Origin of the sequence: Nocardia mexicana NBRC 108244, from assembly GCF_001613165.1 — a bacterium.
GTDB classification, from domain to species: Bacteria; Actinomycetota; Actinomycetes; order Mycobacteriales; family Mycobacteriaceae; genus Nocardia; species Nocardia mexicana.
This window is the reverse complement of sequence record NZ_BDBV01000055.1, coordinates 1-57,671: the sequence shown is the minus strand read 5'-3', so window position 1 is coordinate 57,671 and position 57,671 is coordinate 1. Positions and strand designations below refer to the sequence as shown.

The window sequence follows — 57,671 nt, the reverse complement described above, 5'->3', positions numbered from 1 at the left end:
GCCACGGTCGTCGTCCGGCCGTTCTCGGTGAGGGTCGCGATCGCCCCCACCGCCCCGATGCGCAGCAGCTCGTCGAGGTCGCCGCGCACCGCCGCCGTCCGGGCGGCTGGGGCGGGCCCGGGATCGCCGGTATCCCCGGAACAGCCGGCCACGGCCAGCACGACACATCCGAGGAGCAGCAGGAGCGAGCGCATGGGCCGACCCTAGGGTGGCGACCGCCGCCGCCACATCCGGCAGAACCCCGAAAAAGACCCCGATTCGATAGCCGTAATTCCGTTCGGGACACCCCCGATGGATCCGACTCGGCCGTTCTGTCGCAAATCCACGGTTAATTGCGGGTGCGGGCCATATCATTGTGCTATGCCCACTCTCCGAGTAGCGGGGCGCACCGACGTTTTCGCCGGTGACGCGTGGCTGGCGGCGCTGACGATCGGCTGCGCGTCGGTGATCCTGGGGGTGACCATTCTCCTGTGGCCGGATAAATCGGTGCAGGTGGCGGGCCTGCTGTTCGGCCTGTGCCTGCTGCTGACGGCGCTGTGGCAGTTGACGATCGCCTTCCGCGCCCGCATCGCGATGGGGCTGCGGGTGCTGGAATTCGTCACCGCGATGCTGGCGGTGCTGTTGGCGGTCTGGTGTCTGCAGAGCGGGGACTGGGCGGCGATGCTGGCGCTGTGGGTGGGCATGGGCTGGGCGATCCACGGCATCGTGCAGGCGATCGTGGCGGTGTGGTCCGACGATCTGCCCCACGGTGGCCGCCAGGAGTTCTACGGCGTGCTGACGCTGCTGGTGGCCGCGGTCGTGGTGATCTGGCCGATCGAAACGGTGAGCGCGCTGTCGGGTCTGGTGGGGGTCGGTCTGATCGGGTTGGGCGCCATAGAGATTCAGTCCTCGGTGCGTGTGGATCGGTCGGCGGCACAGGGGGAGACGGTCGGGGTACGCGGACTGCTGCGTTCCGAACCGAGAATCGGCTAACTTGCGGCATTCGCCACGAATTCATCCGACAAATGCCGTGCGGCGGGGGTGATCGCAGGTAACGTGCTGGGAGTTCGTGCGATTGGCGAGTCGATCGCGCGCCACCGCGGCGACGCCGGTCGACAGTTGTCGAGGGAGGCGTGCGCATGGTGCAACTGGATGGCGAACTGACCGATGCGCTGATCCGAACGCGGCGATTCTTCACCCGCACGGATGTGTCGCCCGATCTGCGGACGCTGTACCAGATCGGCGGACGCCAGGCCGACGAGTTCTATCGGGATCGCTGGTCGCACGACAAGGTGGTGCGTTCGACGCACGGGGTGAACTGCACCGGATCGTGTTCGTGGAAGGTGTATGTCAAGGACGGCATCATCACCTGGGAGACCCAGCAGACCGACTATCCCTCGGTGGGCCCGGACCGTCCGGAGTACGAGCCGCGCGGCTGCCCGCGCGGGGCGGCGTTCTCCTGGTACACCTATTCGCCCACGCGGGTGCGCTATCCGTATATCCGCGGGACGTTGCTGGAACTGTATCGAGAAGCGAAGGCGCGCACCGGGGATCCGGTGTCGGCGTGGGCGTCGATCGTCGAGGATCCCGAGACCGCGCGGCGCTACAAGAGCCTGCGCGGCCGCGGCGGCCTGGTCCGGGCGACCTGGGACGAGGCGGTGGAGCTGATCGCCGCCGCGCATGTGCACACGGTCAAGACCTACGGCCCGGACCGGGTGGCGGGCTTCTCACCGATTCCGGCGATGTCGATGGTGTCGTTCGCGGCCGGATCGCGGTTCGTGTCGCTGCTGGGCGGGGTGATGCTGTCGTTCTACGACTGGTACGCCGATCTGCCGGTGGCCTCGCCGCAGGTGTTCGGCGACCAGACCGATGTGCCGGAGTCCGGGGACTGGTGGGACGCGGGCTATTTGATCATGTGGGGGTCGAACGTGCCGGTGACCCGCACGCCGGACGCGCATTGGATGGCGGAGGCGCGCTACCGCGGCCAGAAGGTGATCGCCGTCGCGCCCGACTACGCCGACAACGTGAAATTCGCCGACGAATGGCTGGCCCCGCATCCGGGCACCGACGGCGCGCTGGCGATGGCGATGGGGCATGTGATCCTGCGGGAGTTCTTCGTCGACAAGGCCGAACCGTACTTCCGGGACTACGTGAAGCGCTTCACCGATCTGCCCTTCCTGGTGCGGCTCGACGCCGAGGGTGAGGGCTATCGGCCCGGAAAGTTCCTCACCGCGGCCGATCTCGCCGACCACGCGGGCGAACCGAACGCCGAGTTCAAGACCGTGGTCCTCGACGACGACGGAAAACCGGTGGTACCCAACGGTTCGCTCGGATTCCGCTACGGCGAGGAGGGCGCCGGGAAGTGGAATCTCGAACTCGGACAGGCCAATCCGCTGCTGACCGTCTACGGCGGCGACGCGGTGGCCGTCCAGCTGTCGCGGTTCGACGCCCCCGACGGCGCGGCGCACCCGCTGTGGCGCGGCGTGCCCGTGCGCACCGTCGGCGGGCACCTGGTCACCACCGTCTACGACCTGATGCTGGCCCAGTACGGCGTGCACCGGCCGGGTCTGCCGGGCCAGTGGCCGACCGGCTACGACGACGCGGTCCAGCCCGGAACACCCGCGTGGCAGGAGACGATCACGGGGGTGCCGGCCGCGGCGGCGGCGCGGATCGGCCGCGAATTCGCCGCCAACGCGGCCGAAACCGAGGGCCGGTCGATGATCATCCTGGGCGCGGGCACCAATCACTGGTTCCACTCCGATGCCATCTACCGCACCTTTCTGGCGCTGACCACGCTGACCGGCTGCCAGGGCGTGAACGGCGGCGGCTGGGCGCATTACGTCGGGCAGGAGAAGTGCCGCCCGGTCACCGGTTGGGCGCAGGTCGCCAATGCGCTGGACTGGTCGCGGCCGCCGCGGCAGATGATCCAGACCGCCTACTGGTATCTGCATTCCGATCAGTTCCGCTACGACCCGTTCACCGCCGACACCCTCGCCGGCGTGGGGGCGGGCGGGAAGCTGTCGGGCCGCACCACAGCGGATCTGATCGCGCTGTCGGCGCGGCTGGGCTGGATGCCGTCGTATCCGAGTTTCGACCGCAATCCCCTCGACCTGGCCGACGAGGCGGAGCAGGCGGGCCTGCCGGTCGCCGACTATGTGGTGTCGGAGCTGAAGCTGGGGCGGCTGCGGTTCGCGTGCGAGGATCCCGATGCGCCGCAGAACTTTCCGCGGGTGCTCAGCGTGTGGCGGTCGAATCTGCTGGGCTCCTCGGCGAAGGGCGACGAGTATTTCCTGAAACATGTGCTGGGCGCGAATTCGGCGCTGCGCGCGGAGCAGGCGCCGCCGAATGCCCGGCCCAAGGACGTGGAGTGGCGCGAGGAGGCACCGGCCGGGAAGCTGGATCTGCTGCTGACCCTGGACTTCCGGATGACCAGCACCACCCTGTACTCGGATGTGGTGCTGCCCGCGGCGACCTGGTACGAGAAGTACGACCTGTCGACCACCGATATGCATCCGTTCGTGCACTCGTTCTCGCCCGCCATCGCCCCGCCCTGGCAGGCCCGCACCGACTGGGACGCGTTCCAGAGCATCGGGAAGGCGTTCAGCCGCCTGGCATTCGACCATCTCGGCAAGCGCACCGACGTGGTCGCGGCGCCGCTGCTGCACGACACCCCCGACGAACTGGCCACCCCGCACGGCGTGGTGCGGGACTGGAAAGCCGGTGAGTGCGAACCGATCCCGGGCAAGACCATGCCGAAGCTGATCGCCGTGGAACGCGACTATCCGGCGGTGGCGGCGAAGATGGCGGCGCTGGGACCGCTGCTGGACACCCTCGGCGCCACCACCAAGGGCGTCACCTTCGACGTGCGGCGCGAAATCGAGTATCTGGCAGAGAAGAACGGTACCGTGCGCGGCGGGCCCGCGGACGGGCGGCCGTCGCTGGTGCGCGATGTCGATGCCTGCGAGGCGATCCTGGCGCTGTCGGGCACCACCAACGGCCGCCTCGCCACGCAGGGGTTCCGGACGCTGGAGCAGCGCACCGGAACCCGGCTGGCCGATCTGGCCGCCGAACACGAGGGCAAGCGGGTCACCTTCCAGGACACGCAGGCCGCGCCGGTTCCGGTGATCACCTCGCCGGAATGGTCGGGTTCGGAGTCCGGCGGGCGGCGGTATTCCCCGTTCACCCTGAACGTGGAGCGGCACAAGCCGTGGCACACCCTCACCGGCCGCCAGCATTTCTATCTCGACCACGACTGGATGGCGGAGGTGGGCGAGCAGCTTCCGGTGTTCCGGCCGCCGCTGAACATGGCCGCGCTGTTCGCCGAGCCGGTGCTCGGTGCGACCGGCGAGCACGGCCTCACGCTGCGCTATCTGACACCGCACTCGAAGTGGTCGATCCACTCCGAGTATCAGGACAACCTGTTCATGCTGAGCCTGTCGCGGGGCGGTCCCACGATCTGGATGTCGAATCTCGATGCCGCGAAAATCGGTGTCGCGGACAATGATTGGATCGAGGCGGTGAACCGCAACGGTGTCGTGGTGGCGCGGGCGATCGTCTCGCACCGGATGCCGGAGGGCACCGTCTACATGCATCACGCGCAGGATCGCGTGATCGACGTGCCGATCGCCGAAACGTCCGGGCAGCGCGGCGGTATCCACAATTCGCTGACCCGGCTGCTGATCAAGCCCACCCATCTGATCGGCGGGTACGCGCAGCTGTCGTTCGCGTTCAACTATCTCGGCCCGACCGGCAATCAGCGCGACGAGATCACCGTGATCCGCCGCCGCGGCCAGGAGGTGCGGTACCGATGAAACCCATGGCGCAGATGGCGATGGTGATGAACCTCGACAAGTGCATCGGCTGCCACACCTGCTCGGTGACCTGCAAGCAGACCTGGACCAATCGCGCCGGCGTCGAATACGTGTGGTTCAACAATGTGGAAACCCGTCCGGGACAGGGTTATCCGCGCACCTACGAGGATCAGAAGCGGTGGCGCGGCGGCTGGACCCTGGATCGGCGCGGCCGGTTGACGCTGCGCGGCGGCGGGCGCTGGCGCAAGCTGTTCACGATCTTCGACAACCCGATCCTGCCGGAGCTGTCGGACTACTACGAGCCGTGGACCTACGACTACGACACCCTCACCAGCGCGCCCGTGCAGCAGCACACGCCGGTGGCGCGGCCCAAGTCGCTGATCACCGGTAAGGACACCAAGGTCACCTGGTCGGCCAACTGGGACGACGATCTCGGCGGCGCACCGGATCTCGCGCGCAAGGACCCGCTGCTCGCCGACATCGCCGACAAGGTGAAGTTCGAGTTCGAGCACACCTTCATGTTCTATCTGCCGCGCATCTGCGAGCACTGTCTCAACCCGTCGTGCATGGCGTCGTGCCCGTCCGGCGCGATCTACAAGCGCAGCGAGGACGGCATCGTGCTGGTCGATCAGGACAAGTGCCGCGGCTGGCGGATGTGCGTATCCGGCTGCCCGTACAAGAAGATCTTCTTCAACCACCGCACCGGCAAGGCCGAGAAATGCACGTTCTGCTTCCCGCGCGTGGAGGTGGGACTGCCGACCGTGTGCGCGGAGACCTGCGTCGGGCGGCTGCGCTACATCGGGCTGATGCTCTACGACGCCGACAAGGTCCTCGACATCGCCGCGACGCCGGACGAGCAGGATCTCTATGCGGCGCAACGAGACGCCTTCCTCGATCCGCACGACCCGGAGGTCGTCGCCGAGTGCGAACGGGCCGGTATTCCGCGCGACTGGATCGAGGCCGCGCAGCGGTCCCCGGTGTACGCGCTGATCAACACCTATCGGGTGGCGTTGCCGCTGCATCCGGAGTACCGGACGGTGCCGATGGTCTGGTACATCCCGCCGCTGTCGCCGGTGGTGGACGTGCTGCGCGATACCGGGCACGACGCCGAGGACCACGGCAACCTGTTCGCCGCCATCGAGGCGCTGCGGATCCCCGTCGAATATCTGGCGGAGCTGTTCACCGCGGGCGATGTGGCGCCGGTGCAGGCGGTGCTGCGCACGCTGGCCGGGATGCGCAGCTACATGCGCGATATCAATCTCGGCCGCGCTACCCGCCCCGAGATCGCCGAGCGGGTCGGCATGACCGAGGAGCAGCTCTACGACATGTACCGGCTGCTGGCGCTGGCGAAGTACGAGGAGCGCTACGTCATTCCCGCCGCGCACGCCGAACAGGCCCGGGGGCTGGAGGAATCGGCCACCGGATGCAGCCTCGACTACGACGGCGGGCCGGGTATGGAGGGGTGGGGCCCGTTCGGCGAGAGCTCCGGTCACGTGACACCTGTTGCGGTGGAGAACTTCCAGATGCTGCGCGACCGGCAGACCAGCGATACCGCCGCCGCGCCCGCGGGTAAATCGTCGCGCATCAACCTGCTCAACTGGGACGGGCGCGGCCACCCGGAAGGGCTGCTGCCGCCCAAGACCGAAGGGAAGCACCGCAAATGAGCCCGAGTGCGGGGGACCGCGCGGCGGCGTGGCAGGTGCAGTCGCTGCTGCTGGGATATCCGGACGAGGTCCTGCTCGGCCGGCGCGCGTTGCTGCGGCGAGCGGCCGGTGCCCTGCCGAAGGCAGTCGGTGCACCCTTGCGGTCGGTGCTGGATTACCTCGACCGCACCGAACCGCTCGCGCTGGCCACCGAATACGTCGACACCTTCGACCATCGCAAGCGGTTCAGCCCCTACCTGACCTACTTCCTCTACGGCGACACCCGCAAGCGCGGGATGGCGCTGCTGCGGTTCAAACAGGTCTACAAGGCGGCGGGACTGGCCCTCGGCGACGAGGAACTGCCCGACCACCTCGCCGTAGTGCTGGAGTTCGCCGCCGCGAACACCGATGCGGGACACGGGCTGCTGGTCGAGTACCGGGTGGGCGTGGAGCTCATGCGGCTCGGGCTGCGCGAGGCGGGCTCGCCGTGGGCGGGCGTCCTGGATTCGGTGAGTGCGACATTGCCGCCGCTGCACGGCAGCGACCGCGACGCGCTGGCCCGCCTGATCGCCGAGGGGCCGCCCGGTGAGGAGGTCGGGCTGGAACCGTTCGCACCGCCGTCCTATATGGGGGAACCGATCGGAGGCCGTCGATGACGCTGAGCGCCAAGGATATTCTGCTGTGGAGCGTCGTACCGTATGCGGCGCTGGGGATCTGCCTGGTCGGGCACGTCTGGCGCTACCGCTACGACAAGTTCGGCTGGACCACCCGCTCCTCGCAGCTCTACGAGAACCGGCTGCTGCGGCTGGGCAGTCCGCTGTTCCACTACGGGATCGTGTTCGTGTTCCTCGGGCATGTGCTGGGGCTGGTGATCCCGGAGTCGTGGACCGAGGCGATCGGGGTGAGCGAGGGCACCTATCACGCGGTGTCGTTCGCGCTGGGCACCGTCGCCGGGATCGCGGCCGTCGCGGGCCTGGCGATCCTGATCTACCGGCGGCGCACGGTCGGACCGGTGTTCTCGGCGACGACCCGCAACGACAAGGTCATGTACGTGCTGCTCGGTCTCACCCTCGCCCTCGGGCTCGGCACGACACTGTTCTACACGCTGTCCGGCCGCGAGCACGATTACCGGCAGGACGTGTCGCCGTGGTTCCGGTCGATCTTCTACTTCAACCCCGAGCCCGAGCTGATGGTGCACGCGCCGCTGGGTTTCCAACTGCATGCCCTGGCCGCCTGCGCGCTGTTCGCCTTCTGGCCGTTCAGCCGGTTGGTGCACGTGTGGTCCGCGCCCGTCGGCTACCTGACCCGCCCCTACATCGTGTACCGCAGCCGCGACGAATCGCTGGGCACCCACAAGCCCCCGCGCGGCTGGGAGCGCGTGGGGCAGTAGGACGGTCGTCGACCTCCCACCCCGATTTCCGGCACGTTTTCGGCCGTAATCATCAGCCCTCGGCATCCAGCGCAACTCTGCAGCGAATGCTGCGATACGCCGGGTGCGGTCCGGTTTCGACTGCGCCACACGGGGAACCGCCAGTGGGTGCACCACTTCGAGGATCGAGAGTCCTGACGGCGTGCGCTTCACGTGATTCCGCTACTCGAGGGCTACCGTCGATGTGGTGTACGTGGCCCGAAAGCCGACGAGTGAGGGGTGTAGCAGGTGCCGTTGTCGCGTCGAGGATTGCTGGCTTCCGCGGTCGCCGGTGGTGCGGCGGCGGTGCTCGGGCGACCGGTGGTGGCGGCGGCCGAAGCGGGGGTGGTGACGCCGGGGGAGGCCGACTATGCGCGGCTGACCCTGCGCGGATACAACCGCCGATTCGTGGCGCAGCCCCGGCGGATTCACGTGCCCGGCACGACGAGCGAGGTGCGCGATGCGGTGGCGCGGGCGGTGCAGGAGCGGCTGCCGATCGGGGTGCGTTCCGGCGGGCACTGTTTCGACGATTTCGTCGACAATGCGAGGTCGCGGGCCCTGATCGATCTGGAACGGATGACCGAAATCCGGTGGGACGAGCGGTATCGCGCGTTCTCGGTGGCCGCCGGGGCCGAGCTGAGCACAGTGTACGAACAGCTGGGCCGGTGGGGCGTGACCGTTCCGGGCGGCATCTGCAAGGGGGTGGGCGCGGGCGGACATGTCAGCGGCGGCGGTTACGGGCCGCTGTCGCGCCGGCACGGGCTGGTCGCCGACCACCTGTACGGGGTGGAGGTCGTCACCGGCGATGCGTCGGTGGTCGTCGCGACCAGGGAGGGCCCGCACCGGGACCTGTGGTGGGCACACACCGGCGGGGGTGGCGGCAATTTCGGTGTGGTGACCCGGTTTCTGCTGCGCTCACCCGAATCCGACGGCGGTGATCCGCGCACGGCGCTGCCGAGGCCACCCTCCCAGATGCTGTCGGCGCGGCTGGTGCTGCCCTTCACCACCGAGGAGTCGTTCCTGCGGTTCCTCGGCAACTACCTGGATTTCTTTGCGCGCCACCGCGAACCCGGCAACCGGTTCGCGGGCCTGTACGCGCCGTTGAGCGTGCATCCGATCGCCGACGGGTCCACCGAGGTGCTCGTCCTGATGGATGCCACGCAGCCCGACGCCCAGGCGCGGGTGGACGAATTCGTCGCCCGGCTCGGGGCGGGTGTCGTTCCCGGACCGTTGCTGATGCCGCCCGCCCGGGATTCGTATGCGGGCACCGTGGATCGGGTCTACTACGCCAAGGCGCCGATGCCGCCGCGGGTGAAGATCAAGGCGGCCTATCTGCGGCGGCCCTATTCGCCCGAGCAGCTGCGAATCTGCTACCGCCGCATGGCCGAACTGCGCCCCGACGACGAATCGGTGCTCGAGTTCCTGCCGTTCGGCGGCGCGATCAACGCCGTCGCGCCCGACGCCACGGCCATGCCCGCGCGCGACTGCTTCATGAAGATGCTCATCCACGCGGCCTGGCGGCTGCCCGAGGACGACGCCCGCCACATCGGGTGGGCGCGGGAAATGTACCGCGATCTCTACGCCGGTACCGGCGGGGTGCCGGTGCCCGACGACCGCAACGGCGGCAGCTACATCAACTATCCGGATCCCGATCTCGCCGACCCGCAGTGGAACGGCTCCGGACTGCCCTGGCACGCCTTCTACTACGGCGCGAGTTATCCCCGGCTGCAGCGGGTGAAGGCGCGGTGGGATCCGGAAGACCGCTTCCACCACCAGCTTTCGGTCGAGCTGCCGTAGCCCGGGAGCGCGTCCGCGGTGGTCAGCGGAACAGGTCGGCGTGGACGGTCGCCCATTCGGTGAAGGTGCGGGGCGGGTTACCGGTGACGCGCTCGACGGTGTCGCGCACGACCGATTCGTCGATGGCGCCGTCGACGTAGAAGTCGAAGAAGGCGTCGACGTACTCCGGTGGCGTGGTCTCCAGCAGTTCCGCGCGGGTCTCGTCGTCGCTCAGCTCGACGCAGCGCAGATCGCGCGACAGGGCGCGGCCCAGCATCGCGATCTGTTCGGCGGGCCGCAGCGCCTGTGGCCCGGTGGGCCAGAGGATGTCGCCGTGGTGGGCGTCGGACACCAGGGCGGCCATCGCGACCGCCGCCAGATCGGCGGGGTCGACGACGGCGAGCGGCACCGTCGGGAACTGCGCGCGCACCACGTCACCGGCCCGCAGCTGCGGCAGCCAGCGCAGCGCGTTGGACATGAACGCCGAGGGACGCAGGATGGTCCACGACAGTCCGGACTCGATCACTTCCCGTTCGGAGGCCGCCATGTAGCGGGTGATCGCGTTGCCGGTGTTGCCCGTGGCCGCCGAGGTCCCCGACAGTTGCACGATGTGCCGGACGCCGGATTTCGCCGCCGCCGCAACGACTCCCGGATAGCCCGGCAGGATGAACGCGGCATCCACACCGTCGAAGGCGTCGGCGAGCGTGTCCGGTGCGGCGAGATCCCCGGCAACCGCGTGCGCGCCCGCCGGGAGGCGGGCGCGCTGCGGATCGCGGACCAGGGCGCGCACCGGCGCACCCGCCGCGGTGAGGGCGGCGGTGAGTGCGGCGCCGATATTGCCGGTGGCGCCCGTGACGAGAAACATGGCTCGGCCTTCCCGGTTCGGTGTTACTGCTGCGGCCACTGGGGTGGCGGCTGCTGACCCGGATAGCCCGCGGGCGGTTGGCCCTGGCCCATCGGGGGTTGCGGCCAGGGGTTCGGGGGAGCGACCGGTTGCTGCGGGCGACCGGCGGACGGCTGCCCGGTGTCCGAGGACGCCATCATGATCAGCGCGACGATCGCCAGCAGGACGACCAGCAGGGCGGGGATCGACAGCCAGCCGCCGTCGTCCCAGGGGCTGAGGCTGCTGCTGCGGGAACTCTGATCGATGGCGTTGAGGACGTAGCCCAGGTTGCCGAGCAGCAGCATTCCGGCGCTCAGCGCGGCGATCAGGCGGCCGATGGGCTTGCCGCCGGTGAGCAGCAGGATGGCACCGACGACGGCGAGCAGCACCGTGAGGACGATATCCAGGTCACCCCAGAACAGCTTGCTGTATTCGGCGTAGAACCAGATCCGCCGGGCGAGGTACAGGATCGCGGACAGACCCAGCATGGCGGCCGCCAGGGGACCGGCCGCGCCGCCGCCGGTCCGCGGCGGGACCGGATAGCCCGGAACCGGTTGTCCGACAGGCGCGCCCGGCCCCCAGCCCTGGCCCGGCGGCGGCTGGTTCGGCGGTCCGGGCTGGAACGGTTGGCCCATCGCGTGCAACTCCCTTTGTTCGAAAAACGACTCGACGCAGCCTAAGTGATGGCGGCGTTCCGGGCCGACCGGACGATGTTCCCAGCAGAGATCGTTGCTACAGCGAGGGTTTGCGGGCCTCGACGAGGGTGCGCGTGGAGTGGGCGAGGAAGGGGCCCTCGGCCTCGATCCGCTGGTGCAGATCGCGGAGGCGGTCACGGTAGCGGTCGACGGTGAAGCCGGGGACCATCCAGGTGACCTTGCGCAGGAAATAGACGACGGCGCCGATGTCGTCGAACCGCATGGGCAGTCGTTCGGTGCGCAGGTCGGCGATGCGGAGCCCGGCGGCCTCGGCGTCGGCGCGTTCGGCCTCGGGGGCGCGGCGCCGCCGGGCCTCGGGCTGCGGGCCGAGGAAGTATTCGACGAGTTCGAACACGCTTGCCGGACCGACGTGCTGGGCGAGGTAGGTGCCGCCGGGGGCGAGTACGCGGTGGATCTCGCTCCACCAGATCGTCGCCGGGTGGCGGCTGGTGACGAGGTCGAAGGCGTTGTCGGCGAAGGGCAGTGGCGGTTCGTCGGGATCGGCGACGACGACCGCGCCGCGCGGATGCAGCAGGGCGGTCGCCTTGGCGAGGTTGGGCGGCCAGGATTCGGTGGCGGCCATGGTGGGCGGGAATGTCTCGGCGCCGGCGAGGACCTCGCCGCCGCCGGTCTGGATGTCCAAGGCGGCGGTGACGGTGGCGAGGCGGTCGCTGATCAGGCGCTGATATCCCCAGGAGGGCCGCTGCTCGGTGGCGCGGCCGTCGAGCCACGAGAAGTCCCAGCCGTCGACGGAGGCGGTCGCGGCCTCGGTGACGAGGTCGTCGAAGGTGCGTGACATGCCTCGATCGTGCCCGGTCGGATGACCGCGGGGCGTAGCGGGTGGCCGGGACCCGGTCGGTCGCCCGGGGCGGGGGCGGCTCCCATACGATGACCGAATGACCAAAGTGCTGCTGAACACTTCAGCCGGGGACATCACGCTCGAGCTGGACGAAACCAAGGCGCCGAAGACGGTCGCGAACTTCGTCGACTACGTCAAGGCCGGTCACTACGACGGGACCATCTTCCACCGGGTGATCTCGAGCTTCATGGTGCAGGGCGGCGGGATGACCGCGGACATGCAGCAGAAGCCGGCGCCGAACCGGGTGGAGAACGAGGCGAACAACGGGCTGCGCAACGACAAGTACACGGTGGCCATGGCGCGCACCTCGGACCCGCATTCGGCGAGCGCCCAGTTCTTCATCAACACCTCGAACAACGATTTCCTGAACTACCCGGGCCAGGACGGCTTCGGGTACGCGGTGTTCGGGAAGGTCGTCGACGGCACCGCCGTGGTGGACGCGATGGACGGCGTGCGCACCGGTTCGCGTGCGGGCCACCAGGATGTGCCGGTGGAGCCGATCACCATCCTGTCGGCTCAGCTGGCCTGAGCGCATCTCGCGGAGGCGGCGGATCCCCACGCCGGGGACCGCCGCCTCCGCTGTCCGCGCCGCCTACGCGTCGAGTACGTGTGGCTCGCGCGAGACCACGGGCGGCAGCACCGACCAGGGGAAGTTGATCCAGCGGTCGGTGGCTTTCCACACGTATTCGCAGTCGACCTCCGAGCGCGGCTTCTGGTAGATGACCGCGCACCGCACCTCGGCGACCTTGTTCGCGCAGAAGTCGCGGACCAGCTTCAGCGTCGCGCCGGTGTCGGCGACATCGTCGGCGACGAGCACCCGCGCCCCGGCGAGGTCGACGGCCTGGGGGACGGGCGGCAGCATGACCGGCAGGTCGAGGCGCTGATCGACGCCGGTGTAGAACTCCACGTTCATCACGTGCAGGTTCTTCACGTCCAGCGCGTAACCGAGCGCACCGGCGACGAACAGTCCGCCGCGCGCGATGGACAGGATCAGGTCCGGCTCGAACCCGTCCGCCGCGACCTGTTCGGCCAGTTCCCGGCTCGCCGAGCCGAACAACTCCCAGCTGAGCTCTTCCCGATCCGCCATGCGCGACCCCTTCCGTCTTCGATGGAAAGAACCTAGACCACCGTCCGGGCGGTCAGGGCTTGTGGGTGACGATGTACCACAGCACGGCGAGGGTGCCGAGCACGAAAAGTGGTGACAGCACCCAGGTTTCGAATCTGTTGCCGGTGCGGTCGATGATCGGCACGCTGGTGCGCAGCTTCAGCGGCCACAGCAGGCGGCAGCCGCGGTCGGTGAGGCAGTCGCCGATCAGATGGGCCAGGGCGCCGAGGCCGACGGAGAACGGCAGCCAGGAGGGTTTGTCGGAGATCCAGTGATCCATGGCGAAGGTGCCCGCGACCGCGAGCACGGTCACGCTGAAGTAGGAGCGGAACCCTTCGCCGGGCGGGCACAGGTTCAGCGCCCGCAGCGCGAGCGCCAGCAGGAAGAACACGAGCCCGAGGGTGAACCAGCGGCCGATCCAGTGCTCCCCGGCCCAGGTGCCGACCGCGGCCGCGACGACGAACGCCAGCGAGTGGGTGGCGTGGCGGTGCCCGCCCGATACCGCGGCGATGATCCGGCAGGCGGTATGCGTAATCGGCCCCAGCACATGCGAAATGGTCCCGTTGGGGTGATCGGCGTCGGGCAGCAGGGCCGCGCCCGCGGTGAGGAAGGTGCCCATCAGCAGGTCGACGGTGTCGAGGTCACCGTATTGGAGCACGGGATAGGTCAGAACCGAAAGTGGTAGCACGGCAGCGGCTCCCGCCCAAGCCAGCGCACCACTGGTCGCATGTGAATGTCCTAGCACCGGGGGAAGACTAGCTGATCTTGGTCATTCGACAGGAACCCCTCACGCGTGGGAGTGCGGGTCCACGACGCGGTCCAGCGCGTTCAGATCCGATTCCAGCGCGTAGAAGGTGCGCAGCGCGATGACGAACGCGAAAAGCCCACCGACACACAGGCCTACGATGGTGCCGATCACCATCTGCTGCTGTTGCGGCGACAGGAATACGAGCCCGGCGGGAACCCCGATCAGCGGAACCGACGCCGCCACACCGAGATACACGCGGCTGCGCCGGATGAGGCGGTGCAGCCGGGTGACATCGGCGTCGGTGGTGTGCCCCGCGGCGACCAGCCCCGGGTAGTACCAGCGCAACATGAAAAAGGTGACGGGGAAGTAGGTGTAGACGACGGCGACCGCCGCGGCGACGAGGTTGGAGGCGACCAGATGGGCCGTCAGCCCCGGGGGGAGTGTGCCGAGAGAATACAGCTTGGCCAGGAAGATCGCGCCCGCCGCCATCCACCCCACGAAGGTGACCACCGCGATGCGGTCACCGCAGGCGAGGGTGTCGTTACGGGCCTTGGCCAGGGTCTGCTCGTCGAAGTGGCGGCCGCGCCGCAGGCCGTTGGGCACCAGCAGCACCAGACGACACCAGTACAGCAGCACGGCGATGGCCACCGGATAGGCGACGACGATCACGACGAAGCCGAGCTGGATGAGCTGCGCGGCGGCCTCGGCGCCGAGCTCGCCGCGGATCAAGCGGATATTGTGCACGGCCAGGTACAGCCCGGCGAGCAACTGCCCGAACAGGCTCGACAACGTCACCACCGGCATCGGGCGCATCTTCATCCGGGCGCGCAGGCTGTGCTCGGGCGGGTCGACCAGGTCGCGGGCGGCGCGGTCCTGGCTGAGCTCGAGCTGGTGAGCCAGCTCGCGGCCCGTGGCATACCGGTCGGCGGGGTCCGGCGCCAGGGTGGTGAGCAGCGCGTGCCGCAGCACGGCCGGGCAGTCCGGCGGCAGCGCCGCCTCGGCGCTCGCGTCGACGGGGCGGCGGCGCCGCTCGATCATGGCGTGCAGGGACTGTTCGGACTCTCCCGCGCCGTGGCCGTCGTCGAACGGGATGCGTCCGGTGAGTAGTTCCCACAGCATCACCGCCAGCGCGTACAGGTCGCTGCGGGTGTCGAGATCGCCTGCGGTGGTGGCCAATTGCGGATGGCAGGCCTCGAGCTGCTCGGGCGCCATATAGGGCAGCGAACCGCCGAAATAGGCGACCGGGTTCGCGCCGGGCAGGTGGCGGCTGAAGCTGATGTTGAAGTCGGCCAGCTTGGGCTGTCCGTCGGCGGTGAGCAGGACGTTGGCGGGTTTGATGTCGCGGTGCAGCACGCCGCGGTGATTGGCGTAGTCCAGGGCGGTGGCGAGGCGGGCACCGAGCCAGGCGACGGTCTCCGGCCAGGACAGCCGCTCCAGTTCGGCGCGAGTGGCCGACGGCTGCGGTTCGAGCACCCCACCCGTGGTGGCCGCGGCGTCGATCGCCTCCAGCAGCAGGCGGCCACTGCGGCGTTCCAGCGGAGTGCGGCGCAGCATCCGCAACACCCCCAGCAGGGTGCCGCCGGGAATGTACTGCATGTACATCAGCTTGAGATGCTGGTCGGTGATCTGGCGCTGGTCGAACACGCGGACGATATGGTCGTGATCGAGCTGGGCGAGGGTTTGCGGTTCGGTGCCGCGGTCGTGCGAGATCTTCACCGCGACCAGGCGGCTCATGGATCGCTGGCGGGCGAGGAACACCCGCGCGAACGCGCCCTGCCCGAGCGGCAGCAGCAGGTCGAAATCGTCGATGGTGGCGCCCGGATTGATGGTGTCGAGGGCGTCGAGGGCGGTCGGATCGGCCAGCATGGTGGTGCGCAGGCCGTCGACGTCGAAGCCCTCGGTGATGCGGGCCATCTGGGTGGGGAAGTCGTTCTCGTATTCGCCGAGGTCGATATCGCTGCGGCGGCTGCGGGCGCTGATCTCCTCGTAGATCAGATCCGGCGGCAGCGGCGCGGCATCCAGCTCCGGGAACTGGGCGCTGTAATCGGCCAGGCGCAGCGCGTCGTCGCTGCGCTGCCAGCGTTCGTGCAGGTCGACCTTGATCAGTTCGATGAGGGCGGTGCGGCGCAGCGCGGGCTCGGCGGGCAGGTGCGCCGACAGATCGGGCGGCTGACCGTGGGACTGCCACTGCTCGGCGAAATGCGCGACAAGGCTCGTCAACGCGGTTTGCGTCGCGGTTGCGCGGTCGGCACCGGGGTCGGGTGCGGTCGCGCCGAGGTTGTCATCCACCGTCGCTCGCTTCGAACTGGTTGTTCCCGGGCCCGGCCCCGAGAATATTCGATCCCTCTGCGAGTAATCGACACTTCGCCGATACCGTTACTCGAGGTCGTAATATCCCACGCCATCATCCGGCGAACCGCGGCCGCCGTGCAAGTGGTTTGCGGCTCTGGCCTCAGTAGACGATAGCGAGATATGCTCCGGCGAGTTCCATTCTCGGAGAAAGGGGTTGGCCGGTGTCGGTCGCCGCCGCGGTCAAAACGCAGATTCAGCAGGTCGGCGCGGGATTCATGTTCTCCCGCGAGACGAAGAAATTCGGGGCAGCGACCGAGACGGAAGGGTTCATCGGCCCCTACACCCGAGGCCGCGGCGGCGTCCTGGGCGACGTGGACGCCGACGTCGTCACCGCCGCCTTCGGATTCTTCCGCCCCGACACCGTGCGCGCCGCCTGGGATTCGGTCTCCATGCCCGCCGCCGCGGCCGCCGCCGGATACCTCGAGGCCTGCCAGGACTTCGGACGCCGCAAGCTGGGCGCCTTCGACGACGCCGGACGCCTCGCCGAACTGCTGCAGGCGGTCGCCGACGCCGCGGACGTGGCCGGGGCGCCGCTGTTCGCCGGGTGGCGCGCCCAGCCCCTCGCCGACGACGCACCGGCCCGCGCCCTGCAACTGGTGCACGTACTGCGGGAACTGCGCGGGGGACTGCACCTACTGGCCGTGCGGGCGAACGACCTGACCCCGCAGCAGGCCGTACTCATCAGCGGCTCACCGCGCAACAGCGGCCCCGACCAGGCACGACTGTTCGGCTGGCCGGAACCGTTCGAGGAGATCACCCCCGCACACCGGCAGCGATGGGAGGCCGCCGAGGCGCTGACCGACACGCTCATCGCACCCGCCTTCACGGTGCTCGACGACAAGTCCGCGGACGAACTCGTCCGGCTGATGGACCAGGCGCAGGACATCGTCCTCGGCGGCCGCTGAGCCCGGTCCAGGGCCGCGGGCCGCCGATGGGATGATCGGGACGCAGAGCAGGTTTCGGCGAAGACGCCCCGAGGTGTCACCGCGGGAAGACTGCCGACCCGGCCGAACGCCGGGCGGAGACTTGCCCGGATGACGAAGGGCGGGAACGGAGTTCGGGTGAGCATCGGAATAACGGGCGTCCGCATCGGGCACTGGACCGACACCGACGGGCAGACCGGCTGCACGGTACTGGTCCTGCCGGAGGGCACCACGGCCTCCTGTGAGGTGCGCGGCGGCGCCCCGGCCTCGCGCGAACTCGACGCGCTGGCCCCCGACAAGGCCGTCGTCACCGTCGACGCCATCCTGCTCACCGGCGGCTCGGCCTTCGGCCTCGGCGCCGCCGACGGCGTCCTGCGCTACCTCGAGGAACACGACCGCGGCGTACCGACACCGGCGGGCAAGGTGCCGATCGTCCCGACCCTCGCCCTGTTCGACCTCAGCGCCGGCGACCCCGCCGCCCGGCCCACCGCCGCCGCGGGATACGCGGCGGCCCAGGCAGTGTCGGGCGAACAGGTCGTGCACGGCCGAATCGGCGCCGGAACCGGTGCGCACACCTCGCAATGGCGCGGCCCCGACGCCCGCCGTCCCGGCGGACTGGCGTACGCGCAACGCCGCCTGGGAGATCTCGTCGTCGGCGCCGTCTGCGTCGTCAACGCGTTCGGCGATATCGACGACGGCACCGGCGACGTCGCCCTCGACGCGGTCGCCATGCTGAACCAGCCCTTCGACTTCGCCGGATCACGCACCCACACCACCATCGGCGCCGTCGTCACCAACGCCCGCCTCGACAAGGCCGCCTGCCGGATCGTCGCCCAGGGCGCCCACGACGGCCTCTCGCGCGCCCTCACCCCACCGCACACCCGATTCGACGGCGACGGATTCATCGCCGCCGCCACCGGCGAGATCGACACACACGTCGACGTCGTCCGGCTGATGGCACTGGCCGCCGTCACCGAGGCGATCCGCTCCCTCGCGTGAGCGCGGGCCGGGATCAGCCCGGCGGGATATTCACGTTGTGGCGGAAGACATTCCGCGGATCCCACACCGCCTTGACCGCGGCGAGCCGTTCGTACTTGCCGCCATAGGAATGCCGGATACGGTCGCGATCGTCCTCGACGAGGAAGTTCACATACGTGGCGTCGTCGCGGGCATGCACCCGCAGCACATCCCACAGATCCCGGACCCACGCACGCTCGGCGTCGAACAATCCCGGATCGGGACAGGCGGCGGAAATATTGATCGCCCAGCAGGCCGTGCGCGACCCGGCGAACGCCGTCGCGTGATCGGGCACCTCGCTGTAGGCGCCGTCGAGCGGGAAGAACGGCACGATCGTCAAGGGAGAACCCTTGCGCGGCAACGCCTCCACGATCGCCTCGAGCACGCCGTCGCCGAGTTCGTCGACATACAGCGACTTCTCATACGACCGCAACCCCCACGGCGCGGCAGAATCGAACATCTGCTGCAACGCCAGATAGGGAATCGGCGTCACCAGCTCCCACGCCGGTTCGGGAGCCAGCTCCCGCAGCGGCGCGACCGCGTCCGCCAACTCCTGCGCCTCGCCCCACCCGACGATCCCCACCGCACAGCCCGGCTGCCCCCGATACCGCTCCGGCACGAACGGCTCCGGCGGCGCCGACAACCCGAACAGCGCGACACCGAAGGAACGGGGGAGCCGCGGCATCATCTCCCGCACCGCCGCCAACCCCGCCACCGCCCGGTCCGGAGTCCAGAACAGCAGGGTCAGGTGCACGATCGGCGGCACCTCGTGCAACCCGAACTCGAACTCCGTCACGATCCCGAAATTGCCGCCGCCACCGCACAACGCCCAGTGCAGGTCGGGATTGACATCCGCCGACGCCCGCACGACCTCCCCGGCGGCGGTCACCACCTCGGCGGAAACCAGGTTGTCACAGGACAATCCGGCTCGCCGCGTCAGCCAGCCCAACCCGCCGCCGAGCGTCAGCCCGCCCACGCCGGTATCGCTGATGAAACCCCCCGTCACCGCGAGCGCATGCACCTGCGTCGCGGAATCCAGCTGCGCCCACGTCGCGCCGCCACCGCAGCGCGCCCGTTGCGAATCGGGGTCGACGACAACGAAATTCAGCATCGACAGGTCGATCATCACCGCCCCGTCGGCGACCGCGTGCCCCGCATAGTTGTGCCCGCCACCACGTACGGTGAAATCGGTGCTCGAAGCGACGAGACGCCGCACACACGCCGCCACATCCCGCGCCGACGATGGCCGCACGATCGCCGACGGCATGCGCCGGATATCGCCGTTCCACACCTGCCGCGCCTGCTCGAAGCCCGCATCGCCCGGAGCGAGTACGGTGCCGTCGATCTCCGCGCGAATCGACTCGAGCTCGAACCCCAGAGCCGTCATGGGTCCCTCCTGCGACTGATCGGCCGAGCACTCCGATCAACGATAGAAACCACCGCGGCCGGCCGTCAGGGCCGAAAGTCCCGCCCCGGCACCGCAGTGGTTGTCATCGCGACATTCGGGGCACCACCGAGCCACCGACACCGGCCCGCCCGAACTCAGCTCGCCCGCGCGCGGCGAGCCAATTCTACTGTGGCAGAACGCAAATCAGCGGCAGAATCAATAGGAGAGAAGTAACCCACCCGGGTGACGGCGACACCGCGAGGCGTCGTCACCCGCAAATCCAGGCCGTAGCGGTCGGCCCGCTCGCACACCGCGCCCGTGGCATCGGGATAACCGCCGAACGCCCGGGTCATATCGAGCAACGCATCGCCGTGATCGTCGTTGAGATGCGAAACCGCCCGCTGCGCGACCGGAACGACAGGATCGGCAGCGGCCGCGGCATAGTCCTCGCCCGACGCCGAATCCATCCGGCCATAGCCGCCGACCCACCGCACCCGGAGCACCCACAGCGTGAAATCGCTGAAATCGATGTAGTACTTCGACGACGGCACCGCCGACAGATGAGCTTCCCGCGCGGCAGCCGCCTCGTCTCCGGTGGGCACCTCGACCGCACCCGACAACGTCACCCGCGCACCCGCCAGCGGATCGGCCGGAGCATGCGGCGCCACGACGGCGAGACTGGCACGACGATCATGAGCCAGATTACGGCCGTGCTCGGCAAGATTCGACACACACAACACCGGCTGCCCGTCCAGCAGACCGTAGGTGACGAACGACGCCCACGGATCACCCTCGACGGTCAGCGACGCCAGCGTCGCGGTATTCACCGCCGCGGCAACGGTTCTCGCCTCCTCGGCAGGCGAAGGGCGAGCGGAATTCGTCACCGGCTGCAGCGGCGGCGGCGCCGAGGGCGCATCGCCGGGATCACCGTGGTCGACAGGCATAGCGTCAGGCTACGCGGAGAGACCGAGCGCCCGGCGACCGCACAGCAGCCGCCGGGCGCCACCCGCGCTGTCCACGACCGGCCCGCGAGCCGGTCGCACCGCGATCAGGCCACGTCGAACCGATCCAGGTTCATCACCTTGTCCCACGCGGCGACGAAGTCACGAACGAACTTCTCCTTCGCATCGTCGGTCGCATACACCTCCGCCAGCGCCCGCAGCTGCGAATTCGACCCGAAGACCAGATCCGCGCGGCTGCCGGTCCACTTGGTGGCACCGGTCGCCCTGTCGGTCCCGACATAGGTGCCGTCATCGGCGGGCGACGGCTCCCACTTCGTACCCATATCGAGCAGATTCACGAAGAAATCGTTCGTCAGCGACCCGGGGGAGGAGGTGAACACGCCCACCGGCGACTGCTTGTAGTTCGCACCCAGCACCCGCAGGCCACCGACCAGCACCGTCATCTCCGGCGCGCTGAGCGTCAGCAGATTCGCCCGATCGACCAGCAGATACTCCGCCGGAAGACGATGCCCCTTGCCGAGATAATTACGGAACCCGTCGGCCGTCGGCTCCAGATAGGAGAACGACTCCACATCCGTCAGATCCTGCGCCGCATCGGTCCGCCCCGGCGTGAACGGCACCTCGATATCGTGCCCGGCGCTCTTCGCGGCCTGCTCGACCGCCGCCACACCACCCAGCACCACGAGATCGGCGAACGACACCCGCGTATCACCGGTCTGCGCGCCGTTGAACGACTCCTGAATACCCTCCAGCACCCGCACCACCTGCGCGAGCTCATCGGGCTCGTTGACCTCCCAACCCAACTGCGGCTGCAGGCGGATACGGCCACCGTTGGCGCCACCGCGCTTATCGCTGCCACGGAACGACGACGCCGCCGCCCACGCGGTCGAAACAAGCTGCGGCACAGTCAGTTCCGACGCCAGAATCTGCCGCTTCAGCTCCGCGATCTCGGCGGCGCCGATCACCGCGTGAGTCGACGGCGGAATCGGATCCTGCCACAGCAGCGTCTGCTCCGGAACCAGCGGACCGAGATAGAGCACCTTCGGACCCATATCGCGGTGGATCAGCTTGTACCACGCCTTGGCGAACTCGTCGGCGAGCTCCTCCGGATGCTCCAACCAGCGCCGGGTGATTTGCTCGTAGATCGGATCCACCCGCATCGACAGATCCGTCGTCAGCATCACCGGGGGATGGCTCTTGTCCGGATCGTGCGCATCGGCCACCGTGCCCGCACCGGCGCCATCCTTCGGAATGTACTGCCACGCCCCGGCCGGGCTCTTGGTCTTCTCCCACTCGTAGCCGTAGAGCGTCTCCAGGAAACTGTTGTCCCACGTGGTCGGGGTGGGCGTCCAGGTACCCTCCAGGCCACTGGTGATCGCGTCGCCGCCGACACCGGTACCGTTCGCGCTGCGCCAGCCCAGCCCCTGCTCCTCGAGCGGAGCGGCCTCCGGCTCCGGGCCGACCAGCTCGGCGTCGCCGTTGCCGTGCGTCTTGCCGAAGGTGTGGCCGCCGACGATCAGCGCCGCGGTCTCGACATCGTTCATGGCCATACGGCCGAACGTCTCACGGATATCGACCGCCGCGGCCAGGGGATCCGGATTGCCGTTGGGGCCCTCCGGATTCACGTAGATCAGACCCATCTGGACCGCCGCGAGCGGGTTCTCCAGATCGCGCTGACCGGTGTAGCGCTCGTCGTCGAGCCACACGTGCTCCGGGCCCCAGTAGACGTCCTCCTCGGGCTCCCACTGGTCGACACGGCCGAACGCGAACCCGTAGGTCTTGAATCCCATGTCCTCCAGCGCCACATTGCCCGCGAAGACGAGCAGGTCGGCCCAGGACAGCTGCTTGCCGTACTTCTTCTTCACCGGCCACAGCAGGCGGCGGGCCTTGTCCAGGCTGGCGTTGTCGGGCCAGCTGTTGAGCGGCGCGAACCGCTGCATCCCCGCACCGGCTCCGCCTCGGCCGTCGTTGACGCGGTAGGTGCCCGCGGCATGCCAGGACATGCGAATGAACAGCGGGCCGTAGTGACCGTAGTCGGCGGGCCACCAGTCCTGCGAGGTCCGCATGACCTCCACGAGATCGCGGCGCACCGCGTCCACGTCGAGGTTGCGCACCTCGGCGGCGTAGTCGAAGTCCTCGTCCATGGGGTTGGCCACGTCCGGGTTCTTCTGCAGGATCTTCAGGTTGAGCTGGTTCGGCCACCAGTCACGGTTGCTGCCGCCCTCGGTGGGGTACTTGAGGCGACCATTCATGACGGGGCAACCGTTTTCGGCCGGTTCCGTATTGGCCTCGCCGATGGGCGGATGTTCCTGTGGCACGTCATTTCCTTTCCGGAGAGGGGAGTGAATCGGGCTGTGATCACTGGTGTGTGGTCTGCACCGCGGAGCAGTCGGGGCACAGGCCCCAGTAGATGACCTCGGCCTCGTCGAGGACGAAACCGTTGTCGTCGGATGCGGCCAGGCAGGGTGCCTCGCCGACGGCACAGTCGACGTCGGCGATGACACCGCACGAGCGGCACACGACGTGGTGGTGGTTGTCGCCGACGCGGGTTTCGTAGCGGGCGACCGACCCCATCGGCTGGATGCGCCGGAGCAGCCCCGCGGCGGTCAGCGCCCGCAGCACGTCGTACACGGCCTGATGGGAGACCGTGCCGAGGGTTCGGCGGACGCGGTCGATGATCGAATCGGTATCGGAGTGGGGGTTCTCGTGCACCACGGTCAGCACCGCCATGCGCGGCGCCGTCACGCGCAGCGCGGCGTCACGCAGCATGCGTTCGAAGTCCGACGTGGTGGACACGTTCCGAAGTATGACTCATTCCAGTCTCGGTGCGGGGCGGTTCGGAGAAACCTCTCTGCGCGTTCACCGCTCTCGATGGCGGCGAGCGAAATGCCCGGGAGACTGCCCCTTCCACGTCCGGAACGCCGCAGTGAACGCGGAGACACTGCAGTATCCGAGGCGTTCGGCCACGCTGTCCACGGTCAGTCCCGCCGCGAGCAACTCCTCGGCAAGCAGTCCGGTGGTCTCGCAGCGCAGCTTGCGAAAGCTGGTGCCCTCCTCGGCCAGTCGCCGTCGCAGCGTCCGCACGCTGATCGCGAGATCGGCCGCGATATCGGCCTGATCGACCGCCCCGGCGTGCCGGATCAGCAGTTCCCGCACCTGTCCACTGAGCCCGTGACGGGCCCGGCGCTGCTGGATCAAGTCGGCGCACTGCTGCTCGAAATGCCGTGTGGTCGACGCATTCGCCTGGGGGAGCGGCAGTTCCAACGCGGTCTTCTGCATCGTCAGGATCGACTGCGGGCTGCCGAAGGCGATATCGGTAACTCCCAGCACGGCGGCGAACGCCTCGTAGGCCGGGTGTTCGGGCAGCTCCAATTCCAGGCGCAGGGCGGGCAGCCGCATGGGCAGCAGATCCTGCTGGATCGTTCCGATGGCGGCGAAATCCCGCTCGACGGTGAACTGCCTGATGGTGGGCGGCAAGCCGCGGCTGTCGTGGACGAGCCGGGTCTGTGTCGACTCCGTCTCCAGATAGCAGTGGGCGAGGGTGAACGACAGATCCACGTATCGCACGCCGATCTCGAGCGCGTGCCCCAGGGTGGGGCAGGTGCTCAGCGCGAAGCCCCAGACCCCGAGGCTCGATGGATGACACAGCATCCCCGAGAGCAGCCCCAAACCCGGCTCGCCGCCGATGAACGAGACGAGATTGCAGGTCACGGCGATTTCCTGAGCTACGGTGATCTCATTGGCCGGGTCGGCGAGATCGGCTACGTCGATACCGGTGCCGCGTAGCAGCGAATCCGGGGTGAGGCCGCGTCCGGCGGCGAATTCGGCGAGCAATTCAACGCTGGTGATCGAACGCACACGCTCCGAATCGTCGGCCATGCCGGTATCTTCGCAAACTTTTCGCACACCGTTCGACGGATCGGTCGCACGGAGATTCGCCCGTGATGTGGTGATTCGCCTGACGCGATGGGCCAGCGTTACTTGACATAATGTAGATTATCGGCGCAACAACGGGATGGGCCGGGAGCGGCAAGTGTGCTGCGTTGCAACGTGTTTGAGGATTCCCGCCATGCTGACCGCAGCCCCTCGGCTTCGGTTCGCCGCGCACCTGTGCGGCGGATTCTCCGGCTCGTATTGGTCGGCACACCGTCCGAGAAGATTTTCCGGCCATCCGGCCTTTTGGGCGAAAACATTCCGACCGGACTTTTTGTCACCTATCGCCGGTCCCCTTGCCGTCCAAGCGGACCCGCCTTAATTCGTCACAGTGACGAAATAGGGACATGTGACGAACTGTGGAAAGTCAACAGTTAGTGGGCCGCGACCTCGGAAATATGGTTTCCGCGGCGAATATCGTGGTGGAGCGGCCTCGTTTGCATTCCCGGGCGAACAGTAGCGGATTACTATTGATATCTCCGGTTTGTCCTGATGCTCGAGACGGTCCTGTCACCCGCCATCGCGGCGGGCGAGGCTAGAGAGGTCGGTGGCTCGATGAGCGGCAAGCGTTACCTGGGTTGGACGGTCCGGTCGGCCGTCTGTATGGGTGTGGCGTCGGCGGGGTTGTTCATTGCGGGACCGGCGGCGGCGGAACCGCTGTGGCCGGGTGGGCCGGATTTCGGGACACCCGCCATCCCGGGCATGCCCGCGATCGTTCCGCCCGCGCCGGTGCTGGCCCCGTGCACCAAAGAAGGCGCGAGGGTGTGCATGCGGCTGTCGACCAACGAGGCCTGGCTGCTCGACGGTGACGGCAAGGTGGTGTACGGCCCGACCCCGATTTCGCACGGCAGGCCGGGGTACGAGACTCCCCCGGGCGTCTTCCGCGCGGCATTCAAGAAGGAATATCACTGGAGCACGATGCACCACGCCGAAATGCGCTGGGCCGTCTTCTTCAATGGTGATATCGCCACCCATATCGGCCCCATCGAGGAACAGTCCCACGGCTGTATCCGAATGACCCCCGACGGCGCCAAGGCACTCTACGACCACGTCAGCAACGGAGATATCTTCGAACTCGTGGTGTGAGGCTCATTGGCGGCGCACGGTGCCGCTGATATCGCCGAAACGGCCGTTCATGCTGTAGGTGGCCGTGCCGTCGTCGTGGCGTTTCAGGGTCGAGGTCTTGCCGTCGTCGTCGCAGCCGATACCCGGTGTGGTGTCGCCTCTGGTGAGTCGTGCGCGCAGTGTGATGCCGGACGAGTCGACGGCGGTCAGTGTCTCCGCGCGCTTACAGGTCATGTGGCTGGTGTTTCCGGTGTTGGTGGCCGATCCGACTTCCTCCCCGACCTTTCCGGCCTTGAGGGTGACGACGATGTCGAACGTCGCGATCCCGTCGGTGGCGGTGCCCTTCCAGGTGCCCACGTAGTCGCGCGGCATCGTGGCCGATGATGCGGCGCCCGAGGTTGCGCCCGCGCCGGAGGACTCGGAACGCGAGGGTTTGGCCCCGGAGGTCTTCGTGCGCGAGGTCTCGGCACCCGAGGACGGGTCCGCGGCGGCGGAGTCGCCGCCTCTGCCGGAGGCGGTGTTGTAGGCGACGATCCCGCCGATCGTGGCGGCGACGAGCATTGTCGCGATGGCTGCGACGATGAGCGTGGCGCGTTTGGTCCGGTGTGGGGGCATCGGCTGGACGGGGGCGTCGCGCAGGATGGTGGTGCCGGGGTGGGGCGGCGGATGTGCTTGGCCCGCAGGGTTGTACGACGGTGACGATGTCACGGTCGTCGGTGGCCGTGTGGCGGCGGCGTGGCCGGTTTCCGGTTGTGGCGGCGGGGTGGCGTCGGTGGGAAGGGCGGTGGCCTCGAGGTCGAGGAGGGCTATGGCGCGGCGGCTGATGTCCTCGAGGATGGGGCCGGGGAGCCAGCCGCGGGTGTCGGGGTGGCCGAAGGGGGCGAGTTGCTGGACGAGTTGGGCTGGGGTGGGGCGGGATTCGGGGGTTTTGGCGAGGCAGGCCGCGATGAGGGGGCGGAGGCTGTCGGGGACGCCGTCGAGGCGGGGTTCCTGCTGGACCACGCGCCACAGCATGGGGATGGAGTCGCCGTTGCCGAAGGGTGCGTTGCCGGTGGCCGCGAAGACGAGGATGCCGCCGAGGGCGAAGACGTCGCCGGGTGGGCCGACCGGTGCGTCGCCGGTGATCTGTTCGGGGCACATGTAGCCCGGGGATCCGATGAGCTGGCCGGTGGTGGTGAGCGCGGTGTCCTCGACGGCGCGGGCGATGCCGAAGTCGATGACGCGTGGGCCGTCCACGGCGAGCAGGACATTGGAGGGTTTGAGGTCGCGGTGGATCAGCCCGGTCGCGTGGATGTCGGTGAGGGCGTGGGCGAGTCCGGTGGCGAGGGTGAGCAGCGAGGCTTCGGGCAGGGGGCCGTAGCCGTCGACGGCGTCGGTGAGCGAGAGGCCGGAGACGAATCCGGTGGCGAGCCAGGGGCGGTAGCTGTCGACGTCGGCGTCGAGGACCGGCACGGTGTAGGGGCCGGCGACGCGGCGGGCGGCGGTGACCTCGCGGCGGAAGCGGGTGCGGAATTCGGGGTTCCCGGCGAGGTCCGGGCGCACGACTTTGACGGCGACGGTGCGGCCGCCGGCGGTGCGTCCGAGGTAGACGCGTCCCATGCCGCCGCTGCCGAGGATGCCGAGTATCCGGTACGGGCCGATGGTGGTCGGATCGTCGGATCCCAGTGGGCGCATGTGGTGTCGGTTCCTTCCCCGGTACTGCAGCGCCGACGCGGGGGTCGGCCTTCTGATCCCACACGAGCGCACCGTTGTTGCGCAACTTTGGAGGTGTGCGGCGGGTGGCCGCTCTCCCCTCCCCTGGCCCCCTTCCCCGGCCGTTCAATTCGTCACAGTGACGTTTTATGGATGGGTTCCCGTATGCGCCGATAACGTGAACTATCTTGCCTCCGTGGGCATCTCGGCCGGATTCACCCGTGACGGCGCCGGTAGACGGTCGCCGCGCCGGGATGCAGGGCCAGCCCGTCCGTGCCGATCAGTGAGCGCGCGTCGAGGAACTGCGTGCCGGCGGCCTCGCTGGGCACCAGGCGGTCGGCGCGGGTGATCAGCAGTTCGGTGAGTGCGGCCGCGGCGTCGGCGGGCAGCGTGCGGGTGGTGACGAGCAGGTTGGCGACGCCGATGGTGCGCACCGCGGGCGTCCCGGGATAGGCGTCGGCGGGGATGACAACCCGGTCGTAGAGGTAGCCGAAGCGGTCGCGCATGGGCTGGGCGAGGTCACCCAGATCGATCAGCCGCAGGGTGTGCGGGATGTCGAAGATGGGAGTCGGGACGCCTCCGGCCCACAGCAGCGCATCGATGACGCCGTCGGTGAGGGTGGTGACGGCGCCCTGCAGCGGCAGGTGGGTGACGCTGACGTCGGAGGCGGGGTCGAGCCCGGCTGCGCGCAGCAGTCTTTCGCCGGTGAAGGTGGCCCCGGATCCGGGCGCGCCGAGGCTGACACGGGTGCCGCGGAGGTCGGCCGCGGTGCGCACGGTGCTGGATTCGCGGACGACGAGCTGGATGTAGTTCTCGTAGACGCGGCCGAGCGCGTACAGCCGGTCGATGCCCGGGTCGGCTTCGATCGAATCGGCAAGGGCGAGTGCGGCGTCGGCGGCGCCGCGGTCGAGCATGGCCAGGTTGGCGAACGACCCGCTGGTGCTGACCGGTTCGATATGGACGGTTCCCGCCTCGGCGGCGGTGGCGGCCAGCTGTGTGGCGAAGGCGTGATAGAAGCCGCCGACCTCACCGGCGGCCAGGCGCACGGTGGGCGGACCGCCGTCGCCGCACCCGGCGGCCAGCGCCCCGGCGGCGACTGCGCCTGCCGCACACAGGAATCCGCGCCGGTTCATCGCAGGGCCGCCGTCGGCAGGGTGATGGTGACCGACAGCCCGTGCGGGTGCACCGATTCGATGGTGAGGCTGCCGCCGCGGGCGTTGACCAGTGCGGCGGCGATCGGCAGGCCGAGTCCGGAGCCGCCGGCCGCGGCGGTGGAGCCGCGGAAGAACCGGGTGGTGAGGCGGTGCAGTTCGGCGGCGGGCACGCCGACGCCGTCGTCGGTGACGGTGAGCGTGACGGCGCGGTCGGTGGCGGCGGCGAGCAGCCGGGTGTGGGCGCCGGTTCCGGCGTAGCGACACGAATTGCTCAGCGCCACATCGAGTATCTGAGCGAGGACGTCGGCGTCGATAGCGGCGTCGAGGCGTTCGGTGCCGGTGTCGGTGGTGAGCGTGAGTCCGGCGTGTTCGAAGGCGCTGTGCCAGGCGTCGGCGCGGTCCTGCGCGACCTGGACGGCATCGCAGGTGGCGGGTGCGGGGGTGCCTGCCGGGTCGAAGTCGGTGCCCTCGGCGACGGCGAGGGTGAGCAGGCCGTCGAGCAGTCCGGTGAGCCGCTCCAGTTCCGCGGTGGCGCCGCGGAAGGTGGCGGCGGCGCGTTCGGGGATGGCCGGTTCCAGCGAGTCGAGGCGAATCGTCAAGGCGGCCAGTGGGTTGCGCATGGCGTGGGCGGTGTCGGCGACGAGTTGGCGCTGGGCCTCGGTGGAGTCGGCGACGGCCAGGGCCATGGCGTCGAAGGATTCGGCGACGGCGCGGATCTCGGGTGGGCCGCCGTGGCGGCGGGTCATGGTGGGGCCGTGGGTGTCGTCGCCGGTGTCGGTGCGGGGTTTGGGGAGCGTGGCGGTGAGGTTGGCGACGGCGTCGGACAGGTCGGCCAGCGGTCGCAGCACCCAGCGCGACAGCACCAGTGCGAGCGCGGTGAATACGGCCATCGCGGCGAGGGCGCCGGCGGCGGCGATGCCCCAGGTGCGCAGGATGTCGGCGCGGGCGCGGTCGGTGGCCGCCTGGATGAGGACGGCGCCGTTGACCTGGACGCCGGTGCCGACGGGGCGGGCGATGAGGACGGTGGCCGGGCTCCACGGCATGAGCTGTCCGACCGGGGCGGGCCGTTGGTTGCGGCGGGCGGCGGCGAGGGCCGCGACGACGGCGGGACTGGTGGCGTCGACGCCGGCATTGGCGAGGGTGGCGCCGCGGGCGTCGACGACCAGGACGCTTTCGCCGTACAGCTCGCGGTAGCGGCCGACCTCGAGGGCGAGGGCGCGGTTGTCGCCGGTGGTGGTGGCGGCGTCGGCGAGGGTGGCGAACCAGTCGGCGTCGCCGGTGCGGCCGAGGACCAGTTGCTGGGTGCGGCTGGTGGCGGCGGTGAGGCACAGCGGGACGGCGAAGGCGAGCACCGCGATGGTGGCGAAGACGGTCAGGGCCGCGAGTACGCGTCGCCGCATCGGTTCACTCGCCCCAGCGGTAGCCGTAGCCGCGGATGGTGGTGATGAGGCCGGGCCGGTCGAGTTTCTGGCGCAGTCCGGTCATGTGCACGTCGAGGCTGCGGGAGACCGCGACGAAGGCGTCACCCCAGATGCGGTCCATCAGTTGCTGGCGGCTGACGGCGGCGCCGGGGCGTTCGACCAGCGCCTGGACGAGTTCGAATTCCTTGGCGGTCAACGAGATCGGTTGGCCGCCGACCTCGACGCGGTGGGCGGCCAGGTCGACGCGGACGTCGCCGGTGGTGATCACCGGAGACGGGGGGTCGGTGGCCGCGGCGGCGCGGCGGGTGATGTTGTCGATGCGGGCCAGCAGTTCGGCGATGCGGGGTGGTTTGACGACGTAGTCGTCGGCGCCGCCGCGCAGCCCGCGCACGATGGACCGTTCGTCGCTGCGGGCGGTGAGGATGACGACGGGGACGGAGCTGACCTCGCGGAGCTGGCGCAGCACCTGCAGGCCGTCGGCGTCGGGCAGGCCGAGGTCGAGGATGACGGCGTCATAGCCGCGGTGGGCGGTGAGCAGGTCGGCGCCGCGGCGCATGCGCCGGGCGTCGTGGCCGCGCACCGCGAGCGCCTCCACCAGGGCGTCGCCGACCCCGTCGTCGTCCTCGACCACTGCCAATCGCACCATGTGATTCTCCAGCACTGAGCGATTCCGGCCAAAAGCACGCCGGAAAATTGTCGATAGCGCCCCGGACGCCGGAAAGTTGTCGATAACGCCCCGGACGTCGGACGGTTGTCGATAGCGCCTCGGGCGCCGAGGGCTCTTGTCCATAGCGCGCCGGAACCCCTCATCGACTCCGGCGCGCCGTCGCGCTCAGCGTCGTGTCGGTACCTGCTCCACCTCCGCGGCGCTCTCGTCCGCGTCGATGGGTGAGCCGTCGGAGGTTTCGCGCATGAACCAGTAGGTGGACAGGGAGATGAGGATGGTGGCCGACACGTACCAGAAGAACACCGATTCGTGGCCGGCCTTCTTCAGCCACAGCGCGAGGGATTCGGCGGTGCCGCCGAAGATGGCGGCGGTCAGCGCGTAGGGCAGGCCGACGCCGAGGGCGCGGACCTTGGTCGGGAACAGTTCGGCCTTCACGATGGCGTTGATCGAGGTGTAGCCGGTGATAATGATCAGTGCGGCCATCATGAGGGCCCAGGCGGCGACCGGGTTGGTGGTGTGGCCGAGGACGGTCATGATCGGCACGGTGCCCAGGGTGCCGGCGACGCCGAAGAAGATCAGCAGTTTGCGGCGGCCGATGCGGTCGGACAGGGCCCCGGCCAGCGGCTGCAGCACCACGAACACGAGCAGGGCGAGGAAGTTGATCCAGGCCACCGTGGACTTGTCGATGCCCGAGGTGTTGATCATGTATTTCTGCATGTAGGTGGTGTAGGTGTAGAACGCGATCGTGCCGCCGAGGGTGAGGCCGACGACGAGCAGGCATTCGCGGGGGTACTGCAGCAGCACGCGCAGGGATCCGCGATTGCCGGAGACCGGTTCGGCGGGGGCGCCGACGGTGTTGACCTGCGGGGTCTGTCCGGCCTCGGCGCGGAAGGCGGCCGATTCGTCCATGCCGCGGCGCAGGATCATGACGATGATGGCGCCGGCGGCGCCGATGACGAACGGGATCCGCCAGCCCCAGCTGTCGAGCTGGGCGTTGGTGAGGAATTGCTGTAGCACGATCTGGACGGCGAGGGCGACGAGCTGTCCGCCGACGAGGGTGACGTACTGGAAGCTGGAGTAGAACCCGCGTTTGCCCTGGGAGGCGACCTCGGACAGGTAGGTGGCGCTGGTGGCGTATTCGCCGCCGACCGACAGTCCCTGCAAGAGGCGGGCGATCAGCAGCAGGGCGGGGGCGGCCAGGCCGATGGTCTGGTAGCCCGGCGTGAGCGCGATGAGCAGCGACCCGGCGGCCATGACGGTGACCGACAGGGTGAGGGCGGCGCGGCGGCCGAAGCGGTCGGCGTAGCGGCCCAGCAGCCAGCCGCCGATCGGGCGCATCAGGAAGCCGACGGCGAAAACCGCGGCGGTGGACAGCAATTGGGCGGTGGAGTCGCCCTTGGGGAAGAACGTCTTGGCGAAGTAGACGCTGAACGCCGCGTAGACGTACCAGTCGTACCACTCGACGAGGTTGCCGATGGAGCCGCGCAGCACGTTGGCGACGACGCGTCGCTCACCTCCGCGGCCCGGACGGGCACTGTCGCCGTTGACCGGCTGTGTCGTTGTCACCTGATCTCCTTCTCGACGCTGCGTTGCATCGTTCGAAGATCACTGTGTCTGCAGTCACAGCCGCGCGACAGTGCCCTGGCCGTTTTCTAACCGTCGCTTAGGACTGTTGGACGGTCACCTTCGGGATCTCGTCGGTGCGGGGCACCTCGGTGCCGCGCAGCGAGGCGCCGACGGTTTCGCGCAGGAAGAACCAGGCCACGAGGCCGACGACGCAGGCTCCGGCCATGTAGTAGGCCGGGAACAGGTGCCATTCGGTTTCCCTGATGACCCATTCGTTGATCAGCGGTGCGGTGCCGCCGAAGATCGCGGTGGACACGTTGTAGGCCAGCGCGAACCCGGCGTAGCGCACGTGTGTCGGGAAGATCGCCGGGAAGGTGGCCGAGATGGTGGACAGCTGCGGCACGTACAGCAGGCCCAGGATCACGAATCCGAGGATGGCCCAGCCCAATCCCTTACCCATCAGCCAGTACATCGGCACCGCGAGCACGGCGAACGAGACCAGCGACACCAGCCACATCGGTCGGCGGCCGACCAGATCGGATATGCCGCCGGACAGCGGCAGCACCACGGCCATGATCAGCTGTCCGATCAGCACCATCGCCGTGGTCTGTTCCTTCTCCATGTGGACGGTGGTTTGGAGATAGGTCGGCATGTACGACAGCAGGGTGTAGTTGATGATGTTGAGTGCGATGACCAGGCCACCCATGGTGAGGATCTCGCGCCGGTAGTTCGTGATCAGCTCCACCAGCCCGGTCTTGGGGTGCTCGTGCTCGGCGACCTCGGTGAACACCTCCGATTCGTCGAGCTTGTTCCGCAGATACCAGCCGATCAGGCCGAGCGGGACGGCCAGCAGGAACGGGATTCGCCAGCCCCAGGCCTGCATCTGATCGTCGTTGGTGAGCACCTGCATCAGCAGGACAACCGCGAGTCCGCCGGACAGGCCGATCAGCGTGCCGAATTCCAGGAAGCTGCCGAAGAATCCGCGGCGGCGGTCCGAGACGGATTCGGCCAGATAGGTTGCGGCGCCGCCGTATTCGCCGCCGGTGGAGAAGCCCTGGACGACGCGCAGCAGGATCAGCAGGATCGGGGCGGCGACACCGATGCTGGAGTGGCTGGGAATCAGGCCGATCAGGCCGGTGGCGGCGGCCATCAGCAGGATCGTGGTGGCCAGTACGGCCTTTCGGCCGATCCTGTCGCCGAGCGGACCCCACACCATGCCGCCGAGCGGGCGCAATACGAACGAGATCGCGAAGCCGAGCAAGGTGCCCAGAGTGCCCAGGTCGCCAGGGAAGAATGCCTCGGTGAGATAGGTGGTCGTGGCGGCATAGGCTCCGTAGTCGTACCACTCGGTGGCGTTGCCCATAGCGGCGGCAGCAACGGATTTGCGTTGCTGTGGTTGCGGGTCGGCGCTGGTCACGCGCGCTCCTCTCCCCTGTTTGCGGTTGTTTCCTGCCGGTTTGTCGAGACGACACCGGCACGAAGCCCAGGAGTACCCCACTGGAGGTTCGCGAAAACAGGGCTGCGGTCGCGGCCGGGTCGTTCGGATGCGGTACGACGTGCGTTGACACTGGCAATTGTGAGGGTAGTCACAGTGTAACTGGTGGGGTGGATGTGGCCGCAAGTGGTCGCGATGTCGCCTTCGCGCCGGGTTCTCGAAGTGGCCCCGGCGTGTAAGACGCAGGACCGCAACGAAAATGGCCGAACCGATCCGCGCCCGACGCTTCGCGGCATACCGTCTGAGAAAGTTTCACGGCAGTTAGCGAGACCGCGATGAACGAACCGATCACCTCCTGCGCCGCATTCCAACGGGTGGCCTCGATCGAGCCGGACGCGGTCGCGGTGCGCTCGGTCGGCGGCACGCCCGCCCTGACCTGGCGCGAGTATTCCGACCAGGTGCGATCGGTGGCCGCGGGGCTGGCGGCGCTGGGGATCGGGCGCGGGGACACGGTCGCGTTGATGATGACCAACCGGGTCGAGTTCTACCCGCTCGAGGTGGGGGTGCAGCACACCGGCGCCACGTCGTTCTCGGTGTACAACACCCTGTCTGCCGAGCAGCTGAACTACGTGTTCACCAATGCCGGGAATCAGGTGGTGATCTGCGAGGCGCAGTTCGTGGACGTCGTGCGCGCGGCCGGGGTGCCGATGCGGACCATCGTCTGTATGGACCGCCCGGTGCCGGGCACGCTGAGCGTGGCGCAACTGAAGGCGCTGGGCCGTAGCGACTTCGACTTCGAGGCGAGCTGGCGGGCGGTGCGCGAGGACGACATCGTCACCCTCTGCTATACCTCCGGCACCACCGGCAACCCGAAGGGTGTGGAGCTCACCCACGCCAATCTGGCGGCCGAGGTCTACTCCTATGCGTCGGTGATGCCGGTGGCCTTCGGTGACCGGCAGACCTCGTACCTGCCCACCGCGCATATGGCCGACCGCCTGACCGCGCTGTATCTGCACGAATACTTCGGCACCCAGATCACGGCGGTGCCCGATCGGGCGCAGCTGCCCGCGGCGCTGGTCGACGTGCATCCCACCATCTGGGGTGCGGTGCCGCGGGTGTGGGAGAAGTTCAAGGCCGCCATCGAGTTCTCGGTCGCCGCGGAAACCGATCCGGCGCGGCGGGCGGCCCTGGACTGGGCGCTGGGGGTGGCCGCGCGCAAGGCCGCCGCGCAGTTGGCGGGCGAGCCGATGGATGCGGAGCTGGCGGCGGAGTGGGCGCGCGCCGATGAGCGGGTGCTGTCGGCGTTGCGCGCGAAAATCGGCCTGGATCAACTGAAGTGGGCGCTGTCGGGGGCGGCGCCGATCCCGCCGGAGACGCTGGGATTCTTCTTCGGGCTCGGCATCCCGATCTCGGAGGTGTGGGGCATGTCGGAGTTGACGTGCGTGGCCAGTGTCAGCCCGCCCGAACAGGCGCGGCTGGGCACGGTCGGGCGGCTGCTGCCCGGCCTGGACGGCAAGATCGCCGAGGACGGGGAGTTGCTGATCCGCGGCGCGCTGGTGATGCGCGGCTACCGGCGGGAACCGGAGAAGACCGCCGACGCCCTCGATCCCGAGGGCTGGCTGCACACCGGTGACGTGGTGACCATCGACGACGAGGGCTATCTGCGGGTGGTCGACCGCAAGAAGGAACTGATCATCAACGCCGCGGGCAAGAATATGTCCCCCGCCAATATCGAGAACGCCGTCAAGGCGGCGGCGCCGCTGATCGGCGCCCTGGCCACCATCGGCGACGCCCGCCCCTACAACACGGCGCTGGTGGTGCTCGACGCCGAATCCGCCGGACCCTATGCCGCCCAGCGCGGACTGCCCGACGCCTCCCCGGCCACGCTGGCCGCCGACCCGGGCGTGATCGCGGCGATCGGCGCCGGGGTGGCCGCCGGGAACGCGAAACTGTCTCGCGTGGAACAGATCAAGCGGTTCACGATCCTGCCGGTGTTCTGGGAGCCCGGCGGCGACGAGGTCACGCTGACGATGAAGCTGCGGCGCAAGCCGATCGCCGCCAAATACGCGGCCGAGATCGAGCGGCTCTACGCCGAAACCCCCGGCGATACCGTGCACGAGCCGCCGGTCGCGGTCGCCGAGTCGGCGTGAACCGGCGCTGACCTGCCGGGCGGGGCCATCTCGGGTGGTGAGCGCGGGTCACCTTGCGCAGGTCGCCTTGCCGCGAAAGACGTTCTCGGGCCTCACAACGGCCATCGGCCTGGCATCCCGGGTCCGGCCGTCCTCGATGCTTGCCTGCTCGGTCGTGGCTCGCAGCGAGGATATCGTGGATCGGATGAGGACCGGACCCGATTTCGCCGTTGCCCGGGTGCGGCCGGGAGTGTTCCTGGTGCTGGTGGCGGTGTTGTCGGTGCCGTTCTTCGTGGTGGGGTGGTTGGCTCCGGTCGTGCGGGTCGGTGCGATCGCGGTACCGGCGAGTGCGGCGATGTTCGTGGTTCCTGCGGTGGCCGCGATGATCCTCACCGCCTGGCCCGGTGGCCGGACGGCGGCGGTCGCCCTGGTGGCGCGGATCATCGACCGGCCACTGGGCCCGGGGCGCTGGTATGTCGTCGCGGTGCTCGTCTCCCCCGTCGTCGCGGTCGCCGCCGACCTGGTGATGCGCGCGACCGGGCACGGCGGGCCGCTGCCGACATCTCTGGTCGCGCTGCCCGCGGTGCTGGCATTCACCCTGATCGCGGCGACCGGTGAGGAACTCGGCTGGACCGCCTACGCCACCGACGCGATCCAGCGGCGGCACGGCCCGATATGGACCGGGATCGTCCTCGGAATCTTTTGGGGCGCTTGGCATCTCGTCCCCCTGCTGCAGGCGGGCCACGGCGCGGTGTGGATCGGCGGCTGGTTCGCGGGCACGATCGCCGCCCGCGTGATCATCGTCGCCCTGCACGACGCCACCGGCGGCGTGACCGCGGCGATTCTCATGCACGCCATGCTCAATGTCGCCGCCGCCTACACCCCGCACTACGACACAGCCTCCGTCGCCGTACTCATCGGCGTTTTCACCACCGCGGTGGCCGTACCGTTCGCCGCGCACAGCGCCCGCTTCTACCGGCGCCACGCGGAATTGTGGTGAGCCGCAGCCCCGCCACTCTCGGTTCGGCCCGGAATCATCCTGATCGGCAACCGCTTCCGCGATGGCCGCCACCGGGGGTCGCGCTACCCGCGGGCACGGCATCACACAGTGAGCCGCCGATCGCATCTGCCGCGTCCGGCATCCTCGTAGCAACTGTTGCCGGTGGGATGCGGGCGGGGCGGGCGGATCGCGTCGGCGACGGCGGGCGTGTTTCGGGGGCGGTACCGCGCGAACTCGGGGTACCGTCGAATTATGGGCGACTACAACGAGCCGGGTCGCGAGTACCACTATTCGCGTCAGCCCGATCCGCGGTACGGGCAGCCGGAGCCCAGCGGGCCGCGAGTCAACTTCGGCAAACTGTGGGCCGGGGGCATCGGCGCCGCGATCGTGGTGGCGCTGGTGATCGTCGTCGGCATCCTGCTGGTGCGCGGTGTGCTCGGATACGGACTGCTGGCACCCGAGGGTGACGGCACCTACGGCAATACCGGCACCACCAGTTACGCCCTGGGCGGCGCGCTGGTCGCGCTGCTGGCGACGGCGCTGCTGACCGTGCTGCTGCTGTTCATGCCGAATCCGCTGACCCTGTTCAGCTGGATCATCGCGTTGTGCACGGCCGTGGCGGTGCTGCTGCCGTTCACTCTCACCGCCGACCGCGGCGCCCAGTTCGCCACGGCCGCAATCAATCTCGTCGCCGGATTCGCGCTGATGACCGTGCTCGGCTCCGCCGCGCGGGCGTCGATCCAGGGCCCCGCCCGCTGACTGTCCGCCTCGAATCCGGACGCGCGGTGCGGCCACGCAGGCTCTCCGAGAAGGTTCGACGCTGCCCTGCGTGAACGTGCGCTGCTCCCACGGACAACGGTGTCGCCGATCACCGCAAGCGGGAAACTGCGTGTCGGGTGCGCGCAGCGCCCTCGGATGCGGCAGCGACCACATGCACCACCAGCAGGTAGTGGTGACTGCGCGAGGGCAGCTGTGGCCGTGCACCCGATGCGGGTATGCGTCGAGGGACGTACTGCGACTTCGCCCGTGCGGACGATGCCGTGTGGTGCGGCCGGGCGGGGCGTGATACTCCCGGACGGGTGAGGCAGGATGCGGGTGTGAGGACGGTGTGGCGTCAACCGGCGCTGTGGTGGCGTGGGTTCATCGTGGTGTCGGCGGCGCTGGGGTTGGTGACCGGGCAGAGTTCGCTGATCTATTTCACGGTGATGAGCAATGTGATCGCGCTCGGCTACTTCCTCGGGGCCGTCTACTGGATGGTGGTGCGCGACACCGCCGACGCGCCCGCGCCGCGGCTGCGCGGCGCGGTGGTCCTGTACCTCACCATCACCGGGCTGGTGGCGCATTTCGTCCTCGAACACGGCAGCAACCCACTGCCGGGCTTGGTGTCGGGATCCGATCGGCTCGGCAACTGGTCGAACTTCTTCCTGCACTACGTGACCCCCGTGCTGGTGATCGTGGACTGGCTGGTGCTGAGCCCGCGCAATGCCGCGCGGTGGCGCGACGTCCCGCTGTGGCTGTGCTTTCCCGTCGGATACGCCGCGATGGTCCTCGTGCGGGGCGCGCTGTTCCCGCATTTCCCGAACCGCTACCCGTACCCGTTCCTCGACCCGACCACCCACGGCTACGGCGGCGTGGCCGGTGAGATCGTCACGCTCACAGCCGAATTCGTGGTACTCGGCGTCGCCGTGGTCGGCGCCGATCGTGCCGGTACGTGGCTGCGTGACCGTGTGCGCCGCCGTGGGCTCCCGGTGGCCTGAGCGCCGCTGCCCCGGCGCTGCTCTCACCCGACGGGCCAGACGCCCTTCAGGTCCGGTGCGGCCGCGGTGGCTTGGCGCACGCCCGCCTCGTACGCGGGGACCAGCGCGGCCGGGTTGAACACGTCCACGCCGAACACGCCGATCGTGGCATGATCCGGGACGATGGAAATCGTTGTGGCCGAACCCAGTTCGGTGTCGCTGGGGATGCGGGGGAACATGTGCGCCAGCGGTTCGACGATCACCACGAGCTCCGCGCCCGCGGCCAGGTCGGCGTTGATCGAGGACCGCACGCCGCCGTCGATGTAATGGCGTCCGTCGATCGGGATCGGCGGGAACACCCCCGGCACGGCGGTACTGGCGGCCAGTGCCTGCGGCAGCGAGGCCGCGCCGTCGCGGGTCCACGCCCGCAACTCGCCCGACTCCGCATCGACCGAGGTGACCACCAAATCGCGCTGCGGCCACGGCACCGGCCCCACCAGTGCGGAGATGCGGGCCACATGGTCGTCCGGATCGCCCGCCCCCGCCGCCAGCGCCAGCTCGCCGACCCGCCGCCGCGCCTGCATCGGATCCAGCGCGGGACGCCCCAGAATCGCGAAGATCTCCGCCAGCCGCGCCTGATCCACCTGCGGCGGCGGCGCACTCACCGGGGGCGGGTTCAGCAACCGGGCGAGATCGCCGTCCCCGGCGAGTACCGTGCCGACGATCGAGCCCGCGGACGTGCCGACGAACCGATCGGCCCGCCCCAGCTCGACCCCGGCCTCCCGCAACCCCGCCGCCAGCCCCGCCATCCACGAGATCCCGACCGGGCCACCCCCACCCAGCACGAGCGCGGAACGGAACCCGTCGGACGGCAACGCAGCAGACATGCCGCCACTGTATCGAACCGTGCACCGCCGCAGCCGATCCCGGCCGAGAGGTTCGCGGCCGAATCCCACGAACCGGGCCGGTGTCCGAATCGATGCCGGAGACCGCCGCACACTGAGTTCCCCGCAGGCCCGGGGCTGCAGGCATCGTCCCGAGGGACCGGGGTAGGCTCGAACCTCTCTGGATGAAAGGCACGTCATGACCCTCGGCATGGTCCTGTGGGACCGCTGTCCGCGCTTCGACGCGGGCGCCGCCGCCCGGCGCTGACAGCCGGTCACCGTCCCCCGCTCCTCGAAGCGTTCGCCGCCCCCTTCCGGTCGATCGCGAGGAGATCCCGCCGTGTCCACCATCCACTGGACCGAACAGCACAGCAGTCGTTGCGCCCGTTGGCATTCCGAATCCGGCGCACCCCTACCCGACCGCGTCGTCACCGCCGACGACACGCTGCGCGCCGACACCGCGCTGCGCACCGCCCGCGCCGGCGCCACCCTGCTGTGGCGCGGTGACTACCACAACGGACGGCAACTGCTGTCGGCGATGCGCCGCCGCCTCGAGCGCACCCGCGGCGCCCCGGCTACCGATCCGGCCGAGCAGTTCCGCCGCTACCGTGACGCCCGCGCGCGGCAGGCGCAGGTGCTGTCGCGGCTGGTCGTCGTGCTCGACGAGGATTACGTCCTCGACCTGCGCCGCGCACCGGACGTACGGCAGGCCTGCGCCGCCGCCTACGGTCCCGCGAGCGGGCCGATGGTGGTGTCGCTGACCGAACTGCTCGGCGTCGTCGGCGCGCATCAGTGGCGGGTGCGGGGCGTCGAGGTGCCCGCGCTGGGTGCCCGCATCCACCCGCACTACGGCGTATTCGCGCCCGTGCGTGGCGAATACGTCGACCTGGTCGCGCGGGCGCCGCTGCCGCCGCGTGCCGCGCTCGCCGTCGACCTCGGCACCGGGACCGGAGTACTGGCCGCACTGCTGGCCCGCCGCGGCATCGACCGGGTGGTCGCCACGGATCTGTCCGAGCGCGCCGTGGCCTGCGCGCGCGACAACCTCGACCGGCTGGGGCTGTCCGATCGCGTCGAGGTCCGCCGCGGCGACCTGTTCCCGGACCTGCGCGCGGACCTGATCGTCTGCAATCCGCCGTGGTTGCCCGGCACCGCGGCCTCGTCGCTCGACCACGGTGTCTACGACCCCGGCGGCGCCATGCTGCACGGATACCTCGGCGGCCTCGCCGATCACCTGCGCCCGGGCGGCGAGGGCTGGCTGGTGCTGTCCGACCTCGCCGAACTGCTCGGCCTGCGCCGCGACGGCGACCTCGCATCCGCCATCGAAGCCGCGGGCCTGCGGATCGTCGACCGCCTCGATACGAAACCCCGCCACTCCCGCGCCGCCGACCCGACCGACCCGCTGCACGCCGCCCGCGCCGCGGAAACCGTCAGCCTGTGGCGGCTCGCTCCCCGATGACGCCGACCAGTCATCCGACCACCCGGCAGTACTGCCGAGCCGTCCCGTTCGCCTCGGTGGGCTCGCACCACATCTCGGCGGCGCGATCGGGTTCGCTTGTGCGGCAGGGCGTTCGGTTGGTCAGCGGCCCTTCCAGACCGGGGCGCGTTTCTGGGCGAAGGCCAAGACGCCCTCGGTGGCGTCCTGGGAGGACAGCGCACCCCCGGCGACCTCGCCCTGGCGGGTGAAGGCCTGATCGGTGGGCCAGTCCGGGGATTCGTCGATGATGCGTTTGCTGGCGGCGATGCTCAGCGGGGCGTTCACCGCGATCCGCTGGGCCAGCGCCAGGGCCCCGTCCAACGCGCCGCCGGGTTCGGCGAGCTGATTGACCAGGCCGAGTTCGGCGGCGCGGGCCGCGGTGATCGGGTCGCCGGTCAGCGCGAGTTCCATGGCGAGCGCGCGAGGCAGCCGCTGCGCCAGCCGCAGCACGCCACCGCCGACGGCCACCAGCCCGCGCTTCACCTCCGGGATGCCGAACGTCGAATCCGATGCCGCGACCACCAGATCCGCCGACAGCGCCAGCTCGCAGCCACCGGCCAGCGCCGGGCCCTCCACGGCGGCGATCAGCGGCTTGCGGGGCGGTTTCGCGGTGATCCCGAGCGGTCCGCGACCCTCGGTCATCGGCACCTCGCCGCGCGCGGCGGCCTTGAGATCCATTCCGGCGCTGAAGTATCCGCCCGCGCCGGTGAGGATCGCCACCTGCGCGGCCGGATCGGCGTCGAAGGCGTCCAGGGCGCGCTCGATGCCCAGCGCCGCCGCCAGATTGATGGCGTTGCGGACCTGCGGCCGGTTCACGGTGATGATCGTGATCGGGCCGCGCCGCTCCACCAGCACCGGCGGCGGGGGCGGTGCGGGCAGCTCCGCGCGGTCGCGGCCGTCCACCCGGATCTGCCCGCCGGTCACCGTGACCGGCAGCCCCAGCAGATCCCCGCCGGTGAGCTCGTCGATCAGCTCGGATTGCTTGCTGCGCAGCAGGATTCGCGCGCCGTCCGGCGCGATCAGGCTGACCACCGCGGCCTCCGGCGCCCCGTCGCGGGTGTAGGGGACGGTGTAGGCCTCGATCACCGCCGGCCCGTCGTGGGAGTCGCGGGCGGGGCGCGGCGGCGGATTGTCGATGATCGGGCGCAGGTGCCGGAAGCCCGCCCGCGGCGGTTGCGCGGAGTACACGCCCAGCGCGTGCTTGGTCACGTACCAGCCCAGCGACGTCGACAGGCCGTAGGTTTCGGGTTCGGCCCGCAGCCGCCCGACCAGCGTCGCCACCGCATGTCCGCCGTAGTTGTTGCCGGGCCCGCCGCCGAAGGTCAGGCCGCCGGTCACCGACAGCGGCCGCTTCGGATCGTCGGCGGGCAGACCCAGCTCGCGCGCGGCGATCTGCACCGCCACCGGGAAACAGGCGTACAGGTCGACGTGCGCCAGCTGCTCGACACCGATTCCGGCGTGTTCGAGGGCGGCGGCGCCGAGGGTCCGGATCGCCGGGGAGGCGGCCAGTTCGGTGCGCTCGCTGGTGAACCATTCGTCGTGGCCGGAGGCGCCCGCATGAATGAACACCCATTTGTCCTGCGGGATCCCGGCCGCCGCGGCGGCCGCGGCACTGCACACGACGATGCCGCTGGCCATGTCGACGGTGAGGTTGGCGCATTCGAGCTTGGTGTACGGCGTGGACACCAGGCGGTTGTCCGCCGTCGCCGTGGCGATCTCCTCGGCGCTGAATTCCTGTGGCTGCCAGGCGTATTCGTTCCCGGCCGCGACGGCCGACAGTCGTGACCACAGTTCGGCAACCGCCCGGTCGTGCTCGGCCGGAGTGCGGCCGAGCCGGTGCCGGTTCGCCGACTCCAGCAGGGCGTACATATTGATCGGCGCGATCAGCCCAGCCGCGGTCTCGGGGGGATTGTTGGCGGCTTTGTCGACGCCGACCGTGCGGGTCGGGGCGACCTCGGGCCCCTGCTCCGGCCAGGACACCTCCACCCCGGCGCGCGGCGCGGCGGCCTGCGTGGCCCCGGCCTCGGTGCCGGTGACCAGCACGATCTCGTAGTCGCCGGCGGCGACCGCCGCGGCCGCCTCGTTGATCACCAGTTGTCCGCCGTCGCCGCCGAACGGGCTGGACTGCACCGTGTCCACGCCGCGCGCACCGAGCCGGTCGGCGACCACCGCGCCCAGATCGCGGTACTGCCACGACGTGCACGCCACCGCGAACACCGCGTCCGCATCGCGCAGCAACTGTTCGCCCGCACCGGCGTCGGAGGCCGCGCGCCGCAGCGCCTGCACCGCCAGCCCCGCCGGGTCGCCGTAAGACGGGTCGGGCGTGCGCTGCACCACCTGCCCCACACCCACCAGCACCGGCGTATTCGGATCCAGGTCGACGCCGGAGGCGGTGTGGCGCACCGGTGTGCGGGCCGCACGCGGCCGCACCGGTCCCGCGGCGGCGATCGCGTCGGGCAGTTTCGCCAGCGAATCGCGCATCGCGTCGCCGAGGCTGCGGGCCACCGATCCGCCCAGCGGGCCCTCGATCGGCGGGCCCGCCACACCCGCGTCGAAATACACGGTGGTCTGCGACGCACTGCCGGTCACGGTGATCCAGTAGCCGATCCGCACCTGCTGCGGGGCCTCGCCGCGCAGCTCGAATCCCGAATCGTCGACCGCGGCCACGGTCCACCGGATATCCGCGGGCAGGCCCATGACCAGCGCCTGCTGCGTGAACGTCAATCCCTCCCGGATCGCGCCCGGCGCCTGATCACGCCACCCGGAATGCAGCGTGAACCACTCGCCGAGCCGGTCCAGATCCGACAGGTAGGCGACGACGGTGTCGCGCGGCGCCGCGATCTCCTGCGTGGCGTGCGCGGTCTTGGCGAATTCGGTGAGCCCGGCCGGTGCGAGCCGGTCCTCCGCGGGCGCGGGCCCGGCGGGTACGGCGTCCGCGCGGCCGGTCAGCCCAGCGATCAGCTCGCGGGCGATCCGCGGATCGCGGCGGACCGCGCCGAGCAGGGCGCCACCGGCCCGGATCTGCTTGCGTACCGCACGAATCCGATCGCGCCCAGGCACAGGTGCCACCGTTCAACCTCCTTGTCGAGCCTGAGACCATTAATGACCATTTATCTCGCCGAGTCAAAGGTGGCTGTTCCCGGCGACGGTCGCGGGCCCCGGGCTACCCGCTCAGAGCCGGATGCCGAGCAGCGCGTCCACCGCATCCGACACCAGCGCGGGCGCGGTGCGGTCCGGGCCGCCGTAGGACAGCGCCTGCCGCGCCCAGCTGTCCAGCGCGGCAAGGGCTTTCGGGGTGTCGAGGTCGTCGGCGAGATGCTGGCGCACGCGGGCGAGGGTGTCGTCGGCGGGCGGCGCCGTGGACAGGGCCGTGGCCTGCCGCCAGCGGTCCAGCCGGGCCAGCGCCTCGGCGAGCACCTGATCGTTCCACTCCCGGTCCTGCCGGTAGTGCCCGGCGAACAGGCCCAGCCGGATCGCCCCCGGGTCCACCTGCGCGCGCCGCAGCTTCGACACGAACACCAGATTGCCGCGCGACTTGGACATCTTCTCCCCGTCCAGCGCGATCAGCCCGGCATGCACGTAGTGCCGGGCGAAACGCCGCCCCGCCACCAGCGCCTCGGCATGCGCGGCCGAATACTCGTGATGCGGGTACATCAGATCGCTGCCGCCGCCCTGGATGTCGAATTCGGTACCCAGCCGGTTCAGTGCGATCGCCGCACACTCCACATGCCAGCCGGGGCGGCCCGCACCGAACGGCGCCGGCCACGACGGCTCACCCGGGCGCGCCACCCGCCACAGCAGCGCATCGATCGGGTCCCGCTTGCCCGGCCGCTGCGGATCGCCGCCGCGTTCGGCGAACAACCGGTCCATGGTCGCGCGGTCATACCCCGACTCGTACCCGAACTGCTCGGTCGCGTCGTAGCGGAAATACACGTCCGGGTACTCCGGATCGTCGACCACATACGCCGCGCCCGATGCCAGCAGCTTGTCCACCAGCTCCACGACCTCGCCGACCGACTCGACCGCGCCGATGTAGTCGCGCGGCGGCAGCACCCGCAGCGCCGCCATATCCTCGCGGAACAGGGCGATCTCCCGGCTGCCCAGATCCCGCCAGTCGATCCCGTCCCGGTCGGCGCGCTCGAACAGCGGATCGTCGACATCGGTGACGTTCTGCACGTAGTGCACCTCGTGGCCGCCGTCGCGCAGCACCCGGTTCACCAGATCGAAGGTGAGGTAGGTGGCGGCGTGGCCGAGGTGGGTGGCGTCGTAGGGGGTGATGCCGCAGACATAGAGGGTGGCGGTGGGCCCCGGCGTCACCGGGCGCACCTGCCGGTCGGCGGTGTCGAACAACCGCAACGGCGGTCCGGATCCGGGAACGGCGGGGACGGAGATTTCGGACCAGGACTGCATGATTCGAGAGTAAAGGTGTCATCGACACTCGTCGGCGCCGCCCCCGCGCACCGGTGGCCTGCGACACCCGCACCTACCGTGCACGACCTGCAACGAGGCAGCGAATGCCAAAAGTCAACGGTTGCAATGAGGCAGCGTGTAATCCGGACGCGGGCCCGGGGACGGAACGGGCGTCAGAACGCGGGCCACGGGATGGGGCGGCTGCTGTCGGGCAGCGGCATCACCGGATCGTCCAGCAACCGCCGCGCCCGCGCGCTCAGCGCCTCGATCTCGGCGTCGGTCAGATGTTCTGCCAGATCGGCGCCGAGGTCACCGGGCAGCGCCTTGACGAACGTGCCGATATCGGTGAGCAACTCCTCGGAGACCGGCTCGCCCGCCCACCCCCACAGCACGGTCCGCAACTTCGGCTCGGCGTGCAGGCAGATGCCGTGGTCGACGCCGTACACGCCGCCGTCGCGGCCCTCGAGCGCATGCCCGCCCTTGCGGTCGGCGTTGTTGAGCAGCACATCCAGCACCGCCATGCGCCGCAGCCGCGGATCGTCGGCATGCACCAGCGACACCTCGGCGCCGGTGCCGTCGACCGCGCGCAGGATCTCGCGGAATCCGTCGGGCACCTCACCGACGGTCACCAGATCCACCAGGTCCAGCCGGTCGGGGCGGTCGGTGTGATGGTCGACCGACTCCACCCAGCGCTGCACCATGCCCGGACCGAACGGGCCGTCGCGCAGGATCGTCTCCGGAATCACCCCCCAGCCCAGCGCCTGCGACACCCGGAACGACGCCACCTCCCGGCCCGCCAGCGTGCCGTCCGGGAAATCCCACAGCGGCCGCTCCCCGCGCACCGGCTTGTACACCACGCGCACCGAGGCATCGGCTGCCTCGCTGCCATCGGTGCGGACACTGCCGTCCGCGGCGATCTCGCACACCAGGGTCACATTGCTGGCCGTGCTGATCCGCCCGACCACCGACAGCTCACCGCCGTGGAACCCGTCGGTACCGCTGCCGTCGGGACTGCTCACCGGATCATTCCTCTTCCAGATCGGCCGCGCCGAAGATGTCGCCGCGCTTGTAGCCGTTGGTCCGCACGCACATATGCCCCTTCTCCGACAGCGGTTCCCCGCACAGCGGGCACGGCGGGCGGCCCGCCGCGATCACCTTCGTGGACCGCAGCGCGAACTCGCGGGCCTGCGACGGGGTCAGGAACACCCGCACCGCGTCCGGCCCCTCCTCGGTGTCGTCGAGCACCACCGATTCGTCGACCTCGGTCTCGGTGATCGCCAGCAACTCCACCACCACCGCGCCCGCGTCGGCGTCCCAGCCCAGACCCATTGTGCCCACCCGGAACTCGGCGTCGAGGGGCATCTGGAGCGGGTCGGTGTCGTTGACCTCCGCCGCCTGCGGAGGCACCTCGGCGCCGAACCGGCGCGCCACCTCGTCCAGCAGCAACCCCATCCGGTCGGCGAGCACCTTCACCTGCTGCTTCTCCAGCAGCACGCTCACCACCCGGGGCTCCTCCACGGCCTGCAGGTAGAAGGCCCGATCGCCCGGTTCACCGACGGTCCCCGCCACGAAACGATCGGGGGTGCGAAACACATGGATTGCTCGGGCCACCTGCACCTCCTGAAACCGACTGCATTACTCACTACGGGAATCGGGCTGTCCCGTATTCCCATTATCCGTACCCGCGGCGGATGTGCCGGTCGGCGCGGCGGGCGTGATCTCGCCGCCGGGCACCGGACCGGCTCGATCACCCGATCGTTGCTCAGCGGTTGCCGCCAGCGCGGACAGATCGGCGCCCGTGTCGTTTACCCGCCAGACGTGCGGGGCGGTCGGGGCGTACCGCACCACGCTGATCGACGCCGGTTCCACCATGATGCGCTGGAACCCGTCGAGATGGATCCCGAACGCATCGGCGAGCACCGACTTGATCACGTCGCCGTGCGTGCACGCCACCCACAGCACGTCGCGCCCGTGCCGCTCGGCCAGGGCGCGGTCGTGGTCGCGGACGGCGGCCACGGCACGATACTGCACCTGCGCCAGACCTTCCCCGGCAGGGAACACCGCACCGGAGGCGTGGCGCTGCACCACCTTCCACAGCGGCTCGGTCACCAGCTCCGACAGCTTGCGCCCGGTCCACTCGCCGTAATCGACCTCGAGCAGCCGCGGTTCGGGCTCGGGTTCGAGACCGAGCTTGTCGGCCAGCGGCGCCACCGTGCGCGTGCAGCGCAGCAGCGGCGAATGCACGATGTGCTCGATCGGCAAGGGCGCCAACCGTTCCGCGACCAGCCGCGCCTGCTCCCGGCCGCGGTCGGTGAGATCGACGCCCGGACTGCGCCCGGCCAGGGTCGCGGCGGTGTTGGAGGTCGACACCCCGTGCCGCAACAGGATCACCGTCATGTAATCCACCCTAGTCGGGGGCGCGGGGCGGCCGTGGACGCGCGGGGCGTCACGCTCACGTCGCCGAGACCACGCCGCCGGCGAGCAGGCCCAGCATCAGCAGGCCCAGCACGATCCGGTAGCCGACGAACCAGTCCAGCGAATGCCGTGCCACGAACCGCAGCAGCCACGCCACCGACGCGTACCCGAGCACGAACGACACCACCGTCGCCACCAGCAGCTGCGGGCCCGACGCATTGAGCCCCTCACCCGCCGGTTCGAACGCGTCGGGCAGGCTGAACAACCCCGACGCCACCACCGCGGGAATCGCGAGCAGGAACGAAAACCGCACGGCCGCTTCGCGAGTCAGGCCGATGAACAGACCCGCCGACGAGGTCGCACCGGACCGCGACACACCCGGGATCAGCGCCAGGCACTGGGCGAAACCCATGATCAGACCGTCGCGGGTGGTGAGCTGCTCGATCGGGCGCTGCTTGCGGCCGTAGTACTCGGCCGCGGCGATGACCAGCGCGAACACGATCAGCATCGTCGACACCAGCCACAGATTGCGGGCGCCGGTGCGCACCGCGTCCTTGAACAGGAACCCGAGCAGCCCGATCGGGATGGTGGCGATGATCACATACCAGCCGATCCGGTAGTCGAGCTCGCGCTGGGAATCCGGATCGAGCGCGCCCGGATCGCCGGTGTACACCGGCAGCTGCGTGGTGACCTGCTCGCTGATCGGGACCGGCTGCCGCGACGACGCGGTGAGCTTCAGGTACACGGTCGTGAACCAGGCCTGCAGGATGCGCCAGATGTCCTTGGCGAAATACACCACCACCGCGGCCTCGGTGCCCAGCTGCGTCACCGCCGTGAACGACGCACCGGCGTCGTCGCCGAAGAACACCCCCGACACGATGCGTAGATGCGCCGACGAGGAGATCGGCAGGAACTCCGTCAGCCCCTGCACCGCACCCAGTATCAGCGCCTGCATCCACGTCATCGACGCGCCCACTACACCTCCCGAAGTCGTCCGGATCCAGACGTTGCCGATTGCTGCCGCCAGGCCCCGATTTCCGGGGGCGGCCCGGTCCGGCAGCGACCCTACCGGTCGCGGCGCACCGGGTCATACCCACGCTCGAACGGCTTGTGGCCCTAGGCTCTTGCAGTGTGACGGAAGTGTGGGCACGGTGATGGAACAGCGGGCGGTGGGGCGCAGCGGCCTGCGGGTCTCTCGAATGGGTCTGGCCACCCACACCTGGAGCAGGGAGACCGACGCCGACGAGGCGGCGGCACAGCTGGTGGCGTTCGTGGAGGCCGGCGGCACCCTCGTCGACACCTCGCCCGCCTACCAGGGCGGCGCCGCGCAGCGGGTGCTCGGCGGCCTCGTCGACGAGCTGGTCCCGCGCGGCGATCTCGTGATCAGCGGATGCGCGGGGCTGGCGGCCGTGCCGGGGGTGACCGATCCGGCGGGCGCACCGTCCACGGAGATCCGCTGGACCGTCGACGCCTCCCGGCGCACACTGATGCGCCAGCTCGACCGGACCCTCGCCGAACTGGGCACCGACTACCTCGACATCTGGAGCGTGGCGGCCTGGGATCCGCAGACCCCGCTCGAGGAGATCGCCACCACCGTCGACTACGCGGTCCGGTCCGGGCGCGTGCGCTACGCCGGGGTGCGCGGGCTCAACGCCTGGCAGCTGGCGACCTTGGCGTCCGCGGCGCCGATCACCGCCGCGCAGCTCCCGTACTCGCTGCTGGCGCGCGGGCCGGAACGTGACCTGGTGCCCGCCGCCGACCATCACGGCGTCGGCCTGATCGCGGTGTCGCCGCTGGCCGGGGGCATTCTCACCGGCAAGTACCGCGACGGGGTCCCGGCCGATTCCCGCGGCGCCGACGAGGACACCGCCGCCGAGATCCGCGACCGGCTCGACGATCACGCCGACCGGGTGGTCGACGCCCTGGTCACCGCCGCCGACGGACTGGGCACCTCCCCGCTGTCGGTGGCCCTGGCCTGGATCCGCGACCGGCCGGGGGTCGCCGGCATGATCGTCGGGGCGCGCGACATGGGCCAGCTCACGGGGGTGCTGGCGGCGGAGACGCTGGAGTTGCCGCGGGCTATCGCCGCTGCGCTGGATGACGTCAGCAGCATCTGAGGCGGCGGCTCGGGGTGGTCGGGTGTGGGGCGATTACGGGACCTCTTAGGCTTGCCTATATGAGCCGACTCGTCCCTGTCCGATCGGTCCGTGCCGCATCCAGCCGGTCGGCGGGCCGGGTTCTGCTGGCCGTGCTGGCGGTGGCGCTGGCCTGCGGTGTCACCGCCTGTGAATCACCCAGCGGGGCGGGCGGATCCGGGCAGCAGGGCCCCGCGACCGCCACCCTGGCCGATCTGAATCCGGTACCCGTCGGGCCCGCGCCCGCCCCCGCGCTGCCCGCGACCGTGCGGTCCTTCGACGGCAGCGACGTGACCGTCACCGATGCCTCGCGGATCATCGCGGTCGACCGGTCCGGCAGTCTCGCGCAGACCGTGTGGGCGCTGGGACTGGGCGCGAATCTGGTGGGGCGCTCCACCTCCGCCGCGTTCCCGGCCGTGCAGCACGTGCCCAACGTCGCCGGCGGCAACGGCAGCATCAATGTGGAAGCCGTTGCGGCGCAACGGCCCACGGTATTCCTCACCGATACCGTCAGCGCCACCCCGGCGATGCGTGACCAGCTGAAGGCGCTGGGGATCACGGCGGTCTACTTCGATCCGCAGCGCAGCATCGAGGGCGTCGTCCCGCAGATCGAGGCCGTGGCCGCCGCGCTCGGCGTCCCCGAACAGGGACGTCAACTGGCCCGGCGCACCGGCGACGAGATCGCCGCCGCCACCGCCGCGGTACCGAAGCAGGACCCGAAGCTGCGGATGGCGCTGCTGTACCTGCGCAGCAGCGCGATCACCTTCATGGCCGGACCCGGCTCCGGCGCGGAGTCGCTGATCACCGCCCTCGGCGGCACCGACGCGGGCACCACGTCCGGGCTGACCGAACAGTTCACCGCCATCACCAGCGAAGGCATGATCACCGCCTCCCCCGACGTCTTCCTGGTCATGACCGACGGCCTCGAGTCCCTCGGTGGCGTCGACGGCCTCGAGAAGATCCCGGGCGTCGCCCAGACCCCCGCGGGCCGCAACAAGCGCGTCGTCGATATCTCCGACTCGGCCCTGCTCAGCTTCGGCCCCAACACCGGCCAGGTCATCTCGGCCCTCGCCAAGGCGATCTACGGCCAGCCCACCGCATGACCGACCCGAAACCCGATACCCCGCAGCTGAATTCGAGCGCGCCCGGATCCGGCACCGGCGCTGCCGCACCCGAGCCGACGCCCGCCGGACCCGCCACGCGGCGGTGGTCGCGGATCTCGATCGTGTTCGCCGTGTCGATCGCGCTGCTGGTGCTGCTGGCCATGTATTCGGCGGCGGTGGGGCAGGTGCCGACCACGCCGCTCGAGGTGCTGGGCAGCGTGCTGCACAAGATCGGGCTGGACTGGGGGCCGATGCCGAAACACCCCGCCGGGCAGGTGACGCTGTGGGAGGTGCGGTTCCCGCGGGTGGTGCTGGCGATCCTGGTGGGGGCGGCGCTGGCCACCGCGGGCGCGCTGCTGCAGGGCGTCTTCGCCAATCCGCTCGCCGAACCCGGCGTGATCGGGGTGTCGGCGGGGGCGGCGGTCGGCGCGGGCGTGGTCATCGTGGTGGGCGGTTCGTTCGTGGCGGTGTGGTCGGTGGCCGCGGGCGCGTTCGTCGCCGGGCTCGGCACGACACTGCTGGTGTACCTGCTGTCGCGGTCGGGCGGGCGCACCGAGACGGTGACCCTCGTGCTGACGGGTGTGGCGGTCAACGCCTTCGCCGGTGGGCTGATGGCCTTCCTGCTGTTCGTCGCGTCCCCGGCGGCGCGCGATCAGATCGTGTTCTGGCAGCTGGGCAGCCTCAACGGCGCCACCTGGCAGGCGGTGGGGCTGGTGGCGCCGCTGACCGCGATCGGTGTGGCCGCGGCCGTCGTGCTGGCGCCGCGGCTGGACCTGCTGGCCCTCGGCGAATCGGCGGCGCGGCACCTGGGTGTGGACGTGGAACGGTTGCGGCGCAACGTGATCGTGATCGTCGCGATCCTGGCGACCGCGGGCGTCGCGTTCACCGGCATCATCATGTTCGTCGGGCTCATCGTGCCGCACGTGGTGCGGATGCTGGTCGGCCCCGCCCACCGCGTGCTGATCCCGCTGTCGGCCATCCTCGGCGCCGTCGTGCTGCTGGCCGCCGACGTCGGCGCCCGCACCCTCGTCGCCAACGCCGACCTGCCGCTGGGCATGCTCACCTCCCTGGTCGGCGGCCCGTTCTTCTTCTGGCTGCTGCGCCGCACCCGCGCCCGCGCGGGAGGCTGGGCATGAGCGCAACGCGGCAGCGCAGGGGTGCCGAGCGCGCTGACGTCCTCGGACAGCGCCGCGAGAACGGTCGCGGCCGGGCGCGACAGGCGAGTGTCACCGCGCAGTCCGCCGGTTCGCGCGGGCGGCGCGCCGGGACTCGTGGCGGTACGGGTGTGGTCTCGGGCGTTCGGGCGGGAGGTCGTTGATGGCGGGCGTATTGCGTGGTGTGGCACAGGCTTTCACTCGATCGCACGGTGTTCCGGAACGGCCCGCGCCGGGGACGGTGACCCTGTCCGCGCGACAGGTCAGCGTCGACCGCGGGGCCGGGCGGCGGGTGCTCGATCATGTGGACCTCGATGTCGTGGCCGGGCAGATTCTGGCGCTGGTCGGGCCGAACGGCGCCGGGAAGTCGACGCTGCTGGCCGCGCTGTCGGGGGAACTGGACCTGGCCACGGGCACCGTCGAACTCGCCGGGCAGCCGATCGGGCACTGGGCGCCGGTCGATATGGCGCGCCGCCGCGCCGTGCTGCCGCAGAACCACACCGTCGGATTCCCGTTCACCGCGCGCGAGGTCGTCACCATGGGCCGGTCGCCCTGGGCGCGTACCGCCCGTCAGGACGACGACGAGGCCGCGGTCGCCGCGGCCATGGCCGCCACCGACACCGAACACCTTGCCGCACGGCCGTTTCCGGCGTTGTCGGGTGGTGAGCGCGCCCGCGTCGCCCTCGCCCGCGTCCTCGCCCAGGACACCCCCACCCTGCTGCTGGACGAACCCACCGCGGCATTGGACCTGGGCCACCAGGAACAGGTGCTGCGACTGGCCCGCGCCCGCGCCGGGGACGGGGCGGCGGTCGTGGTGGTGCTGCACGACCTCGGCATCGCCGCCGCCTACGCCGACCGCGTGGCCGTCCTCGACGGCGGCCGCCTCGCCGCCGCCGGACCACCCCGCGACATCCTCACCACCGACCTGCTCTCGCAGGTCTACCAGCACCCCGTCGAGGTCTTCGACCATCCCCGCACCGGCGCCCAACTGGTACTCCCGGTCCGCGGCTGACCGGACCTGCGCGGCACCCGCAACCGCGAACCGAGGGAAGGCGCTGTGCTCCAAAGCATTCGGCGGCGAGACCGGAGCCCGGTCGGCGGTTCGGTGCACCCCGGCCGCGGCGGGAGCCGACTCGCGCGCAGCGGGTTGGCCGGTAATTCGCTGGCGACGTAGTGGGGCGGTCGGCTAAGCTGGCGGCGTTCGTGTTCCCGGAGAGATCGGATGAGGAGGTGGGGTTGATGACCGCGCTCGTGGCCGTTGCCGCGCGTCGTCGGGTCTCCCCCGCCGTGGCATCGGCCTGACCGATTCCGGTCCGCTCGGGCGAATTCTCCTCGCCGAGCGGTTGTTTCGAACACGAAAGGGTTCTCACCCGCAATGCATTCCCCTAATTCCTGGATCACCCGCGTCGAGACGCAGGCCGACGCGCGCGCGGTCCGCGACATCACCCGAGCGGCGTTCGAGCGCGACGAGGAGGCCGATCTCGTGGACGCCCTGCGCGGCGATCCGGCGTGGATCGACGGCCTGTCCTGGGTGGTCACCGGGCCCGACGGCGAACCGGTCGGCCACACGCTGCTGACCCGCTGCCATATCGGCGACACCCCCGCGCTGTGCCTGGCACCGGTCTCGGTCGCGCCGGACCAGCAGCGGACCGGCGCCGGCACGGCGGTCGTGCACGCGGCACTGCGGGCGGCCCGCGAGCACGGTGAGCACTACGTCACCGTGATGGGACATCCGGAGTACTACCCCCGGTTCGGGTTCACCCGCGCCTCGCTGCACGGCATCGGTGTCACCGTCGAGGTGCCCGACGACGCCCTGATGGCGCTGTCGCTGGACGAGCGCCCGCTGCCCGCCGGAACCCTCCGGTACGCGGCGCCGTTCGGCATCTGATGCCGCCGCCGGGCGCCCGGCGGTAGCGACAAGAAACTCCGGGCGGGGCACCCAGTGCCCCGCCCGGAGTCGAAGTCGTCGTGGAAAAGTGTTGTCGCGCCGCCGATTTTGGCGATCTACTGGTCCGGCTGCTCGTCCTCGTCCTCATCGGCGCGCGCGTGATCGGGAACGCCGGGGTTCGGATCCCGGGTGAGATCGATCAGCGGATGCACGCCGGCGCCCTCCGGCGCCGCATGTTTGCCCTGGCTCGTCGTCTGCTGCGTTTCCCCGTCGTTGGTCACGCCCCGCATGTTAACGGAGCCTGATGCTCCGGTTGCAAACGCCACGCGTTCACCGCCACACCAGCTTGAGCACCGCGGGCGTCAGCAGCATCCGAATCACGGTGGCGTCCAGCACCAATGCCGCGATCATCCCGTAGGCGATGTACTTCATCAGCACCAGATCGGAGAAGCCGAACGCACCGGTCACCACGATGAGGATCGCGGCGGCGGAGGTGATCACGCCGCCGGTGTGCGCGATGCCGTAGCGGATGGCCTCCGCGGGCGGCGCACCGGCGGCGCGGGCCTCGGCCATCCGCGACTGCAGGAACACCTCGTAGTCGGTGGACAGCCCGAACAGCACCGTCACGATCAGCACCAGCACCGCGAACATCAGCGGCCCGGGCGTGAACCGGAACAGCCCGGCGCCGTGCCCCTCGACGAAGATCCAGGTGAGGATCCCGAGGGTGGCGCCGAGGCTGAGCGCGCTCATCACCACCGCCTTCACCGCCAGCACCAGCGACCGGAACGCCACGTACATCAGCGCGATCGCGGCCAGCACCAGAATCCCCGCCAGCAGCGGCAGCCCGTCGATGAGCCCGCGGATGGCATCGCGTTCCAGCGCGGGCACGCCCGCCACCATCACCTGCACACCCGGCGGCTCCGGGATGGCGCGCAGCGCATCGATCGCGGTGTCGGCGTCGCGCTCGTCGACCAGCCCGGTCGACAGCACGTTCACCCCGCCCGTGGTCGGCGCCGACGCCTCGAACGGACCGGTGAGCCCCGGCACGAAATTGGCCTCGAAGCGGATATCGGACAGCTGCTGCGGGTTCGCGCCCACCACCACCAGCTTCAGCGGTTCGGTGCGGAACTCGGGGAACAGCGCGTCGAACTGCTCCTGCGCCACCCGCGCCGGATTGTCCGCGGCCAGGTAGCGTTCGCTCAGACCGCCGAATTCGATGTGGCGGAACGGAATCAGCAGCGCCAGCAGGCCCAGCACCACCGGTACGATCACCCGCGCCGGGCGGCGCATCGCGAACTGCGCGAGCCGGGAGAAGAACCCGCGGTCGATCTGCTCGGCGGTGCGGATGCTCGCGAACCGGCCCCACCCCCACAGGTCGATTCTGCGGCCCACGATGCTCAGCGCCGCGGGCAGCGCCGTCACCGACAGCAGCGCGGCCAACAGCACCGCGCTGATGCCGCCGTAGGGCACCGACCGCAGCACCCCGTTGGGGTAGATGAACAGCGCGCCCAGGCTCACCGCGATGATCGCCGCGGAGAACAGCACCGTGCGCCCGGCGGTGGCCACCGTGCGCGCGGTGGCGTCCTCCACGCTGCGCCCCGCCGCCAGCTCCTCCCGGAACCGGGTCACCGCGAACAGCCCGTAGTCGATCGCCAGGCCCAGCGCGACCAGCGTCACCACCGCGCTGGCGAACACGTTGACCTCGATGTAGTCGGTCAGCAGCCGCATCATGCCCTGCGTGCCCAGGATCGTCATGCCGCCGATCAGCACCGGCAGCAGCGCCCCCACCACGCCGCCGAAGACGAAGTACAGCAGCACCGCCACGATCGGCAGCGCGATCAGCTCGGCGCGCTGAATATCGTGCTGCATGCCGATATTGATGCCTTCCACCACCGGTTGCAGCCCGGCCAGCTGCACCGACGTGCCGCCCGGCCCGCGCCCCGGCGCGTCCGCGCCCAGGTCGTCCTTGATGGCGAGGTAGTTGTTGACCGAATCGGTGTCCTCGCCGCGCAGGCCGATACTGGCGAAGGCGTGAGTGCGCGAGGCGTCGGCGAACTGGCCCATCATCGGGCCGTCGAAATAGCTGTCGACCTTCTGCACGCGGTCGGGGTACTTCGCCCGCAGCTGCGCCAGCGCCGCGGTCACCGCGTCGCGCACCGGCGGATCGTCGACCGTGCTGCCGGGCGGTGCGGTGTAGAGGACGATGACATCGGCGTCGCGGTCGCGCCCGAAGGTCTCGTCGGCCACCTTGGACGCCACCACCGACTCGCTGTGCTCGTCGAACCAGCCGCCCTGGGTCAGCCGCGGCCCCAGATCGTGGCCGTAGAAGCCCGACAGCGCGACGATCCCGACGAAGATCGCGAGCACCAGGTACCGGTGGCGGTGCACGAACCGGCCCCACCGCAGCGAATGCTCCTGCACCATACGGGGATTCAGCCGCAGGCCGGGGTCTTGTAGTCGGCCGAGCGCAGGATCCCGCACAGGTCGGCGCGCGAGATCTTCCAGGTGCCGCCGATATCGACGAAGTGCACGATCGTGGTGCGCACGTTGGTGCCGGTGCCGTCCTTGTCCAGGCGCATGGTGGCGGTGAGGGTGCCGTCGCGGTTGTCGAACACCGGATCGGTGACGCCGTAGACGGCGCGCGGGTTGTCCTGCAGAGCCCGGTACATATCGGGGATGGCGTCCTTGAACGCCTCCCCGTCCTCGATCAGGCCGGTGCGGTCGCTGTCGGGCAGCGCCGGATCCAGGGCGCGTTTGATCTGCGCGTCGAGTTCGGCGGCGGTCGGGAGCGGCGGGCGGTTGGCGCTGCTGACCGCGGCGGCCTGCGACGAGGACGACATCGCGGCGTACGCCGACGAGCGCGCCGCGGACACCGAATCCTCGTCCGGGCCACTGCTGCACGCCCCCGCCAGCACGGCCAGCGCCGCCAGCGGCCCCGCGATGCGGGCCGATCCTCGCAATGCCATGTGCATCCTCACCCGTCGTCGGAAGTAACCGGTAATTCTCCTACAGTCTGTCATGTGTGACGCCGGGCACCGCGCTGGCGCGCGCGGTCACCGGAAGCCCGTGCGGCGCAACGGCTTACCTGCCGTCGACGACGGGGCGACATCGGGCGCGCGGGCCTGCCCCCGGCGGGTCGAGCGGGACACCGGTGCGCTCGGCCGGTCTCAGCGCCCTTCGATCACCGAGCTGATCCGGCCGAGCAGCGCGCGCACGATCGTGGTCTCACGCCCCGCATCCGCGGCGGGACCGTCGGCCGGGGTCGCGGCCGCGATCAGGTCGCGCACCGTCGCGGTCACGCTGCGCTCGTCGTCGAGATCGATATCGGTGACGCGGGCCTCGGCGACGGCGACAACGTCCTCCGGGCCGGGCACGGCGGTGCCGGTGGCGTCGATATCGGCGCGGTAGATCTCGAGGGTGAGCATGGAGCGCACGGTGCGGAAGGCGAACGACCGTCCGTCGCCGGTGGCGCCGAACCCGTGGGCGAACGGACCAACGGTAATGTCTTCGACGATGAATTCAGACGTATGGTCTGTTTTCAACCGGGACTCCCTGTATCGGCTGCGGTTCGATATCAACGGTAACCCCCGGGACCGACAAGGTGGGGAGCGCCGATCCGCCGTGTCCCGGACCGCCGCGATCGGCGAACCACGGTGTGGCCGAACGCGACGCGGCCGGGATGCCGGAACTACCCCGGCGCACGGCCCCGGTCCGCGACCATGGTCAGATGAAGAGGTACGCATGAGTCGTCGGCGGTAGTGAGGAGTTCGGTGCATGCACGGTCGCACGCGGAGGGCGCGACGGGCCGCGGCGGGGCGACGGGGGTGGCCCGCGGCCCTCGCCGCGGCCGCCGCGCTGGCAC

49 protein-coding genes (1 of these 49 running past the window's edge) are annotated in these 57,671 nt (G+C 70.0%); 20 read left to right on the top strand and 29 right to left on the bottom strand.

Annotation, left to right across the window (positions count from 1 at the left end):
* Window positions 1-194, bottom strand: partial view of a serine hydrolase domain-containing protein gene (locus tag NM1_RS22430; RefSeq protein WP_068023039.1) — the start only. The gene continues 937 nt to the left of window position 1, outside the view; the window shows 194 of its 1,131 coding nt (coding positions 1-194); its start codon is at window positions 192-194; its stop codon lies beyond the left edge, outside the window.
* A 166-nt stretch (window positions 195-360) separates the two neighbouring features.
* Here NM1_RS22430 and NM1_RS22425 point away from each other — a divergent pair, with 166 nt between their 5' ends.
* The 6 genes from NM1_RS22425 to NM1_RS22400 all read left to right on the top strand — a co-directional run bounded on the left by NM1_RS22425 (window position 361) and on the right by NM1_RS22400 (window position 9,638).
* Window positions 361-972: a DUF308 domain-containing protein gene (locus NM1_RS22425; RefSeq protein WP_068023037.1), complete on the top strand. Its 612-nt coding sequence runs from the start codon at window positions 361-363 to the stop codon at window positions 970-972.
* Window positions 973-1,118: 146 nt separating this feature from the next.
* Complete coding sequence (locus tag NM1_RS22420; RefSeq protein ID WP_084519910.1) at window positions 1,119-4,790, top strand: nitrate reductase subunit alpha; 3,672 nt, start codon at window positions 1,119-1,121, stop codon at window positions 4,788-4,790.
* Complete coding sequence (narH, locus tag NM1_RS22415; protein ID WP_068023036.1) at window positions 4,787-6,454, top strand: nitrate reductase subunit beta; 1,668 nt, start codon at window positions 4,787-4,789, stop codon at window positions 6,452-6,454. Before NM1_RS22420 ends, narH begins: the two co-directional genes overlap by 4 nt.
* Window positions 6,451-7,089 carry a nitrate reductase molybdenum cofactor assembly chaperone gene (narJ, locus tag NM1_RS22410; RefSeq protein ID WP_068023032.1) on the top strand — a complete coding sequence of 213 codons (639 nt, stop codon included), beginning with the start codon at window positions 6,451-6,453 and terminating at the stop codon, window positions 7,087-7,089. The genes narH and narJ overlap by 4 nt, the downstream gene beginning before the upstream one ends.
* Before the next feature lie 2 nt (window positions 7,090-7,091).
* Window positions 7,092-7,823 carry a respiratory nitrate reductase subunit gamma gene (gene narI, locus NM1_RS22405; RefSeq protein WP_211339311.1) on the top strand — a complete coding sequence of 244 codons (732 nt, stop codon included), beginning with the start codon at window positions 7,092-7,094 and terminating at the stop codon, window positions 7,821-7,823.
* 267 nt (window positions 7,824-8,090) lie between these two features.
* Complete coding sequence (locus NM1_RS22400) at window positions 8,091-9,638, top strand: FAD-binding oxidoreductase (protein WP_068023028.1); 1,548 nt, start codon at window positions 8,091-8,093, stop codon at window positions 9,636-9,638.
* Between the two features lie 22 nt (window positions 9,639-9,660).
* On the opposite strand, the gene NM1_RS22395 is transcribed toward NM1_RS22400, so the two are convergent.
* The 3 genes from NM1_RS22395 to NM1_RS22385 all read right to left on the bottom strand — a co-directional run bounded on the left by NM1_RS22395 (window position 9,661) and on the right by NM1_RS22385 (window position 11,994).
* Window positions 9,661-10,482: an NAD(P)H-binding protein gene (locus NM1_RS22395; RefSeq protein ID WP_068023025.1), complete on the bottom strand. Its 822-nt coding sequence runs from the start codon at window positions 10,480-10,482 to the stop codon at window positions 9,661-9,663.
* A 23-nt stretch (window positions 10,483-10,505) separates the two neighbouring features.
* Window positions 10,506-11,135, bottom strand: coding sequence for a hypothetical protein (locus NM1_RS22390; RefSeq protein ID WP_068023023.1), 630 nt, complete (start codon window positions 11,133-11,135; stop codon window positions 10,506-10,508).
* Window positions 11,136-11,232: 97 nt separating this feature from the next.
* Window positions 11,233-11,994, bottom strand: a complete 762-nt coding sequence (locus tag NM1_RS22385) for a class I SAM-dependent methyltransferase (RefSeq protein ID WP_068023021.1) — start codon at window positions 11,992-11,994, stop codon at window positions 11,233-11,235.
* Between the two features lie 97 nt (window positions 11,995-12,091).
* Between NM1_RS22385 and NM1_RS22380 the strand changes: the two genes are divergently transcribed.
* Entirely contained in the window at window positions 12,092-12,583 is a 492-nt protein-coding gene (locus tag NM1_RS22380) for a peptidylprolyl isomerase (RefSeq protein ID WP_068023019.1), read from the top strand.
* A gap of 63 nt (window positions 12,584-12,646) precedes the next feature.
* Here NM1_RS22380 and NM1_RS22375 read toward each other — a convergent pair whose 3' ends face one another.
* The 3 genes from NM1_RS22375 to NM1_RS22365 are packed head-to-tail and all read right to left on the bottom strand — an operon-like array spanning window position 12,647 to window position 16,196.
* The gene (locus NM1_RS22375; RefSeq protein WP_068023018.1) at window positions 12,647-13,141 is read right to left on the bottom strand and encodes a phosphoribosyltransferase; all 495 of its coding nucleotides are present in this window, start codon (window positions 13,139-13,141) and stop codon (window positions 12,647-12,649) included.
* A gap of 52 nt (window positions 13,142-13,193) precedes the next feature.
* Window positions 13,194-13,904: a metal-dependent hydrolase gene (locus NM1_RS22370; protein ID WP_068023016.1), complete on the bottom strand. Its 711-nt coding sequence runs from the start codon at window positions 13,902-13,904 to the stop codon at window positions 13,194-13,196.
* Window positions 13,905-13,946: 42 nt separating this feature from the next.
* Window positions 13,947-16,196, bottom strand: coding sequence for a serine/threonine-protein kinase (locus NM1_RS22365; RefSeq protein WP_068023015.1), 2,250 nt, complete (start codon window positions 16,194-16,196; stop codon window positions 13,947-13,949).
* Window positions 16,197-16,420: 224 nt separating this feature from the next.
* Between NM1_RS22365 and NM1_RS22360 the strand changes: the two genes are divergently transcribed.
* Both NM1_RS22360 and NM1_RS22355 read left to right on the top strand, forming a co-directional pair.
* Window positions 16,421-17,164 carry an SCO6745 family protein gene (locus NM1_RS22360; RefSeq protein ID WP_068023014.1) on the top strand — a complete coding sequence of 248 codons (744 nt, stop codon included), beginning with the start codon at window positions 16,421-16,423 and terminating at the stop codon, window positions 17,162-17,164.
* 156 nt (window positions 17,165-17,320) lie between these two features.
* On the top strand, window positions 17,321-18,181 hold the full coding sequence (locus tag NM1_RS22355; protein ID WP_246010662.1) for a P1 family peptidase: 861 nt from the start codon (window positions 17,321-17,323) through the stop codon (window positions 18,179-18,181).
* Window positions 18,182-18,194: 13 nt separating this feature from the next.
* Here the strand turns inward: NM1_RS22355 and NM1_RS44470 are convergent, their stop codons facing one another.
* The 5 genes from NM1_RS44470 to NM1_RS22330 all read right to left on the bottom strand — a co-directional run bounded on the left by NM1_RS44470 (window position 18,195) and on the right by NM1_RS22330 (window position 24,427).
* Window positions 18,195-19,586 carry an FAD-binding oxidoreductase gene (locus NM1_RS44470; protein WP_068023012.1) on the bottom strand — a complete coding sequence of 464 codons (1,392 nt, stop codon included), beginning with the start codon at window positions 19,584-19,586 and terminating at the stop codon, window positions 18,195-18,197.
* A gap of 155 nt (window positions 19,587-19,741) precedes the next feature.
* On the bottom strand, window positions 19,742-20,530 hold the full coding sequence (locus NM1_RS22345) for a HugZ family pyridoxamine 5'-phosphate oxidase (protein ID WP_068023005.1): 789 nt from the start codon (window positions 20,528-20,530) through the stop codon (window positions 19,742-19,744).
* 104 nt (window positions 20,531-20,634) lie between these two features.
* Window positions 20,635-22,866, bottom strand: a complete 2,232-nt coding sequence (gene katG, locus NM1_RS22340; RefSeq protein WP_068023003.1) for a catalase/peroxidase HPI — start codon at window positions 22,864-22,866, stop codon at window positions 20,635-20,637.
* A 40-nt stretch (window positions 22,867-22,906) separates the two neighbouring features.
* Window positions 22,907-23,344: a Fur family transcriptional regulator gene (locus tag NM1_RS22335; protein WP_068023001.1), complete on the bottom strand. Its 438-nt coding sequence runs from the start codon at window positions 23,342-23,344 to the stop codon at window positions 22,907-22,909.
* Window positions 23,345-23,407: 63 nt separating this feature from the next.
* Window positions 23,408-24,427, bottom strand: coding sequence for an AraC family transcriptional regulator (locus NM1_RS22330; protein ID WP_068022999.1), 1,020 nt, complete (start codon window positions 24,425-24,427; stop codon window positions 23,408-23,410).
* Between the two features lie 546 nt (window positions 24,428-24,973).
* Here NM1_RS22330 and NM1_RS22325 point away from each other — a divergent pair.
* Window positions 24,974-25,567, top strand: coding sequence for a L,D-transpeptidase (locus NM1_RS22325; protein ID WP_246010660.1), 594 nt, complete (start codon window positions 24,974-24,976; stop codon window positions 25,565-25,567).
* Window positions 25,568-25,570: 3 nt separating this feature from the next.
* Here NM1_RS22325 and NM1_RS44465 read toward each other — a convergent pair whose 3' ends face one another.
* The 6 genes from NM1_RS44465 to NM1_RS22295 all read right to left on the bottom strand — a co-directional run bounded on the left by NM1_RS44465 (window position 25,571) and on the right by NM1_RS22295 (window position 33,409).
* Complete coding sequence (locus NM1_RS44465) at window positions 25,571-27,220, bottom strand: serine/threonine-protein kinase (protein ID WP_068022997.1); 1,650 nt, start codon at window positions 27,218-27,220, stop codon at window positions 25,571-25,573.
* A 233-nt stretch (window positions 27,221-27,453) separates the two neighbouring features.
* Window positions 27,454-28,371: a TAXI family TRAP transporter solute-binding subunit gene (locus NM1_RS22315; RefSeq protein WP_068022996.1), complete on the bottom strand. Its 918-nt coding sequence runs from the start codon at window positions 28,369-28,371 to the stop codon at window positions 27,454-27,456.
* Window positions 28,368-29,792, bottom strand: coding sequence for a sensor histidine kinase (locus NM1_RS22310; RefSeq protein ID WP_068022993.1), 1,425 nt, complete (start codon window positions 29,790-29,792; stop codon window positions 28,368-28,370). The genes NM1_RS22315 and NM1_RS22310 overlap by 4 nt, the downstream gene beginning before the upstream one ends.
* Window positions 29,793-29,796: 4 nt before the next feature.
* Window positions 29,797-30,456, bottom strand: coding sequence for a response regulator transcription factor (locus NM1_RS22305; RefSeq protein WP_068023211.1), 660 nt, complete (start codon window positions 30,454-30,456; stop codon window positions 29,797-29,799).
* A gap of 189 nt (window positions 30,457-30,645) precedes the next feature.
* Window positions 30,646-32,046 (bottom strand): MFS transporter, encoded by a 1,401-nt coding sequence (locus NM1_RS22300; protein ID WP_068022990.1) that lies wholly within the window; start codon window positions 32,044-32,046, stop codon window positions 30,646-30,648.
* A gap of 97 nt (window positions 32,047-32,143) precedes the next feature.
* Window positions 32,144-33,409: an MFS transporter gene (locus NM1_RS22295; RefSeq protein ID WP_084519909.1), complete on the bottom strand. Its 1,266-nt coding sequence runs from the start codon at window positions 33,407-33,409 to the stop codon at window positions 32,144-32,146.
* A gap of 407 nt (window positions 33,410-33,816) precedes the next feature.
* On the opposite strand from NM1_RS22295, the gene fadD11 reads away from it, so the two are divergent.
* The 4 genes from fadD11 (at window position 33,817) to NM1_RS22275 (ending at window position 38,367) form a co-directional block, all read left to right on the top strand.
* Complete coding sequence (gene fadD11, locus NM1_RS22290) at window positions 33,817-35,631, top strand: fatty acid--CoA ligase FadD11 (RefSeq protein WP_068022985.1); 1,815 nt, start codon at window positions 33,817-33,819, stop codon at window positions 35,629-35,631.
* A gap of 184 nt (window positions 35,632-35,815) precedes the next feature.
* Complete coding sequence (locus tag NM1_RS22285) at window positions 35,816-36,610, top strand: CPBP family intramembrane glutamic endopeptidase (RefSeq protein ID WP_169814310.1); 795 nt, start codon at window positions 35,816-35,818, stop codon at window positions 36,608-36,610.
* A 252-nt stretch (window positions 36,611-36,862) separates the two neighbouring features.
* On the top strand, window positions 36,863-37,369 hold the full coding sequence (locus tag NM1_RS22280; RefSeq protein ID WP_084519908.1) for a DUF6069 family protein: 507 nt from the start codon (window positions 36,863-36,865) through the stop codon (window positions 37,367-37,369).
* Window positions 37,370-37,707: 338 nt separating this feature from the next.
* A complete protein-coding gene (locus NM1_RS22275; protein ID WP_068022979.1) occupies window positions 37,708-38,367 on the top strand; it encodes a Pr6Pr family membrane protein in 660 nt (219 codons plus the stop codon).
* 23 nt (window positions 38,368-38,390) lie between these two features.
* Here NM1_RS22275 and NM1_RS22270 read toward each other — a convergent pair whose 3' ends face one another.
* Window positions 38,391-39,233, bottom strand: a complete 843-nt coding sequence (locus NM1_RS22270; RefSeq protein WP_068023207.1) for a patatin-like phospholipase family protein — start codon at window positions 39,231-39,233, stop codon at window positions 38,391-38,393.
* A gap of 337 nt (window positions 39,234-39,570) precedes the next feature.
* On the opposite strand from NM1_RS22270, the gene NM1_RS22265 reads away from it, so the two are divergent.
* Window positions 39,571-40,686, top strand: coding sequence for a methyltransferase (locus tag NM1_RS22265; RefSeq protein WP_068022976.1), 1,116 nt, complete (start codon window positions 39,571-39,573; stop codon window positions 40,684-40,686).
* A 120-nt stretch (window positions 40,687-40,806) separates the two neighbouring features.
* Here the strand turns inward: NM1_RS22265 and NM1_RS22260 are convergent, their stop codons facing one another.
* From NM1_RS22260 to NM1_RS22235, 6 genes are all read right to left on the bottom strand, one after another.
* Complete coding sequence (locus tag NM1_RS22260; protein WP_246010656.1) at window positions 40,807-43,773, bottom strand: crotonase/enoyl-CoA hydratase family protein; 2,967 nt, start codon at window positions 43,771-43,773, stop codon at window positions 40,807-40,809.
* 102 nt (window positions 43,774-43,875) lie between these two features.
* Window positions 43,876-45,114 (bottom strand): cysteine--1-D-myo-inosityl 2-amino-2-deoxy-alpha-D-glucopyranoside ligase, encoded by a 1,239-nt coding sequence (gene mshC, locus NM1_RS22255; RefSeq protein WP_068022971.1) that lies wholly within the window; start codon window positions 45,112-45,114, stop codon window positions 43,876-43,878.
* A gap of 173 nt (window positions 45,115-45,287) precedes the next feature.
* On the bottom strand, window positions 45,288-46,133 hold the full coding sequence (locus NM1_RS22250) for an SCO1664 family protein (RefSeq protein ID WP_068022968.1): 846 nt from the start codon (window positions 46,131-46,133) through the stop codon (window positions 45,288-45,290).
* Between the two features lie 4 nt (window positions 46,134-46,137).
* Window positions 46,138-46,725, bottom strand: a complete 588-nt coding sequence (locus NM1_RS22245) for a DUF3090 domain-containing protein (RefSeq protein ID WP_068023204.1) — start codon at window positions 46,723-46,725, stop codon at window positions 46,138-46,140.
* A gap of 24 nt (window positions 46,726-46,749) precedes the next feature.
* Window positions 46,750-47,511, bottom strand: coding sequence for a histidine phosphatase family protein (locus NM1_RS22240; RefSeq protein ID WP_068022966.1), 762 nt, complete (start codon window positions 47,509-47,511; stop codon window positions 46,750-46,752).
* Window positions 47,512-47,566: 55 nt separating this feature from the next.
* Window positions 47,567-48,505, bottom strand: a complete 939-nt coding sequence (locus tag NM1_RS22235; protein WP_174556906.1) for an undecaprenyl-diphosphate phosphatase — start codon at window positions 48,503-48,505, stop codon at window positions 47,567-47,569.
* Window positions 48,506-48,683: 178 nt separating this feature from the next.
* Between NM1_RS22235 and NM1_RS22230 the strand changes: the two genes are divergently transcribed.
* The 5 genes from NM1_RS22230 (at window position 48,684) to NM1_RS22210 (ending at window position 53,809) form a co-directional block, all read left to right on the top strand.
* Complete coding sequence (locus NM1_RS22230; RefSeq protein WP_068023193.1) at window positions 48,684-49,646, top strand: aldo/keto reductase; 963 nt, start codon at window positions 48,684-48,686, stop codon at window positions 49,644-49,646.
* A gap of 59 nt (window positions 49,647-49,705) precedes the next feature.
* On the top strand, window positions 49,706-50,767 hold the full coding sequence (locus tag NM1_RS22225; protein ID WP_068022963.1) for a heme/hemin ABC transporter substrate-binding protein: 1,062 nt from the start codon (window positions 49,706-49,708) through the stop codon (window positions 50,765-50,767).
* On the top strand, window positions 50,764-51,903 hold the full coding sequence (locus NM1_RS22220) for a FecCD family ABC transporter permease (RefSeq protein ID WP_084519907.1): 1,140 nt from the start codon (window positions 50,764-50,766) through the stop codon (window positions 51,901-51,903). The genes NM1_RS22225 and NM1_RS22220 overlap by 4 nt, the downstream gene beginning before the upstream one ends.
* Before the next feature lie 181 nt (window positions 51,904-52,084).
* Entirely contained in the window at window positions 52,085-52,933 is an 849-nt protein-coding gene (locus tag NM1_RS22215; protein ID WP_068022960.1) for a heme ABC transporter ATP-binding protein, read from the top strand.
* A 363-nt stretch (window positions 52,934-53,296) separates the two neighbouring features.
* Window positions 53,297-53,809 (top strand): GNAT family N-acetyltransferase, encoded by a 513-nt coding sequence (locus NM1_RS22210; RefSeq protein WP_068022957.1) that lies wholly within the window; start codon window positions 53,297-53,299, stop codon window positions 53,807-53,809.
* A 116-nt stretch (window positions 53,810-53,925) separates the two neighbouring features.
* Here the strand turns inward: NM1_RS22210 and NM1_RS43075 are convergent, their stop codons facing one another.
* The 4 genes from NM1_RS43075 to NM1_RS22195 form a co-directional block, all read right to left on the bottom strand.
* Window positions 53,926-54,090, bottom strand: a complete 165-nt coding sequence (locus tag NM1_RS43075; protein ID WP_169814308.1) for a hypothetical protein — start codon at window positions 54,088-54,090, stop codon at window positions 53,926-53,928.
* A gap of 49 nt (window positions 54,091-54,139) precedes the next feature.
* Window positions 54,140-56,233, bottom strand: a complete 2,094-nt coding sequence (locus NM1_RS22205; RefSeq protein WP_068022954.1) for an MMPL family transporter — start codon at window positions 56,231-56,233, stop codon at window positions 54,140-54,142.
* 8 nt (window positions 56,234-56,241) lie between these two features.
* Entirely contained in the window at window positions 56,242-56,775 is a 534-nt protein-coding gene (locus NM1_RS22200) for a WKL family lipoprotein (RefSeq protein ID WP_084519906.1), read from the bottom strand.
* A gap of 201 nt (window positions 56,776-56,976) precedes the next feature.
* A complete protein-coding gene (locus NM1_RS22195) occupies window positions 56,977-57,351 on the bottom strand; it encodes a hypothetical protein (protein WP_068022949.1) in 375 nt (124 codons plus the stop codon).
* Window positions 57,352-57,671: the final 320 nt, after the last annotated feature.

Bases quoted from the DNA above. Each gene is read 5' to 3' on its own strand.
- NM1_RS22295 (WP_084519909.1), bottom strand. From the start codon at position 33,409: ATGGGCAACGCCACCGAGTGGTACGACTACGGAGCCTATGCCGCCACG.
- NM1_RS22395 (WP_068023025.1), bottom strand. From the start codon at position 10,482: ATGTTTCTCGTCACGGGCGCCACCGGCAATATCGGCGCCGCACTCACC.
- NM1_RS44465 (WP_068022997.1), bottom strand. From the start codon at position 27,220: ATGCGCCCACTGGGATCCGACGATCCGACCACCATCGGCCCGTACCGG.
- NM1_RS22285 (WP_169814310.1), top strand. From the start codon at position 35,816: ATGAGGACCGGACCCGATTTCGCCGTTGCCCGGGTGCGGCCGGGAGTG.
- NM1_RS22200 (WP_084519906.1), bottom strand. From the start codon at position 56,775: ATGGCATTGCGAGGATCGGCCCGCATCGCGGGGCCGCTGGCGGCGCTG.
- NM1_RS22210 (WP_068022957.1), top strand. From the start codon at position 53,297: ATGCATTCCCCTAATTCCTGGATCACCCGCGTCGAGACGCAGGCCGAC.
- NM1_RS22390 (WP_068023023.1), bottom strand. From the start codon at position 11,135: ATGGGCCAACCGTTCCAGCCCGGACCGCCGAACCAGCCGCCGCCGGGC.
- fadD11 (WP_068022985.1), top strand. From the start codon at position 33,817: ATGAACGAACCGATCACCTCCTGCGCCGCATTCCAACGGGTGGCCTCG.
- NM1_RS22225 (WP_068022963.1), top strand. From the start codon at position 49,706: ATGAGCCGACTCGTCCCTGTCCGATCGGTCCGTGCCGCATCCAGCCGG.
- NM1_RS22215 (WP_068022960.1), top strand. From the start codon at position 52,085: ATGGCGGGCGTATTGCGTGGTGTGGCACAGGCTTTCACTCGATCGCAC.
- NM1_RS44470 (WP_068023012.1), bottom strand. From the start codon at position 19,586: ATGACGGCTCTGGGGTTCGAGCTCGAGTCGATTCGCGCGGAGATCGAC.
- NM1_RS22385 (WP_068023021.1), bottom strand. From the start codon at position 11,994: ATGTCACGCACCTTCGACGACCTCGTCACCGAGGCCGCGACCGCCTCC.
- NM1_RS22240 (WP_068022966.1), bottom strand. From the start codon at position 47,511: ATGACGGTGATCCTGTTGCGGCACGGGGTGTCGACCTCCAACACCGCC.
- NM1_RS22325 (WP_246010660.1), top strand. From the start codon at position 24,974: ATGCTCGAGACGGTCCTGTCACCCGCCATCGCGGCGGGCGAGGCTAGA.
- NM1_RS22315 (WP_068022996.1), bottom strand. From the start codon at position 28,371: ATGAACCGGCGCGGATTCCTGTGTGCGGCAGGCGCAGTCGCCGCCGGG.
- narJ (WP_068023032.1), top strand. From the start codon at position 6,451: ATGAGCCCGAGTGCGGGGGACCGCGCGGCGGCGTGGCAGGTGCAGTCG.
- NM1_RS22425 (WP_068023037.1), top strand. From the start codon at position 361: ATGCCCACTCTCCGAGTAGCGGGGCGCACCGACGTTTTCGCCGGTGAC.
- mshC (WP_068022971.1), bottom strand. From the start codon at position 45,114: ATGCAGTCCTGGTCCGAAATCTCCGTCCCCGCCGTTCCCGGATCCGGA.
- narH (WP_068023036.1), top strand. From the start codon at position 4,787: ATGAAACCCATGGCGCAGATGGCGATGGTGATGAACCTCGACAAGTGC.
- NM1_RS22205 (WP_068022954.1), bottom strand. From the start codon at position 56,233: ATGGTGCAGGAGCATTCGCTGCGGTGGGGCCGGTTCGTGCACCGCCAC.
- NM1_RS22270 (WP_068023207.1), bottom strand. From the start codon at position 39,233: ATGTCTGCTGCGTTGCCGTCCGACGGGTTCCGTTCCGCGCTCGTGCTG.
- NM1_RS22345 (WP_068023005.1), bottom strand. From the start codon at position 20,530: ATGCCTGTCGACCACGGTGATCCCGGCGATGCGCCCTCGGCGCCGCCG.
- NM1_RS22280 (WP_084519908.1), top strand. From the start codon at position 36,863: ATGGGCGACTACAACGAGCCGGGTCGCGAGTACCACTATTCGCGTCAG.
- NM1_RS22420 (WP_084519910.1), top strand. From the start codon at position 1,119: ATGGTGCAACTGGATGGCGAACTGACCGATGCGCTGATCCGAACGCGG.
- NM1_RS22330 (WP_068022999.1), bottom strand. From the start codon at position 24,427: ATGGCCGACGATTCGGAGCGTGTGCGTTCGATCACCAGCGTTGAATTG.
- NM1_RS22310 (WP_068022993.1), bottom strand. From the start codon at position 29,792: ATGCGGCGACGCGTACTCGCGGCCCTGACCGTCTTCGCCACCATCGCG.
- NM1_RS22230 (WP_068023193.1), top strand. From the start codon at position 48,684: ATGGAACAGCGGGCGGTGGGGCGCAGCGGCCTGCGGGTCTCTCGAATG.
- NM1_RS22220 (WP_084519907.1), top strand. From the start codon at position 50,764: ATGACCGACCCGAAACCCGATACCCCGCAGCTGAATTCGAGCGCGCCC.
- NM1_RS22375 (WP_068023018.1), bottom strand. From the start codon at position 13,141: ATGGCGGATCGGGAAGAGCTCAGCTGGGAGTTGTTCGGCTCGGCGAGC.
- NM1_RS22380 (WP_068023019.1), top strand. From the start codon at position 12,092: ATGACCAAAGTGCTGCTGAACACTTCAGCCGGGGACATCACGCTCGAG.